This window comes from Azospirillum picis, assembly GCF_017876115.1.
GTDB lineage: Bacteria > Pseudomonadota > Alphaproteobacteria > Azospirillales > Azospirillaceae > Azospirillum > Azospirillum picis.
This window is the reverse complement of record NZ_JAGINO010000007.1, coordinates 170,745-228,415: the sequence shown is the minus strand read 5'-3', so window position 1 is coordinate 228,415 and position 57,671 is coordinate 170,745. Positions and strand designations below refer to the sequence as shown.

Genomic DNA, 57,671 nt, shown 5'->3' with positions numbered 1-57,671 from the left:
GCGCCTCGATTTCGAGGGGTCGTGGGCGATGACGACCATGTGGGAGATCTACGCGCTCAGCATCATCAACGAGCTCAAGACCCGTGCCGCGCTGGCGAACATGACGGAGACGGAGCTCGACATCCTCTACGCCCGCGCCAAGGTCCGCCTCTGGGACAAGATCGAGCGGCTGCGCCCGGTCGCCGACCTCAGCCTGTCGGACTTCGGCACGCGCCGGCGCCACAGCTTCCTCTGGCAGGAATACGTGGTAGAGACGATGGCCGCCGAACTCGGCCCGCGCTTCATCGGCACCTCCAACACCCACCTCGCCATGAAGCACGACCTGGAGGCCATCGGCACCAACGCGCACGAGCTGCCGACGACGGTCGCGGCGCTGGCGCGGACCGAGGACGAGCTGCTGGGGGCGCAGTACGAGGTCCTGCGGCTGTGGCAGGAGACCTACGGCGGCGCGATGCTGGTGTTCCTGCCCGACACCTTCGGATCGACCCAGTTCCTGAAGAACGCGCCCGACTGGGTCGGGGAATGGACCGGCATGCGGGTGGACAGCAAGGAGCCGGTGACGGCGGGCGAGGAGTACATCGCCTGGCTCGAACGGCACGGCCGCGATCCGCGGGAAAAGCGCGTGCTGTTCAGCGACGGTCTCGATGTCGAGGACATCCTGCGGCTGCATCAGGCCTTCGGCGGCCGCATCCGCGACGGTTATGGCTGGGGAACCCTGCTGACCTCCGATTTCCGGAACTGCCACCCGCGCAGCAACCAGGGGCTCGACCCGCTGAGCCTGGTCTGCAAGGTGACCGCGGTCGAGGTCGACGGGGTCTGGAAAGGCGCGGTCAAGCTCAGCGACAATTATGAGAAGGCCACGGGTCCGGCAGCCGAGGTCGCCCGCTATCGCGCCATCTTCGGCACCGAGGGCGTCGCGAACGTCCCGGTGCTGGTCTGAACCGGAGGAGAAGCACGATGACGAACGCCCTGATCGAAAGCCCGGCCGCCGCGCTGGATGCCATCGCCGCCGTCATGCCGGTTCGCCGGACCAGCTACGCGCTGGCGGGCGCGAAGATCGGCAAGCTCGACGTCGACCCGGTGAAGGGCTTCGCCGCCATCGGGGGCGGCAACCTGGCGCCGCCGGTGGCGAACGCCCAGGTCACCCGCATGATCGCCGAGATCGGCCGCACCAACCGGCTGTTCATCGAGGCACGGCGGCCCGTCGCCGTTTTCCTCGACACCCACGAGCCGGGCAAGCCCGAGTTTCCCTACCCGCCCCACTGCGAGGCCGGCACCGGCGAGGAGAACCTCGTCGATGAGCTCGCCTGGCTGGACGGCGCCCCCGGCGTCACACTGATGCGCAAGGACTGCATCAACGGCGTGGTCGGCACGACCGATGCGGCGACCGGACGCAACCGGCTGTTCGACTGGATCGCCGACAACGGTGTCGAGGTGCTGGTGGTGGACGGCATCTGCACGGACATCTGCGTGCTGCAGGCCGTCCAGGCCCTGCTGTCGGCGCGCAACCATGGCATGACGGGCCCACTGCGCGAGATCGTCGTCCATGAGCCGGGCTGCGCCACCTACGACCTGCCGCTCGACGTGGCCCGCGGCCTCGGCCTGCCGGACACCGCCGCCCACCCGCAGATGGTCGCCCACCATGTCGGGCTGTACCTGATGCAGGCGAGCGGCGCGGTCATCGCCGACGAACTCCGCTTCTGAACCGGCGGCCGCCCACCCCCCTGTCGCCGAGCCCCCGCTGGCCGAGCCTGGCGTCAGGCCCTGCCGCGCCGGATCAGTCGCGCCGAGGCGAAACCGAGGCCGGCGGTCAGGACACCGACGCCGAGGAACAGCAGCGGAAAGCCGGTATGGACGGAGATGGCGCCGTACAGCACCGGCCCGATGCCCTGCCCGATGAAGAAGCTGGAGGCGAAGAGCGCCAGCGCCGACCCGCGCGCCGTCGGGGCGAGCTCCGTCGCCTGGGTCTGCATTGTGTTGTGCAGCATGTAGAAGCCGAAGCCGGCGACCAGGAAGGCCAGGCTCACCACCGGCCAGGGCACCGGGAAGGCGATCACCAGGTAGGAGAGGCCGGCGGCAAGGCCGCCCACCTTCATCATGCCCCATTGGCCGAGCGAAGCGATCATCCGTCGCACCACGGCGCTGTAGGCGACGCCGCCGATGGCGAAGGCGGCGATGGTCAGCCCCGCCTGGAAGGCGCCCGCCGCGCCATGCTCGATCAGCACCGGCGCCACGAAGGGGAAGACGCCGAAGATCAGCAGGCCTTCCGCCGCCACCGTGGCGAAGACGATCAGCGAGGCCGGGTTGGTCAGCACCGTGGCGTAGCGCTGGCGGGCGTCGGCGACCGACAGCGGCGAGCGCGTCTCCCTCTCGCCGGCCAGCCCGACCAGGGCCGCCACGCAGATGACCGCGGTCAGCCCGGCCGCCAGCCCGAAGACGACGCGCCAGCCGAACGCCTCCGCCAGCGCCCCCGACACGGCGGAGCCCGACATCTGCCCGAGGATCACCGCCAGCAGGAAACGGCTGATGGCGATCTGCCGCTCCTCGTAGGGCACCCGGTCGCCGATCAGCGCCATGGACGCCGGGATGATGCCGCCGGCAAAGGCGCCGGCCAGGATGCGCCCGGCCATCACCGACCCATAGTCCGGCGCCATGGTCGACAGCACCAGCCCGACCGTCAGGACGCACAGCGCCAGCCGCACCAGCCGCGACTTCCCGATGGCGTCGCCAACCGGCCCCAGCACGATCTGCATCAGCGCGTAGGGCAAGGTGTAGGCGGAGGCCAGCAGGGCCGCCTGCCTTACGGTGACGCCGAGATCGGCGGCGATCAGCGTCAGCATCGGATCGGTGGTGCGCAGGGAGAAGGCGCTGGCGAAACCGGCGAGGCCGAGCAGGAAGATGAGGCGCATGGATGACCCGAACGGCGACGGTGACGGTTCGGGACCTTAACCGTTCCGGGTGCTGACGTGGCGGGCGATGTGGGGGATGGCTGTCATGCGCGCGTGATGCCTCCGTGCCCGCCTTTGGACGTGCAAAGGCGGGCACGGAGGGCAAATCCCGCCGCGACGGGCGGTTCAGGCCCGGTAGTGGCCGCCGAAGCGGTTGGCGAGGAAGGCCTCCAGCGGGACCTGCTCCTGCCGGACGAAGCCGGACTGCGGGATCGAGCCTTCGCGCAGCAGGTCCAGCACGGCGCAGATCCCGGCGGCGGTGGTCACCTGGATGGCACTCCAGGTCCGGCCGGCGATGGCCTTGCTGTAGATCTTGGTGGCGAAGGTTTCCTGCCGCAGCTCGCCGTCCTGCACGCCGGTGGCGGTGGCGACCACCAGCACGACGTCCTGCAAGGTCAGCGGAACCGCCGCCTCCAGCACGTCCTTCAGCAGGTGGCGGCGCTCACCGAGCCGAAGGTCGCGGATCAGCAGGCGGACGATGTCGCGGTGGCCGGGATAGCGGACGGTCTTGTAGTCGAGGTTCCGCACCTTGCCGGCCAGCGTCTCGCACAGCGACCCCAGCCCACCCGAGGTGTTGAAGGCCTCATAGTCGACCCCGTCGAGCGCGAACCGCTCGTCGCCCTCCAGCGGCATGACCTCGCGCGGGCGGCCGTCGACGATCGCCTCGCACGGATTGCAGTATTCGTTGATCAGCCCATCGGTACTCCAGGTCAGATTGTACTTCAGGGCATTGGTCGGGTACTGCGGCAGGGCGCCGACCCTGAGATGCAGGTTGTGCAATTCGTCGAAGCGGCGGGCGAGGTCATGGCCGACGACCGAGATGAAGCCCGGCGCCAGACCGCATTGCGGGATCAGCGCGCTGTTCGCGGTTTCGGCCAGCTCCTTGACCTTGCGGGTGGCGGCGACGTCCTCGGTCAGGTCGAGGTAATGGGCGCCGGCCGCCACCGCGGCGGCGGCGATGGTCGGTGTCAGGGTGAAGGGACAGGCGCTGAGCACCGCGTGCTGGCCCGACAGCGCTGCGTGCAGCGACTGCGGATCCTCCACATCGACGCGCATCACCCGCAGGCCGGCGCGCTCCGCCCGTGACAGCAGCGCCTCGTCGCGGTCGCCAACGGTGACGGTGAAATCGTCTGTCCCGCCCAGCATGGTGGCGATCATCGAGCCGATCTTGCCGGCGCCCAGAACCAGAACCTTCATGCGTGCCATACCCTTCCCCGCTCCAGATGTTGGCCGATGCGTGTCGGCAATTCAGCTTGCATACGAAGGGTGAGCGGCAGCGCCGCCGGGCTGAACCGGGCAAAGCGCCGGCCGGGCCGTTGAAGTCCGGCGGAATGACGGTCTGCCCGGCGGAATGACGGACTAGGGCGGAGGCAGGGGCGGAGGCAGGGGCGGGGGCGGGGGCGGGGGCGGGTCGCACCGGCCCGCCGCCGTCGGCAGGCGGGTGGCAATGCTCAGGACGCGCCGTCGGTACGCAGCGCTACCGTCAGCAGCGCTGTTTCCTCCGAATGTTCATCCATCCATGACTCGCCGGCTTCGACATGATCGCCCATGGACGAAAGGCTGTAGAGAAGGGCCTGCGATTCCTCCACGACCGGCGGCGCTCCAAGCCGGTCGATGACAGCGGCGATGAATCTGGGGAACTCGGCGTCCGGATCCATGCCGGGAGACAGCGTCTGCCCCTTGAAGATCGCGACAATGGCAGCACCCACCAATTCTTCACGCTCGGGCCAGGTCAGGGAGCGGCACTTTTCCAGGACGCGATCCAGCAGGGGGCGAAGGAAGGGATGCAGTTCGGCGTGGGTTGTCATGAGGTCCATCGCGGTGAAGAATCACCCAGGCAACACCGGAGGCGACGTTTTGACGGCCTGAGTCTTAAGGCCATGATCAGCAGCCGATCAGTAGGGGGCTGCTCGCCACTCCTGCGCTGAGACCCGCGATGGCACCGCTTCTCGCGTCTCGGGGAATTTCCTGCGCCCCGGCTTACCTGCCGCAGGACTCGGGGGGGCAGCCTGCGGAAAAGAAAATGGGCGCCGACTGGCGCCCCGAGTTGAGGGAGGTTGTCCGACGTGCCGTCAGACGCCCCAGCATCCGGTGACCGCCTTTCGTGTTTATGACCGGCGCCATGGGGGCATCCCTATGACGCCGGTGCCCGGTGACGCCCACGCCGACGGCTGCGGTAGGGCGGTCAGAGGCCGGGGGCGCCGAATCCACCACCCGGCGGAGTCCACCCAAGCTCCCGCGAGACGGCATGGGCGGCATCACGGATGACGGGTCCGAGTTCGGCCATGCGCTCCTCCGACATGAATTGGCTGGCGCTGGCGACGCTGATCGCGGCAACCACGCGGTTGCTGATGTCGCGCACCGGGGCGCCGACACAGCGGACGCCGATCTCGTTCTCCTCGAAATCATAGACCCAGTCCTGGCGCGCGTAGGACGCCATCTGCTTCTCATATGTCGGCCAGGGTGCGGGACCCGGCCGGTCGGGTGTCGTTGCCGTGGTCGCCACCGCGGCCTTGTAGAGATCCCGCCACTGGCCGGCAGGCATCCCAAGCATGAGGGCACGACCGACACCAGTGGAGGCCACCGGCATCCGCTGCCCGATGCGCGAGCGCATTTCGAGCCCGCGCGTGCCGGAAATCTTGTCGAGGTAGAAGACTTCGGTCCCGTCCATGACGCCGAGATGGACGGTGTCGCCGGTCAGCCGCGCCAGCGCCTCGATATGCGGCCGGGCCACCGCCACCAGCGGGCGCTGCTCCAGCGCCTTCATCCCGAGATGGATCAGCTTCGGCCCCAGCAGATAGCCCTTGTAGGGGATGTGGTGCAGATACCCTTCCACCACCAGGCTGTTCAGCATGCGGTGCACCGTGCTGCGCGGCGAGTCGAGATGCGCCGCGATGCCCTTCACGTCATTGGTGCCGGCTGCCACGCACTCGATCAGTGTCAGCCCGCGCAGCAGGGTCTGCGTCCCGGCAGGCTGCCGCCGCTCGGCCCCCGGATCGGAATCCGCCTGCCCGGTGGTGGCCCCCGTGGCTGTCTGACCGATGTCGGACGCGGGCAAAGTCATCGGCATTTCCTCGCTGCGGCTCAGGGAACGAAAGATGTCTCATTATTTGGACATCATTATTATTTGTTGACACGCTTTGCGCAAGTCCTATCATATTGAGATCAATGTCCAATATGTGAGACATTCTGGACGCCGGATAGCACTACCATACGAGTGCCACAAACGGGCCTTCCGCCCGGAGACTTGGAAAAGAACGGCCTGCAACGGACGGCGCGGCGCAGCACGCCCTCAAGACGTGCGCGAAGGGAGACATGCAATGTTGTTTGCAACCATAGATACCGGCACCACGAACACCCGCGTCATCGTCTGGAAGGACGAGGCCGTCCTGGCGGAGGCGGGGCGCCCGGTCGGCGTCCGCGATACTGCGATCACCGGCAGCACGGAAACGCTGAAAGGCGGCGTGCGTGACGCCATCGCCGAGGCGCTGGCCGCCGCCGGCGTGACCGACACCGGGCAGGTCCTGTTCCTTGCCTCCGGCATGATCACGGCGAACGTGGGCCTGTGCGAGATTCCCCACCTGCCGGCCCCCGCCGGCAAGGCAGAACTGGCCGCTGCGATGCGCTCCGCCCGGCTTCCCGACGTGGTCGACCAGCCGATCTGGTTCATTCCCGGCATCAAGAGCCATGACGGCCCGATCACGCTCGAAAGCTGTGCCGCGATGGACATCATGCGCGGCGAGGAAACCGAGGCTGTCGGCATCCTCCACGCGCTCGACCTCCGCGGGCCGGCCATCCTCGTCCTTCCCGGGTCGCACACGAAATTCGTGCGCATCGACGAGCAGGGCCGGATCGCCGGATCGGTAACGACCATCTCCGGCGAGCTGCTGGACGTGCTGACCAAGAACACGCTGATCGCCAGCTCGCTCAACCACAGCTTCGCCGACCATGTCGTGCCCGAGGCGCTGCTGCGCGGCGCCGAGTACGGACGGACGCTGAGCCTCGGGCGGAGCGCCTTCCTGATCCGCCTGCTCGACCTGTTCGGCGACGCCGACCTCGCGGCTCGGACGAACTTCCTGCTCGGTGCGGTGCTGTCCTCCGACATCATGGCGCTGAAGAACAGCCCCTCGCTGGCTCTCCAGCCGGACATGAGGATCATCATCGGCGGCAAGCAGATCCTGCGCGACGCCTTCGACCTCCTGCTCCACGCCGACAGCGGCTTCACCGGCGGCATCGAGGCCGTTCCGGATGGGCTGAAATCCGCAGCGGCACTCGGCGCCAGGGAAATTGCCCGAACACGCGGGCTCTTCCAGCAATAAACGAACAAAAATCCGAAAGGACTGGGGTTATGGTTACGCAAGACGTGAGCGCGGCCGCACCGCGCACCAGCGGAAAGCGATGGATCATCGTCTTCCTTCTTCTCCTCGGCGGCATGGTGAACTTCATCGACCGTACCGCCCTGTCGGTCGCGGCGCCGGAGATGATGCGCGAGCTGAACCTGACCAACGCCGACATCGGCCTGCTCGGCACCGTGTTCTCGCTGATCTATGCGATCTTCCAGCTCCCCTCCGGCTGGCTGATCGACAAGCTCGGGGCCAAGAAGGTCTACTCGTTCGCCCTGATCCTGTGGAGCGGCGCCACCATGCTGACCGGCGCCTGCTCGTCGCTGATGGGCCTGATCTTCGCCCGCGGCACGCTCGGCGTCACCGAGGCCCCCTGCTGGCCGAGTGCCGCCAAGATCACCGCAGCCTGGTTCCCCAAGAAGGAGCGTGCCCTCGCCACCGGCATCTGGGACGCCGCCTCCAAGTGGGGTCCGGCGATCGCCCCGCCCCTGCTGGTCGCGCTGATGGTCGCCTTCGGCTGGCGGGCGCTGTTCTACATCGCCGGCGGCTTCGGCATCCTGTTCGGCCTGTTCCTGATCGCCTTCTACCGCGAGCCGGAAAAGACCAAATGGCTGCCGGCCGACGAACTCGCCTACATCCGCCAGGGCGGCGGCGGCACCGCCGAGGAACTGGGCTCCACGCCCGACGGCATCCGCTGGCGCGACCTGTTCGGCTACCGCAGCGTCTGGGGCATGATCCTCGGCTGGTTCTGCTACATCTGGATGTTCAACATCCTGACCTACTTCGTGCCGCTCTATCTGCTGAAGACGCAGAACGTCAACATCCAGACCGCGGGCCTGCTGGCCAGCGTTCCCTTCTTCGGTGGCATCGTCGGCGCCTTCGTCGGCGGCTACGTCTCCAAGTGGCTGGTCGACCGCAACATCGCCGAGCCGCTGGTCGCCAAGCGCGCCACCATCTCGGTCTGCGCCCTGCTGGGCGGCTTCGCCCTGATGGCGGCCCCCTTCTTCACCACCCTGGTTCCGACGCTGGTGCTGCTGACGGTGGGCATGGCCATGCTGTCGGCCCTGTCTGCCAACGGCTGGGCGCTGCCGGGCGACGTCGCCCCCCGCTCCATGGTCGGTTCGGTCGGCGGCATCCAGAATTTCGGTGGCTACTTCGCCGGATCGCTGTCGCCGCTGGTCACCGGCATGATCGCCGACGCCACCGGCTCCTACGCAATGGCCTTCATCAGCGGCGGCGTGATCGCGGCGTGTGCCGCGCTCTGCTACTGGTTCATCGTCAACAAGCCGATCGAGGCCAAGGCCTGATCCGCGCCCGGCGGGGGACGGGCCGAGCCAGCGCCCTCCCCCGCCCCTTCCTTGAGCCCATTTTCCTTGAGGACATGACACATGCTGAAGAAGCAGCAAGTCATCCAGGCCATCGCGGACACCGGCGTGATCGCCATCGCGCGCGGCCTCGCACCCGAGGATGTGCTGCCCGTGGCGCGCGCGCTGTACGACGGCGGCATCCGGGTGTTCGAGATCACCTGCAACAGCCCGTCGGTCTATGACGGCATCCGCGCGCTGAAGGCGGAACTGGGCGACCGCATGCAGATCGGCGCCGGCACGGTGATCAACCCGGTCTCCGCCTTCCTGGCGCTCGACGCCGGGGCCGACTTCGCCCTGGCGCCGAACTTCGATCCCGAAGTGATCGCCGCGGTGCACGAGCACCAGCGCCTGATGATCCCGTCGGTGACCACCCCGTCGGAGGTCGTGAAGGCGCACCGGCTGGGCGTCGACCTGCTGAAGCTGTTCCCGGCCAGCGGGCTCGGGCCGGCCTACCTCAAGGACCTGCGGGGGCCGTTCAACGAGGCGGCGCTGATCCCCGTCGGTGGCGTCGCGCTGGACAACATCGGCACCTTCGCCAAGGCCGGCGCCTTCGCCGCCGGGGTCGGCAGCAGCCTGATCCGCAAGGATCTCGTCGCCGGCCAGCGCTGGGACGAGCTCGCCGACGAAGGCCGCAAGTACATCGCCGCCTTCAAGGCCGGCCGCTGAACCACCGCGTCTGACGAAATCCGGCCGCCGGGCGGCCGCGACTGGCAATTCCGGCCGCCGGGCGGCCGATCCTGGACACCAATCCGATGAAGATCACCAAGCTTACGACCTACCGCCTGCCGCCGCGCTGGATGTTCCTGAAGATCGAGACCGACGAGGGCGTCACCGGCTGGGGCGAGCCGGTCATCGAAGGGCGCGCGCGCAGCGTCGAGGCGGCCGTCCACGAGCTGTCCGAATACGTCGTCGGCAAGGACCCGGCGCGCATCAACGACATCTGGCAGGTGCTGTATCGCGGCGGCTTCTACCGCGGCGGCCCGATCCTGATGAGCGCCATCGCCGGCATCGACCAGGCGCTGTGGGACATCAAGGGCAAGGTGCTCGGCGCCCCGGTCTACCAGTTGCTCGGCGGCCTGGTGCGCGACCGCATCAAGGCCTATTCCTGGGTCGGCGGCGACCGCCCGGCCGAGGTGATCGCCGGCATCCGCAAGCTGATGGAGATCGGCTTCGATACCTTCAAGCTGAACGGCTGCGAGGAGATGGGCACCATCGACACCTCGCGGAAGGTTGACGCCGCGGTCGCCACCGTCGCCGAAATCCGGTCCGCCTTCGGCGATTCCATCGAGTTCGGCCTCGACTTCCACGGCCGCGTCGCCGCCCCGATGGCCAAGGTGCTGATCCACGAGCTGGAACCCTTCCGCCCCCTCTTCATCGAGGAGCCGGTGCTGGCCGAACAATCGGAGGTTTATGCCCGGCTGGCGGCGCAGACCCACATCCCGCTGGCCGCCGGCGAGCGCATGTTCTCGCGCTTCGACTTCAAGCGCGTGTTCGCCGACGGCGGCATCTCCATCGTCCAGCCCGACCTCAGCCACGCTGGCGGCATCACCGAATGCGTCAAGATCGCCGGCATGGCCGAGGCCTACGACGTCGCGCTGGCTCCCCACTGCCCGCTCGGGCCGCTGGCGCTGGCTTCCTGCCTGGCGGTCGACTTCGTGTCGCGCAACGCCGTCTTCCAGGAACAGAGCATGGGCATCCATTACAACCAGGGTGCCGAGCTGTTCGACTACGTCCGCAACAAGGACGATTTCCGCATCGACGGCGGCTACTTCCGTCCCTCGGACAAGCCGGGCCTCGGCGTGGTGATCGACGAGGAACTGGTGATCGAACGCAGCAGGACGGCGCCCGACTGGCGCAACCCGATCTGGCGCCTGCATGACGGCGCCGTCGCCGAATGGTGAGCCCGGCGAAGGACAGGAGCTGTGACATGATATTCGACAAGGCCAAGTGCACGGTGATGAAGGCGGCCTATCTGCCGCCGGCCCTGGTGGCCCGCCTCGACGAGACCTTCACCCTGCACGACTGGGATGTCCTGTCCCCGGCCGAGCGGGAGCGGCTCGCGCCGGAGGTGCGGGTGCTGGCGGTCAACGGCGAGTCGGTCGTCACCGACGACTTCATCGCCGCCTTCCCCAACCTCGAGCTGATCGCCGATTTCGGCGTCGGCTATGACGGCATCGACGTCGCCGCCGCCGGACGGCGCGGCGTCGCCGTCACCAACACCCCCGGAGTGCTGACTGACGACGTCGCCGACCTCGCCTTCGGGCTGCTGCTGGCCACCGCGCGCCAGATCGTCGACGCCCAGCGCTTCGTCGAGCGCGGCGACTGGGCCAAGGCCGGCTACATGTGGACCAAGAAGGTGTCGGGCGGCAGGCTCGGCATCGCCGGCATGGGGCGGATCGGCCAGGCGGTCGCCCGGCGTGCCGCCGGCTTCGACATGGAGATCGCCTACACCGACCAGCAGCCGGTCGACGGCTGCCCCTACTGCTACCTGCCCGACCTGGCGAGCCTCGCCGCGGCGAGCGACTTCCTGATCGTCTGCGTCAACGGCGGCGACAAGACGCGCGGCATGGTGAACGCCACGGTGCTGGAGGCGCTCGGCAGCGACGGCGTCCTGGTCAACATCGCGCGCGGCACCGTGGTCGACGAGGCGGCGCTGGTGGCGGCGATCGAGGCCGGGACCATCGCCGGCGCCGGCCTCGACGTCTTCGAGCACGAGCCGGCAGTGCCGGCCGCCCTGCAGGGCCGCCCCAACGTCGTGGTCACCCCGCACATGGCGAGCGCCACCCACGCCACGCGCAAGGCGATGGGCGACCTGGTGTTCGACAACATCGCCGCCCATTTCGCCGGCGAACCGCTGAAGACCCCGGTCAAGCCCTACTGAGGGCTGCGGCATTGACTTTACCCCCTCCTAACCTCCCCCGCTTCGCGGGAGAGGGACTGCCGCCGAACGCCGACAAGCATCCTGTCCCCTCTCCCGCGAAGCGGGGGAGGGATAGGGAGGGGGTTGAAGTCAGCACCTCAGCACCGTCGCGGAAATGACGGCCGGGAAAATCCTTATCGCTCGCACCGCCGCGATCCGGCGGCTATGGTCGCAGCCGGTTTCCATCAGCCGCGACCGCCGCCATGACCACCACCATGACCGACCGCCAGATCACCGCGCCGCACGCCGTCCTGCTGGAGGAGCCGCGCCCCGGCGTCCCCCAGACCAGCGAGATGATCCGCGGCGAACGCTTTCGCATCCTGGAGGAGCGGGACGGCTGGCTGCGCGCCGAGAACGCCTTCGACGGCCATGTCGGCTGGTTGCCGCCCGGCACCGCCCATGCCGAGCCGGTCGCCCCCACCCACCGGGTGCGCGCCCTGCGCGCCGACCTCCATCCGGCACCGACCCACAAGGCGCCGCCGGTGGGGACGCTCAGCTTCGGCTCGCTGGTGAGGCTGGACGGGCGGACGGAAAACGGCTGGGCCGCGACCGACGACGGGCTGTGGTTGTTCGCCGGATGGCTGGAGCCGGTGGAGGCCCCCGCCGCCCCCGACCATGTCGCCACCGCCCTGCGTTTCCTGGAAACGCCCTATGTCTGGGGCGGGCGCAGCAGCTTCGGCATCGACTGCTCGGGGCTGGTGCTGACTGCCATGGCGGCGGCCGGCACCGTCTCCCACCACAGCAGCGGCCTGCAACGCAAGGACGAGCGGCTGGGGGTGTGGCTGTCCGACCATGGTCGCGACGTCGCCTACCAGCGCGGCGATATCGTCTTCTTCCCCGGCCATGTCGGGATCATGCTGGACGCGACGCGGCTGCTGCACGCCACCGTCTTCACCATGTCAGTGGTGGTCGAGCCGCTCGCCGAGGTCGCCAAGCGCGCGGAGATCAACGGCGTCCGCCGCCCCGCACCCGGCAGCACGGCGGGGGCGTAGGGCCTCGCCGACCAGCAGCAGGGTCGGCCCCTTGCCGGCGGCCACCCCCTGCTCCGCCATCTCCCCCAGCGTCGTCCAATGGCGGCGCTCGTCGGGACGGCAGCCGTTCTCCACCACCAGCACCGGCGTTCCCACCGGCAACCCGGCCGCGCTCAACCCCCGTCCGACGGCGCGGGCCTGTTCACGGCCCATATAGATCGCCAGCGTGCCCTGCGGGTCGGCCAGCCGCGCCCAGTCCGGTTCGAAGCGTTCGCCGTCGCGGCCATGGGCGGTGACGAAGGTGACGGCCCGCGACACCCCGCGCCTGGTCAGCGACAGGCCGGCCGAGGCGGCGCAGCCCAGCGCCGCGGTGATGCCGGGGATCACCCGCACCGGGATGCCGAGCTCGTCGAGATGCTCGATCTCCTCGCCGGCGCGGCCGAACACCATCGGGTCGCCGCCCTTCAGCCGGACCACCCGCTTCCCGCGCCGGGCATGGAAGGCGATCAGCGCGTTGATCTCGCCCTGCGGCAGCGAATGGCGGCCGGAACGCTTGCCGACGCAGATGCGTTCGGCCTGCGGGTGGGCCAAGTCGAGGATGCCGTCGCCGACCAGCGCGTCGTAGAGCACGACCTCCGCCGCCGCCAGCGCCTTGACCGCGGCGACGGTCAGCAGGTCGGGATCGCCGGGACCGGCGCCGACCAGGGTGACCTGCCCCCACCCTGACCCTCCCCCGCCCAGCTCTCGCACAAAGCTCTGCTTTGTGCTGACGCGGCAGGCGGACCGTAGGTCCGCTGAGAGCGGGGGAGGATAGGTGGGGGCACCGCCGCCACCGCCCGCGAGGCGCGGGAAGGCCACGCGCCACAGCGAAAAGAAACCCTCACGCCACTTCGCGCTGATGAGCATGGCGAAGAACCTCCTTCAGTTCGGGCACGCAGGAGCCGCAGTTGGTGCCGGCCTTCAGCGCCGCACCGATCTCCTCGACGCTGGTCAGGCGACGGTCGCGGATCGCCGAGGCCAGCCGTTTGATGCCGACGCCGAAGCAAGAGCAGACGATGCGTCCCTCGTCAACCACCGCCCCCGGCGCGCGGCCGGCGAGCAGGCTCGCGCGGGCGCCGTCGTCGACACGGTCGGCCGCCAGCAGGCCGGCCAGCCAGTCGCGCGGCGGCAGCCGGCCGGCGGCGCCGACGAAGAGGCAGGCCTCCAGCCGTTCGCCATCCGGGCCGCCCTCCATCCAGGCGATGCGCAGGCTGCCGCGGGCCTCGTCGCGGAACTCCACCGGCGTTCCGCCGGGATCGAGGCCCGGCAGCCAGGCCGCCGGATCGGGGATGGCGCCGCGGCCGGCCATCTCGACAAGGTGGCCGCCGGTCACCGCCCGGCGCGCCCAATAGCCGCCATGGGCGGGCTCGACCGGATGGCGGGCCAGCAGGAAGGCGGTCCAGTCCGGGCTATAGGGCTGCACCGTCGCCGGCATCCGCTTCAGGTCGGGCTGGCCGGAGTGGGGATCCACCGCCTCGTCGTCGACCAGCCGGCCGACGACGCAGGCGCCGGTGAAGCGGTCGGTCCAGTGCATCGGCAGGAAGACCGTGCCCTCCCCTTGCGCCGCGGTGACGCGGACGCGGGCGAGCGCCTCGCCGGCAGTGGTGGTGATGCGGGCGAGCCCGCCGTCGCCCAGGCCGCGCGCCGCGGCGTCGGCGGGATGGACGTCCAGGCAGGGCTCCGGCGCATGGGCCGACAGGCGCGGCGACAGGCCGGTGCGGGTCATGGTGTGCCATTGGTCGCGCAACCGGCCGCTGTTCAGCAGCAGGGCGCCGTCGGGCAGGCTGCGCGGCGGCTCCGTCGCGGTGACCGGCAGCAGCTGGGCGCGGCCATGGCCGGTGTGGAAGCGGCCGTCGCCGTACAGGCGCTGCTGCGCCTGCCCGCCGGCCCGCCAGGGCCAGGGAAAGGGCGCCAGCCCGTCATAGGCGGCGGCATCGACGGCGGCCAGCGCGCCGATGTCGAAGGCGCGGGCACCGCCATTCTCGAAGGCCGACAGGGCGGCGTGCTCGCGGAAGATCTCCGCGGCGCTCTCGTAGGGAAAGGCTTCGGCGAAGCCCATGCGGCGGGCGACCTGGGTGACGATCCACCAGTCGGCCCGCGCCTCGCCCTCGCCAGCCCGGAAGGCGCGCTGGCGCGAGACGGTGCGGTCGGAGTTGGTGACGGTGCCGTCCTTCTCGCTCCAGCCCCTGGCCGGCAGGCGGATGTGGGCGAAGCGGCCGCTGTCGGTGTCGCGGATGCAATCGGACACCACCACGGTCTCGCACCCGGCCAGCGCCCGGCGGACGCGGCTGGCGTCGGGCATGCTGACCGCCGGGTTGGTCGCCATGATCCAGACAGCCTTGACCGTGCCGCGCTCGATGGCGCGGAACAGGTCGACCGCCTTCAGCCCCGGCTTGGCCGCCATGCGCGGCGCCTTCCAGAAGCGGCCGACGCGGTCGACCTCCGCCGCCGTGAAGCCCATATGGGCGGCGAGCTGGTTGGCCAGCCCGCCGACCTCGCGCCCGCCCATGGCGTTCGGCTGGCCGGTGACGGAGAAGGGGCCGCAGCCCGGCCGGCCGATGCGGCCGGTCAGGAAGTGGACGTTCAGGATGGCGTTGACGGTGTCGCTGCCCTGGGAGGACTGGTTGACCCCCTGGGAATAGACGGTGACCACCCGCCCGGTCGCCGCGAACTCGCCATAGAAGGCGGCGACCTCGGCCTCCGCCAAGCCGCAGCGGCGGGCCACCACGGCGATGTCCGGCGCATCGGCACGGGCGGCGGCCAGCGCCGCCTCCGCCCCGTCGGCATGGGCGGCGAGGAAGCCTGCATCGGCATGGCCGCCGGCCGCCAGATGGGCCAGCAGGCCGTTGAACAGCAGCGCGTCGCTGCCGGCCTTCAGCGCCAGATGACGGTCCGCGTTCCCGACGCAGTCGGTGCGGCGCGGGTCGATGACGACGATGCGGGTGCCGCGCGCCGCCCGCGCCGCCAACAGCCGCTGGTTCAGCACCGGATGGCACCAGGCGAGGTTGGAGCCGACCAGCACCACCAGGTCGGCCTGCTCGAAGTCCTCGTAGCTGCCCGGCACCGCGTCGGCGCCGAACCCCCGCTTGTGCCCGACCACCGAGGAGGCCATGCACAGGCGGGAGTTGGTGTCGATGTTCGCCGCCCCGATGAAGCCCTTCATCAGCTTGTTGGCGACGTAATAGTCCTCGGTCAGCAGCTGGCCGGAGACGTAGAAGGCCACCGAGTCCGGCCCATGCCTGGCGATGGCGTCGGAGAAGCGCCGCGCCACCGCGTCCAGCGCCTCATCCCAGGAGATGCGGCGCCCGTCGATCTCGGGATGGAGCAGGCGGCCGTCCGGCACCAGCGTGTCGGCGAGCGCCGATCCCTTGGAGCAGAGCCTCCCCCGGTTTGCCGGATGGTCGCCATCGCCGCGCAGGCTGACGGCGCCATCGGCCGCCACCCGCGCGATCACCCCGCACCCGACCCCGCAGTAGGGGCAGGTGGTCCTTACCTCCCGTTCAGGCCCGGAGGCCGGCTCAGTTCCATCAAACATGGGCGCAGGCCTTGCGGCAGCCGCCGCGCGACAGCCTCGCCATGCCGAGCGCGATCGAGACGCTGCGCCCCTCGACCCGCACCGGGACATGGCCGGTGCGGCCCTCGTCGGGGGCTACCGCCTCGCCGGTCGCCAGTTCGATCACCCAGTTGTGCAGCGGGCAGGTGACGCGGCGGCCATGGACGATGCCCTGGGACAGCGGCCCCTGCTTGTGCGGGCAGGCATCCTCCAGCGCGAAGACCTCGTCGGCGGCGGTGCGGAACAGGGCGATGTCGCCGTCGGGGGTGCGGACGACGCGCGACCCCAGCACCGGGATGTCGTCGATGGTGCCGACCAGGGTCCAGCGGGCGTCGGTCATGATGCTGTCCATCTTCGGTCACTCCACGTCGGCGAGCAGCTTGAATTCATGGCGGTCGACGCCCTTGGCGGCGCGCTCCGCCCACGGGTCGTCCTGCGAGAAGGTCTGCGAGAACAGGAAGCGGGCGTTCAGCGCGCGGCGGCGCTCCGGATCTTCGACCAGCGCCGCCTTGATGTGGTCGAGGCCGACGCGCTCCACCCAGGGGGCGGTGCGCTCCAGGTAGCGCGCCTCCTCGCGGTAGAGCTGCATGAAGGCGCCGGTGTATTCCAGCACCTCCTCCTCGCTGGCGACGCGGACCAGCAGGTCGCAGGCGCGGACATGCAGGCCGCCGTTGCCGCCGACATGCAGCTCGTAGCCGCTGTCGATGCAGACGACGCCGAGATCCTTGATGGTGGCCTCGGCGCAGTTGCGCGGGCAGCCGGAGACCGCCAGCTTGACCTTGTGCGGCGTCCAGGTGCCCCAGGTCATCCGCTCCAGCTTCACGCCGAGGCCGGTGCTGTCCTGCGTGCCGAAGCGGCACCATTCGGAGCCGACGCAGGTCTTCACCGTGCGCAGCCCCTTGGCATAGGCGTGGCCGGAGACCATCCCGGCGGCGTTCAGGTCGGCCCAGACGGCCGGCAGATCCGCCTTCTTCACGCCGAACAGGTCGATGCGCTGGCCGCCGGTGACCTTGACGGTCGGGATGTTGAACTTGTCGACGACGTCGGCGATGGCGCGCAGTTCCGAAGCACTGGTCAGGCCGCCCCACATGCGCGGGACCACCGAATAGGTGCCGTCCTTCTGGATGTTGGCGTGGGCGCGCTCGTTGATGTAGCGCGACTGGTAGTCGTCCTTGTACTCGCCCGGCCAGGCGCAGAGCAGGTAGTAGTTCAGCGCCGGCCGGCAGGAGGCGCAGCCGTCGGGCGTCGTCCATTCCATCGCCTGGAAGACGTCGGGCATGGTCCTCAGCCCCTGCGCCACGATGGCGGCGCGCACCGCGTCATGGGTATGGCTGGTGCATTTGCACATTGGCTTGAGCTTCGGCGCCGCCTTGAAGCCGTCGCCGAGCGTCGCCGCCAGCAGCGCTTCCACCGTGCCGGAACAGCCGCCGCAGGAGGCGGACGCCTTGGTGTGGGCCTTCACCTCGTCCAGGCTGGTCAGGCCCTTCCCGGTGATCGCCTTGACGATGGTGCCCTTGCACACGCCGTTGCAGCCGCAGATCTCGGCGCTGTCGGGGAGGGCGGCGACCGCGGCATTGGGGTTTCCGGCATCGGCGCTCCCGAAGCCCTGCCCGAAGATCATGGTGTCGCGCTCGGCGGAGACGTCGGCACCGTCCTTCAGCAGCGAAAAGTACCAGGCGCCGTCCTTGGTGTCGCCGTAGAGCACGGCGCCCAGCAGCTTGCCGTCCTTCAGCACCAGGCGCTTGTAGACGCCGCGGGCGGCGTCGCGGAAGACGATGTCCTCGGTGCCCTCCCCGCCCGAGAAGTCGCCGGCGGAGAAGACGTCGACGCCGGTGACCTTCAGCTTGGTCGAGGTGACGGAACCAGCATAGGCGCCGCCCTCCTGCCCGGCGAGGTCGCCGGCCAGCACCTTGGCCATCTCGAACAGCGGGGCGACGAGGCCGTAGGTCAGGCCGCGGTGCTCGACGCACTCGCCGACCGCGTAAATCGACGGATCGCTGGTGCGCATCCGGTCGTCGACGCGGATGCCGCGGCCGCAGTCCAGCCCGGCCGCCTTGCCCAGCGCCATGTTCGGGCGGATGCCGACCGCCATGACGACGATGTCGGCCGGCAGGTCGCGGCCGTCCTTCAGGCGAACGCCGGTGACATGCTCGGTGCCGATGATCTCGGCGGTGTCGGCGCCGGTCAGCACGTCGATGCCGCGGCGCTCCAGCTCGCGCTGCAACAGGATGCCGGCCGAGGGGTCGAGCTGGCGTTCCATCAGCGTCGGCATCAGGTGGATGACGGTGACCTCCATCCCCTTGACCCGCAGCCCGTTGGCCGCCTCAAGCCCCAGCAGGCCGCCGCCGATCACCACGGCGCGGCCGCCCTTGGCGGCGGCGGCCAGCATGGCGTCGACGTCCGCCAGGTCGCGGAAGCCGATGACGCCCGGCAGGGTCGATCCCGGCACCGGGATGATGAAGGGCATCGAACCGGTGGCGATCAGCAGCCGGTCATAGGGCACCACCCGGCCGGCGCGCGAGATGACGGTCTTGGCCGTCCGGTCGATGCCCTCCACCGGCTCGCCGGTCAGCAGCGTGATGCCGTTGGCGTCGTACCAGTCGCGGCCCTGCAGCACGATCTGCTCGAAGGTCTTTTCGCCGGCCAGCACCGGCGACAGCATGATGCGGTTGTAGTTGGGGTGCGGCTCGGCGCCGAAGACGGTGATCTCGTAGCGGCCGGGTGCCTTCGCCAGCAGCTCCTCCACCGTCTTCATGCCGGCCATGCCGTTGCCGACCACGACCAGCCGCTCCTTCCGCGGCGCGCCGGTGGTCAGCGTGGCCTCGTTCAGCTCAACGACGGGTCCGTTGTTCGATGAGAGATGCATGTCCATGGCGTCTGCCTCGTCTCCGTGTCCGGCCTGCCGCGACGTCAGGCACGGGGCCAAAAAGAAAGGCGTCCGAACGGGTTGCCAGACCCGCCCGGTGAAGGGCGGGAAGCACCTGTTCGGACGCCGTTGTCCGGGTGGTTCGTCGTCGAACCTCGGGCCGACCCTGGGGCCGGCCGCTGGCCGTTCCCGCGCTGCGTCGCACGGTGCCGGCCGATCATGCGGGCGTCGGCGACATTGCCGCCGCCCGCGTTGTCTCGCCGCTTCCTTCGCAATCCGCATGCCAGAGGCCGGCTCGCCCGCTGCCCGTCGGCAAACTCCAGGGATTCCGCGGGCGGTGGCGCAAGCGAGGTCTTGGCACCAAGGTGCCTGTTTTGAGACCAGCCCCGCGCTTTGCACGATCTTTGGTCAGAGCGGATTTGGTGCGCCGCAAAAAACAGCAGAAAGCCGATGCCTGCCGACGGGGCATGGCCAGCTCCTCATACCTTTCGCCGGGTTCGGCCGAACAAAACCAACCGTTCGAGCCGAATTGCCGGCAAAATCGGTCCTTTGGCATGAGGATTGCGACAGTCGGACCAAGACGCGCCAACGACGGTGCGTGCATCCCGAGCGTCCAATGATGGGCCAGCCTTCCGGCAAAGCTGCCGACCCCGGTATCGACTGGCCTTTTCCAAGGCCGACCGGCCGGCCCCCCTGGACGCCGCCACAGGATCGGGTGCCCCGCGCCCCCTGCTCAAAAATCGGTCAGTCCGGAGCCTGCACGGAAAACGATCACCGGTGTCGCGCCCACCGCCGGCCGCTGGTCCGGATTTTCAGAGATGGAGCAACCGACGTGGCCAAGACCGCTTTCCCCCTCCGCCGCCTCCTGGCATCCGCCGCCGCCGCGGTCGCGCTGACCGCCGGCGTCTCCGCCTTCGCCGCCCCGCTCGACGTCGAGAAGGAGCAGCTGAAACTCGGCTTCATCAAGCTGACCGACATGGCCCCGCTGGCGGTCGCCGTCGAGAAGGGCTTCTTCGAGGACGAGGGCCTGTCGGTGACGCTGGAGCCGCAGGCGAACTGGAAGGTCCTGCTCGACCGCGTCATCTCCGGCGAGCTGGACGGCGCCCACATGCTGGCCGGCCAGCCGCTGGGCGCCACCATCGGCTTCGGCACCAAGGCGCACATCGTCACCGCCTTCTCGATGGACCTGAACGGCAACGGCATCACGCTGTCGAACGAGGTCTGGCAGAAGATGAGGGCCGGGCTGCCCAAGGGACCGGACGGCAAGATCGCCCACCCGATCAAGGCCGATGCCCTGAAGCCGGTGATCGCCCAGTACAAGGCGGAGGGCAAGCCCTTCACCATGGGCATGGTCTTCCCGGTCTCCACCCACAATTACGAACTACGCTATTGGCTGGCGGCGGGCGGCATCAATCCCGGCCTCTACAGCCCGACCGACGTGTCGGGCCAGATCGGCGCCGACGCCCTGCTGTCGGTCACCCCGCCGCCGCAGATGCCGGCGACGCTGGAGGCCGGGACCATCTACGGCTACAGCGTCGGCGAGCCGTGGAACCAGCAGGCGGTGGTGAAGGGCATCGGCGTGCCGGTGATCACCGACACCGAGATCTGGAAGAACAATCCCGAGAAGGTCTTCGGCGTCACCGACGACTGGGCGAAGAAGTACCCCAACACCCACCTGGCCGTGCTGAAGGCGCTGATCCGCGCCGCCATGTGGCTGGACGAGAACAACAACGCCAACCGCGCCGAAGCGGTGAAGATGCTGGCCAAGTCGGACTATGTCGGCGCCGACGCCAAGGTCATCGCCAACTCGATGACCGGCACCTTCGAGTACGAGAAGGGCGACAAGCGCGACGTCCCCGACTTCAACGTCTTCTTCCGCTACAACGCCAATTATCCCTTCTATTCGGACGCCATCTGGTACCTGACCCAGATGCGCCGCTGGGGCCAGATCGCCGAGGCCAAGCCCGACAGCTGGTACGCCAAGGTCGCCGCCGACGTCTACAAGCCGGAGCTTTTCCTGAAGGCGGCCCGGCTGCTGGTCGAGGAGGGCAAGGCCAAGGAAAGCGACTTCCTGTGGACCGGCGACGGCTACAAGCCGGTCGACAGCGGCTTCATCGACGGCATCCCCTATGACGGCCACAAGCCGAACGACTACCTCGGCACGCTGCCGATCGGCCTGAAGGGCGACCAGAAGGTCGAGGGCGGGCAGGTGGTGGGGGGCTGAGCACTCCCGCCTTCTCTCGCGCAATTCCCCCCTCTCCCCCCGGGGAGAGGGTCGGGGTGAGGGGGACCCACCCGCTGAACTGATTTCGGCTGCGCCGAACCCCCTCATCCTAACCTTCTCCCCAGGGGGGAGAAGGGATCTTTCCAAGGGGAAGACTCAAATCATGACCAGCCTGACCGACACATCCGCCGAGCTCGCCCGCGCCCAGCGCAAGGCCCGGCGTGCCCATGCCCTCAACCGCATCGCTTCCGCCCTGACCGCGGTCGGCCTCGGCTGGCTGGCGCCGCTGCTGCGGCTCGCCGCCGGCGAGAACCCGCGCCAGCAGGGCATCGAGCTGTGGCGCCAGATGGGCGTCCCGCTGACCGCCATCCTGCTGTTCCTCGCCGCCTGGGCCTGGGCCGCCCCGCAGGTCCACACCAGCCTGGGCGCCATCCCCGGTCCGGCGCAGGTGTGGGAGCAGGCGACCAACCTCTACGCCGACCACAAGGCCGAGCGCGCCAAGGAGGCCGCCTTCTATGACCGCCAGGCCAAGCGCAACGCCGAGAAGCTGGCGAAGAACCCGGCGGCGGAGGTGAAGACCCTGCCCTATGCCGGCAAGCCGACCTACCTGGACCAGATCCTCACCAGCCTCAAGACCGTCTTCACCGGCTTCCTGCTGGGCGCCCTGGTGGCGGTGCCGCTGGGGGTGGCCTGCGGCCTGTCCGCCACCGTCAACGCCGCGATCAACCCGCTGATCCAGATCTTCAAGCCGGTGTCGCCGCTGGCCTGGCTGCCGCTGGTCACCATGGTGGTCAGCGCCACCGTGTCGAGCGACGACCCGCTGTTCGACAAGTCCTTCCTCACCTCCGCCATCACCGTCACGCTCTGCTCGCTGTGGCCGACGCTGATCAACACCGCCGTCGGTGTGTCGTCGATCGACAGGGACCTGATGAATGTCGGCAAGGTGCTGCAGCTCTCCGGCGTCACCATGGTGCGCCGCCTCGTGCTGCCGTCGGCCCTGCCCTACATCTTCACCGGCCTCCGGCTGTCGCTGGGCGTGGGTTGGATGGTGCTGATCGCCGCCGAGATGCTGGCGCAGAACCCCGGCCTCGGCAAGTTCGTGTGGGACGAGTTCCAGAACGGCTCGTCCAGCTCGCTGGCCAGGATCATGGTCGCCGTCTTCACCATCGGCCTGATCGGCTTCCTGCTCGACCGCGTGATGCTGGCCTTCCAGTCCGCCGTCAGCCACGGCGCCGGCCGCTGACCCCGCCCGCTCATTCCGCCATCAAGAGGAGACGACGACCATGGCGATCCTGGAACTGAAGGGCATGTCGAAATCCTACGGCGGCACCGAGGTCCTGCGCGGCATCGACCTGTCGATCGAGGAGGGGGAGTTCGTCGCCATCGTCGGCTTCTCCGGCTCCGGCAAGTCGACGCTGATCAACCTGATCGCCGGTCTGGCGATGCCGGACACCGGCGAGGTGCAGTACCGCGGCCGGCCGGTGAAGGGTCCCGGCCCGGAACGCGGGCTGGTGTTCCAGAGCTACTCGCTGATGCCCTGGCTCAGCGTGAAGGAGAATGTGGCGCTGGCGGTGGACGCCGTCCACAAAGGCAAGGACGCCGGCGAGCGCGGCGTGCTGACCCGCCGGGCGGTGGAGACGGTCGGCCTCGGCCATGCCGCCGACCGCCGGCCGAAGGAGCTGTCGGGCGGCATGCGCCAGCGCGTCGGCTTCGCCCGCGCGCTGGCGATGAGCCCGGAGATGCTGCTGCTCGACGAGCCGCTGTCGGCCCTCGACGCCCTGACCCGCGCCAAGCTGCAGGACGAGATCGAGGCGATCTGGCGCAAGGACCGCAAGACCGTCATCCTCATCACCAACGACGTGGACGAGGCGATCCTGCTGGCCGACCGCATCATCCCGCTGACGCCCGGCCCGAGCGCCACCCTCGGCCCCGCCTTCACCGTCGACCTGCCCCGTCCGCGCGACCGCGCCGCCGTCAACCATGACGAGGACTTCAAGCGCCTGCGCGCCGAGGTCACCGCCTATCTGATGCAGGTCGGCGTCGCCCGCGGGACGGGCGGCGGCGACGGCCTCGTCCTGCCCGACCTGCAGCCGGTCACCGCCTCGCCGCCGCCCAAGGCCTACATCGAGGCGATGGGCGGGCGCGGCATGGAGGACCGCTACCTGGAATTCACCCGCCTGACCAAGACCTTCGCCACGCCGAAGGGGCCGCTGACCGTGGTCGACGGCTTCGACCTGAAGATGCGCAAGGGTGAATTCGTCTCGCTGATCGGCCATTCCGGCTGCGGCAAGTCCACCGTGCTGTCGATGGTGGCCGGGCTGGCCGAGGTGACCAGCGGCGGCATCGTCCTCGACGGCAAGGAGGTCAACGGCGCCGGCCCCGACCGTGCCGTGGTGTTCCAGGCCCCCAGCCTGTTCCCCTGGCTGACCGCCTACGAGAACGTCATGCTGGGGGTGGAGCGCGTCTTCCCCCACGCCTCCAAGGCCGAGCGCGCCGACATCGTGCGCTATTACCTGGCGCGCGTCGGCCTGGGCGACAGCATGGACAAAAGGGCGTCGGACCTGTCCAACGGCATGAAGCAGCGCGTCGGCATCGCCCGCGCCTTCGCCCTGTCGCCCAAGCTGCTGCTGCTGGACGAGCCCTTCGGCATGCTGGACAGCCTGACCCGCTGGGAGCTGCAGGAGGTGCTGATGGAGGTGTGGGCCCGCACCAAGGTCACCACCGTCTGCGTCACCCACGACGTCGACGAGGCGCTGCTACTGGCTGACCGCGTGGTGATGATGACCAACGGTCCCAATGCCAGGATCGGCCATGTCCTGACGGTCGACATCCCCCACCCGCGCACCCGCCAGGCCCTGCTGGAGCACCCGCGCTATTACGATTACCGGGAAGAGCTGCTGAACGTCCTGGAGGGTGGGCATGCCGGGGCGCCGAAGAAGGCGGCGTGACAGGCGATGAAAGCCGCTGGGATGCACGCGCCGGCTGTGCTAGCACGGAGGACATGAAACTCGACATCACGCTGCGCAGCCTGACCGGTCCCGACACGCCAGCGCTGATCCGGATGCTGGCCGGGGCCGGCGTGGCCGGCAGCCTGCCGACCGAGTTTCCCGATGCCCGGGACCGCCGGGTGGACACGCTGGTGCGCCTGGAGGATGGGCGCATCCTGCATCTGGAGTGGCAGGCCCGGGCCGACGAGGCGATGCCACGGCGCATGCTGTGGTACTGGCTGCTGATCACCGAAGCGCACCCGGACGTTCCGGTGGAGCAGCTGGTCGTCCAGGTCGGCGGGACGGCAGCGGTCGCCGGCCGGCTGGAGGCGCCGGGCCTGTCCTTCGCCTACCGGGTGGTGGACAGCCGCAGCCTCGATCCGGCGCCGCTGCTGGCCAGTCCGGCGGTGGAGGACAACCTGCTTGCCATTTTGTGCGGCCGGGATCACCTTACGCCCACGGTGCGGGCGATCCTGGCGCGGCTGGCGCCGCTGGACGAGCGGCCCCGGCGCGATGCGCTGACCCGGCTGCTGATCCTGGCCGGGCTGCGTGGCGTCACCCGGCTGCTGATCCTGGCCGGGCTGCGTGGCGTCACCCGGCTGGTTGTCGAGGAGGTGCGGACCATGCCCATGCAGGTCGATGTCGAACGCGACCCCTATCTGGCCGACCTGATCCGCCAGGGCCGGACGGAAGGGCGGATCGAAGGGAAGCTGGAGGGAGAGGCGGCGGCGCTGCTGCGCTTGGTCGAACGTCGTTTCGGCCCGCTGCCCGCGCATGCCCGCGACCGCATCGCCTCAGCCGACCCCCGCATGGTCGAGGAATGGCTCGACCGCGTGCTGGAAGCCGCCAGCCTGGACGAGCTGCTCGCCGATCGTCCGGCGAACTGACGTGCAGGCAGGCGGGGCCGCTGCCATTGCCCGGAAAATCTGCCGAAGAAGCATCGACAAGCCGCCCCCACCGCGCCAGCTTGTTGTTTTTCGGGACGACGAACGGGGGATGGAGACATGAAGCGCGTGACCCTGCCCGACGGCACCAGCGTCCCGGCGCTCGGCCAGGGCACTTGGATGATGGCGGAAGGCCGCGGCGATCGCGCTGCCGAGATCGCCGCGTTGCGCGCCGGCATCGACAAGGGCCTGACCCTGATCGACACCGCCGAGATGTATGGCGACGGCGCGTCGGAGGAACTGGTGGGCGAGGCCATCGCCGGCCGCCGTGACGGGCTGTTCATCGTCACTAAGGTGCTGCCCAGCAACGCCTCGCGCATCGGCACCACGATGGCCTGCGAGCACAGCCTGCGGCGGCTGAAGATCGACCGCATCGACCTCTATCTGCTGCACTGGCGCGGCGGCGTGCCGCTGACCGAGACGGTCGAGGCCTTCGAGGCGCTGGTGGAGGCCGGCAAGATCGCCCGCTGGGGCGTGTCGAACTTCGACGTCGACGATCTGGAGGAACTGGGCGAGATCACCGACGTCGGCGAATGCGCCGCCAACCAGGTGCTCTACAACCCCGAGCACCGCGGGATCGAATACGACCTGCTGCCCTACCAGCACACCGCGCGCATGCCGGTGATGGCCTATTCGCCGATCGGCCAGGGCGGCCGCCTGCTGCGCTCCCCCGCCCTGGTTTCGATCGCCAGGCGCCACAACGCCACCCCGGCGCAGGTGGCGCTGGCCTGGGCGCTTCGCCAGGAGGGGGTGATCGCCATCCCCAAGGCCGGCACCGTCGGCCACGCGGAAGAGAACGCCGGCGCCGCCGCGCTGACGCTGACCGGGGAGGACATCGCCGAGATCGACGCCGCCTATCCGGCACCCAAGCGCAAGCAGCCGCTGGCGATGATCTGAGCCCAGCCCCTCTCCACGCCGGGAGAGGGGACATACCGGCAGGCGCGGCAGCGCGTCACCCCACCCGCGCCATCACCTCCGCGCCGATCTCGAAGGAGCGCAGCCGGGCGGCGTGGTCATAGATCTGCCCGGCCAGGATCAGCTCGTCGGCCTGGGTCGCCCTGACGATCTCGGACAGCTTCGCCGCCACCTGGTCGGGCGTGCCGACCGCGGCCATGACGCCGAGCGCGCGTTCCACCATCATCTTCTCGCCCGGATCGCGCCAGAACGCCTCGATGTCGTCGACCGGCGGCGGCAGCTTGCCGGGGGTGCCGCGGCGCAGGCTGGCGAACTGCTGCTGGGCGGAGGAATAGATGCGCCGCGCCTCCGCCTCGGTATCGGCGGCGAACAGGTTGGCCGCCACCATGGCGTGGGGCTTCGACAGCGTCGCCGACGGCTCGAAGCGGGCGCGGTAGATCGCCAGCGCCTCCATCAGCATGTCGGGCGCGAAATGCGAGGCGAAGGCGAAGGGCAGGCCCAGCATGGCGGCAAGCTGCGCGCTGAACAGGCTGGAGCCGAGGAGCCAGATCGGCACCCTCAGTCCCGCACCGGGAACGGCGCGGATGCGCTGGTTCGGCTCCGCCTCCTCGAAATACATCTGGAGTTCGACGACGTCCTGGGGAAAGCGGTCGCTGCTGTCGGCCATGTCGCGGCGCAGGGCGCGGGCGGTCATCATGTCGGTGCCCGGCGCCCGGCCGAGGCCGAGGTCGATCCGGCCGGGATGGAGCGATTCCAGCGTGCCGAACTGCTCGGCCACCACCAGCGGCGCATGGTTGGGCAGCATCACCCCGCCCGAGCCGACGCGGATCGTCGAGGTACCGGCGGCGACGTGGGCGATCACCACGGCAGTGGCGGCGCTGGCGATGCCGGGCATGTTGTGGTGCTCGGCCAGCCAGTAGCGCTTGTAACCCCAACGCTCGGCATGCTGCGCGAGGTCCAGCGTGTTGCGGAAGGAGTCGGCGGCGCTCGCCCCCTGGACGATCGGGCTGAGGTCGAGGACGGAGAAGGGAATCATGGCGCGGTCCGTGTGGGGATGCCGGCAGGCGGCCTTCGGTTCGAATCAAGGTATGAACGGCGCCCGGCGATATCCACGCCCACACCCGCGCGGCTGCCCTGCAACGGCGGGACGGCCAGCCGTCAACCATGGCCCCCCCGCCTTTCCCCGTACAGCCGGCGGCCGATCGGCTCCAGCGTCAGTCCCTGCACCAGGATGGTGAAGGCGACCACGACGTAACAGACTGCCAGGATGGTATCGCGGTATGGATTGGCCGGCAGCGACAGCACCAGGGCCAATGCGACGCCTCCCCTCAGGCCGGCCCAGGTCAGGATGATCAGGGCTCCCCGCCTGTTCGCGCGGTCGTGATGCAGCAGCGGCGGCGAGCAGCAACCGCTAGGTCTAGGAAATCACCATCGTCGCCTCCAGCCCGACCAGCAGGAGCAGCAATGCGTTCAGCACGGCGTCGAACATCGTCCAGACAATGTGCAGATCGTGGCGGCTCCCGTCGCTCCTGATGTGGTGCCCGGTGGTGTGGCTCGCTCGAAACCGGCACGGCCCGGCCAACGGCCGCATCGGAGGTCCGACTGCCGCTCAGCCAGATCCAGATCGCCGATGCAACCGGGCTGACCCCGGCCCATGTCTGACGGACGCTGAAGCAGATGCGGACGATGCAGCTCCCCGATTTCCGGAAGGGACGGCGCGTGCTGCTCGACGCCGGACGCTTGGCGGAAACCGCCCGGATGATCGAGGATGATATCGCCACCGCGGTGGCGCGAGGCCAAGCCGAGCGCCGTGGTGCCAAAGCCCGTCCTGTCCCAATTCCTCAAGCGGCACCGCTCACCGGAACCATCCGGACCTGAGGACGGCGCCGGCTGGCGGAACCGTGAACCATATGGAAAAGCGGAAACCTGAGCCGGTCGGATGCCTGTTGACGCATCCGGCGGGCTTCAGGGGAACTCCCGAACCGTATGCAGATGGTTCAGCGGCCCATGCCCATGCCCCAGTCCCGGAGCGGTCAGGATCGCCGTTTCCACATAGGACCGCGCCCGGGCCACCGCGTCACGGACCGCCATGCCCTGGGCCAGACCGGCGGCAATCGCCGACGACAGGGTGCAGCCGGTGCCGTGGGTATGGGGCGTGTGCACCCGCCGGCCCTCGAAGACCGTTTCCCCCTCTTCGGTCAGCAGCAGGTCGTAGAGGGTGTCGTCTTCAAGGTGGCCGCCCTTCAGCAGGACCGCCTTGGGACCGAAGGTCAGCAGCAGTTCCGCGGCGCGGCGCATGCCGTCGAGGTCGCGGATCGGCGTGTCGGTGAGCGCCTCGGCTTCCGGCAGGTTCGGCGTGACCAGTTCGGCCAACGGCAGCAGGCGCTTGCGCAGGGTCAGCACGGCGTCGGGGGCGAGCAGGTGATGCCCGCTCTTGGCGATCATCACCGGATCGACCACCAGCGGGATGTTCACCGCCCGCGCCTCGTACTCCGCCGCCACCGCCTCGATCACCGCGGAGGTGGCGAGCATGCCGATCTTCACGGCATCGGCGCCGATGTCCTCCAGCACCACCTTCATCTGCAGGGCGACGAAGGCCGGATCGACCGGCACCACGCCGAAGACCCCGGTGGTGTTCTGCGCCGTCAGGGCGGCGATCGCCGTCATCGCGTAGGCCCCGAGCGCGCTGACCGCCTTGATGTCGGCCTGGATGCCGGCGCCGCCGCCGGAATCGGATCCGGCGACGATCAGGACGCGGCCTTTCATTGCGCCGCCTCCAGGCTGCGGTCGGCGGCAACCTTGATCGCCTCGGCGATGTCGGCCACCACTTGGTGCACCAGGGCCTCGTCGTCGCCTTCCGCCATGACGCGGATGACCGGCTCGGTGCCGGACTTGCGGATCAGGATGCGTCCGCCCGACGACAGCCGGGCCTCGCCCTCCTTGATCGCCTGCTGGACCACCGCGCTCTCCAGCGGCTTGCTGCCGGCAGCGAAGCGGACGTTGGTCAGCTTCTGCGGCACCGGGGCGAAGACCCGGCAGACCTCGCTGGCCGACCGGCCGTCGGCCTGGATCAGCACCGCCAGCACCTGGAGCGCCGCGATCAGGCCGTCACCGGTGGTGGAATAGTCGGACAGCACCACATGGCCCGACTGTTCGCCGCCGACATTGTAGCCGTGCTCGCGCATCATCTCGACGACGTAGCGGTCGCCCACCGGGGTGCGCGCCAAGTGCAGGCCGAGGCCGGCGAGGTGGCGCTCCATGCCAAGGTTGGACATGACGGTCGCGACCACGCCACCGCCGCGCAGGGCCTGCGACCGCGCCCAGGAGGTGGCGATCAGCGACATCAACTGGTCGCCGTCGATCGGCCGGCCGGCCTCGTCGACCATGATCAACCGGTCGGCGTCACCGTCCAGCGCGATGCCGAGGTGGGCACCGTGGGTGACCACCTGTTCCTGCAGGGTCTGGGTGGCGGTGGCGCCGCAATCCCGGTTGATGTTGGTGCCGTCGGGACTGACGCCGACGGGAACCACGTCGGCCCCCAGCTCGTACAGCACCTTCGGCGCGACCTTGTAGGCGGCGCCGTTGGCGCAGTCGACGACGATCTTCAGCCCGTCCAGCCGCAGGCCGCGCGGAAAGGTGTTCTTCACATATTCGATATAGCGGCCGGTGGCGTCGTCGAGCCGGCTGGCACGCCCCAGGTCCGCCGGCCGGGCGAGGTCGGGGCCGAAGGGGCGGGCCATCCGCGCCTCGATCGCCGCCTCGACCTCGTCGGACAGCTTGTAGCCGTCCGGTCCGAACAGCTTGATGCCGTTGTCCTGGTAGGGGTTGTGCGAGGCCGAGATCACCACGCCCATGTCGGCGCGCAACGACCTCGTCAGCATGGCGACCGCCGGCGTCGGCAGCGGCCCGACCAGCACCACGTCCATGCCCATGGAGACGAAGCCGGCGGTCAGCGCCGGTTCCAGCAGGTAGCCCGACAGGCGGGTGTCCTTGCCGATCACCACCCGGTGCCGGTGGTCGCCGCGGCGGAACTGCAGCGCGGTCGCCATCGCCACGCGGAGCGCCGTCTCGGCGGTCATCGGATCGATGTTGGCGGTGCCACGGATGCCGTCGGTGCCGAACAGGTGTCGCGTCATGAGAACCTCGGGTGCTGGAACCTGCCTCCGGGTGTCGAGCCGGTTGCACGGGTGGGTTTGTTTCTTCGCCCGGCCGGCCGGCCGGGTCAAGCATCCTTAGGCGGCTGCGCGAAAGGGTTACAGTCAGGACGGAACCGGATGCAGGCCTTCCCACAGGGCGCGCGCCTGCACGGTTTCCGCGACGTCATGGACCCGCAGGATCTGGGCTCCCTGGTTCAGCGTCTCCAGGCCGGCGGCGAGCGACCCGGCCAGCCTCTCCTTCGGCGGCTCCCCGCGCGACAGGCGGCTGATGAAGCCCTTGCGCGACAGCCCGATCAGGACGGCGCAGCCCAATGCGTGGTACAGCGCGGTATGCCGCAGGATGTCCAGATTGTGCGCCGTCGACTTGCCGAAGCCGATACCGGGGTCGACGGCGATGCGCTCCGGCGGCACGCCGGCCGCGGCACAGCGGGCGACCCGCTCCTCCAGCCAGTCGAAGACGTCCAGCGCCGCGTCGCGATAGGTCGGGTTGGCCTGCATCGTGCCCGGGTCGCCCTGCATGTGCATCACCACCACCGGTATCGCGCCGCGCGCCACCACCGGCAGGGCGTCGGGATCGGCAAGCCCGGCGATGTCGTTGACGATGCGCGCGCCGGCCGCGGCGGCTGACGCCATGACACGGGCATGGCGGGTGTCCACCGACACCACGGCACCGCGCACGGCGAAGTGCTGCACCACCGGCAGGACGCGCCTCTCCTCCTCCTCCGGCGACACCGGGGAGGAGCCGGGGCGGGTGGACTCGCCACCGATGTCCAGCAGGTCCGCACCGGCGGCCAGCAGCGCTTCGCCATGAGCGATGGCGGCGGCGGGATCGAGGAACTGGCCGCCGTCGGAGAAGCTGTCCGGCGTCACGTTGACGATGCCCATGATGCGCGGCCGGTCCATCGCCAGCCCGCCGAACGGCGCACGCGCCCGCGTCAGCGCGCCGAGCTGGCGGTCCAGCGCCTCGGCGACCGCGCGCGACCGCTCCCAGCCCCAGGCCATGATCTCCGACAGCGGCGCGAAGGCACGGTCGAGGCGTCCTTCACCGCCATCATCGCCGCCGTCATCGCCAGCGCCGCCCGGCCGGTCGCGGACGATCAGCTCGGCCGTGGAGAAGGCGAACCGCCCGCCGGCCAGCGGCACCGCCGCGCCCTTCGACCAGGCGGCGACCGGCATCAGCCCGACCGGCCGCAGATAGACCCGCACCCCCTCCCCGGCCGCCCACGGGCAGAATCCCGCCAGCGACCCGGCGGCGGACTTCCGCGGAACGGGCTTGGCTACCGGAGGCGCGGCGGGCTTGGCGGAGGACGGCGGCATGGCAAACCCCTGTGGCGGCGGGAACGGGCGGTATTGTTCCTGGCAGGTGTTCCTGGCACGGGGGACGCCGGCTGACAAGGGTCATGGCCGCGGGAACGGCGCCCGGCCCTACAGCTTCGCCGCCTCGTCCCCGATGCGCTGCCGCAGCCAGCCGTGCGAGGGCGATCCGGAATTGCGGCGATGCCAGACCATCGATATCTCATAGTCGCCGGATTCGAAGGGGAGCGGGCTGACGGCCAGCCCGAGAGCCCCGGCACAGACCTGCGCCAGCCTGGCCGGCAGGGTGGTCAGCATCGGCGCCTGGGTCAGGATCATCGGGATCGCCAGGAATTGCGTGGTGGAGGCTGCGACCCGCCGCCGGGTGCCCAGCGCCGCCAGTTCGTCGTCGACGAAGCTCGACAGGCCGCCGCGCAGCGACGGCATCAGGTGGGGATAGCGGGTGTAGTCCTCCAGCCCGATGGGCGGCACAACCGGAACCAGGGCCGGATTGAACAGGCAGACATGGGTCTCACGGTAGAGGAACTGGCGGTCGTGCCAGCGCCGCAGTTCGGGAATGTAGCCGATCGCGAGGTCGACGGTTCCGTCGTCCAGGGCGTTCAGCATCGCGTCCGGGTCGAGGCTGCGCAGGGCCACCGAGACCCGGAGGTCTCCTTCCGCCGCATCGCGCAGGATGCCGGTCAGCAGCACCGCCTGCAATGAATCGGAGGTGGAGATGGTGAAGCTGCGCTCCTCCCGCAGCGGATCGAACCCTTCCTCCGCCGACAAGGCGCGGGCGGCACCGATCAGCAGGTCGCGCAACGGTTCCGCGAGACGCTGGGCGCGGGGCGTCGGTTCCATCCGGTTGCCGGTGCGCACGAAGAGCGGATCGCCGACCAGCAGGCGCAGCCGCCCCAGCGAATGGCTGACCGCCGACTGGCTGACCCCGAGCGTTTCTGCAGCGCGCGAGACGCTGCGCGTCTCCAGCAGCGCGTCCAGCACCTTGATCAGGTTCAGGTCCAGGGCAGGACTATGAATGGCTTTCATGGCGATATGAGTGTGGGACTTCTTGTTCATTTTGCACTGAACGGTGTATTCTGTCCAGACGTCGCGCTGGCGGGCGCCGGTCCCCGCGCCGTTGCAAATCGCGCGCCTGCCTGCCCGCCGATCCGGGGACTCACATGACAAACATCCAACCTTCAGCGGCCGCGGCGCCCACGGCGGCCGGCATCGCTGTTCCGACCCCGCATGAAGGCACGGCGCTGGTCCTCCTGTCGTTGGCCTACTTCACCGTCGGCGTCACCTCTCTTGAGGTCGTCGGCGTGCTGGGTCCGATGGGCCACGATCTGGAGGTGACACCGGGCGCCGCGGCGGGGCTGGTCACCGCCTTCGCCCTCGCCTTCGCGGTGGCGGCGCCGCTGGCGCAGGCACTGGCGACGCGCTGGACGCTGCCGACGCTGCTGGTCGGCGGGCTGGTCCTGCTGGCCGCCGGTTGCGTCGGCACCGCGCTGGCCGGCGACTATCCCACCGCGCTGGGCCTGCGCATCGCCTGCGGCGCCGCGGCGGCACTGGTCGGCCCGTCTGCCTCGGCCGTCGGCGCGGCGCTGGTGCCGGCGCATCGGCGCGGACGGGCGCTCGGCACGGTCTTCGCCGGGGCGACGCTGGCCACCGTGGTCGGGGTGCCGCTGGCGACCTGGCTGGGCTCCCACCTGTCCTGGCGGACGGTGTTCCTGCTGGTGGCGGCGCTGGCGCTGGCCATCGCCCTGGCGGTGCGGCTGCGGGTTCCCGGCCATGTCGGCGCCGGCCGCGCCCGGCTCGGCCTGGCCGAGGTCGCCACCCTGATGGGGCGCCGCGCCGTCGGCTCCAGCATCCTGGCCAGCCTGCTCCAGATGGTGGCGCAGTTCGTCACCTACGCCCTGCTCGGCGCGCTGATGGCCGAACGGTTCGGCAGCGACGCCGACCAGGTCTCGCTGGCGCTGTTCGTCTTCGGCGTCGCCGGCATGGCCGGCAATGCCCTTGCCGCCCGCATGGCCGACGGCATCGGCGTCAACGCCGCGACGCGGCTGTCCTTCGGCGGAATGGCGCTGTCCTTCGTGGCGCTGATTGCGGCTCCGGGCTATGCTTGGTCGCTGGCGGCGCTGGCCGGCTGGGCCGCCTTCTCGCTAATGCTGATGACTCCGCAGCAGAAGCGGCTGGTCATGCTGGCCGGCGACCGGACGGCGGTGGCGCTGGGCCTCAACTCCTCGGCCATCTATGTCGGAATCGCGCTGGGTTCCTCCTTGGGCGGCGGCGCCTACGGCCTGTTCGGCGGGCCGGCGCTTCCGCTGCTGTCGCTGGCGGTCACCGCCGCGGCGGCCCTTGCGGCCGAATGGGCGATGCGGGCTCCCGATGCCCGCCGCCTGTGAACGGCCGACCACTGACCAACCGGCCGACGACAATTCCCGAGCTTGACCGTTGCCGGGATCGACGTCGCACCCATTTCATCCGCCAACGCCCGGAACCGGGCAGCGGGCGGCTCCCGGACATCGCCGGGGGCTCGTTCCGTTCAGGGAGAAAGAGGCAGACACCATGATTCGCATCAACGTAAACGGCGAGGAACGGCAGGTCGACGTGTCCGAAGACATGCCGCTGCTGTGGGTCCTCCGGGACGAGCTGAACATGACCGGCACCAAGTTCGGCTGCGGCATCGCTCAATGCGGCGCCTGCACCGTCCATGTTGACGGCACCCCGACACGCGCCTGCCAGACCCCGGTCGGCATGCTGGGGCCGGACAGCAAGGTCACCACCATCGAGGGCGTGCGCGGCAAGGCGGCGGAAGCCGTCCAGGCCGCCTGGCAGAAGCTGGACGTCGTCCAGTGCGGCTACTGCCAGTCCGGTCAGATCATGAGCGCCGTGGCGCTGCTGACCGACAACCAGAACCCGACCGACCAGGACATCGACGCGGCGATGGACGGCAACGTCTGCCGTTGCGCCACCTATGTCCGCATCCGCGCGGCGATCAAGGATGCCGCCCAGACGATGAGGGCCTGATCCATGCTGCATCATCTGATCCGCCAGGCCGCCCGGAATGGTTTTGCCGAACACGGGTTCGGCGACAGGCTGTCGCTCACGCCGCTGCCCGCATCCTCGCGCCGCGGCTTCCTGAAGGCCATCGGCGCCGGGGCCGGCGCGCTGGTCGTCGGCGCGCATCTGCCGCTGCCGGCGCTGGCCGCCGAAGCGGCCCCGAAGATCGTCGGGCCGGCCGACCCGCGTCCGCATGCCTTCGTCATCGTGGCGCCGGACAACACGGTCACGGTGCTGGCCAAGCATCTCGACAAAGGCCAGGGCATCGTCACCGGCCTCGCCACCATCGTGGCCGAGGAACTGGACGCCGACTGGTCCCAGGTCCGCGGCGCCTTCGCCCCGGCCGACCAGAAGCTGTACGCCAACCACTTCTTCGGCGTGCAGGGCACCGGCGGCTCCACCGCCGTCGCCAACAGTTGGGACGAGCTGCGCATGGCCGGCGCCGCCGCACGCGCCATGCTGGTCGCCGCCGCCGCCGCGCGCTGGAACGTGCCGGCCGGCGAGGTGACGGTGTCGAAGGGCGTGGTCCGCCATGCCGCCGGCAACCGCAGCCTGACCTTCGGCGAACTGGCGGAGGAGGCGGCGAAGCTGCCGGTGCCGCAGCAGGTCAAGCTGAAGGAGCAGAAGGACTATGTGCTGATCGGCAAGCCGGACCTGCACCGGCTGGACCACGTCAGCAAGACCAACGGCACCGCCATCTTCTCGATGGACATCCGCCGCCCCGGCCAGGTGACGGCGGTGCTGGCCCGCAGCCCGCGCTTCGGCGGCACGGTGAAGAGCGTCGACGATGCCGCCGCCCGCAAGGTGCCGGGCGTCATCGAGGTGGTGAGCCTGCCGGTCGGCGTCGCGGTCATCGCCAAGAACACCTGGGCCGCCATCAAGGGCCGCGAAGCGCTGGCGGTGACCTGGGATGACGGCAAGGCGGAGACCCGCGGCACCGACGCCATGCTGGCCGACTACCGCAAGGCGGCGGAAACGCCGGGCGCGGGCGCGGCGAACAAGGGTGACGCCGACAAGGCGATCGCCGACGCCAAGGCGAAGGGCGGCCATGCGGTGGAGGGCGAGTTCGTCTTCCCCTATCTCGCCCACGCGCCGATGGAGCCGCTGAACGCCGTGGTGGCGCTGAACCCGGAGGGTGGCTGCACCATCTGGGCCGGCTCGCAGTTCCAGACGGTCGAGCAGATGGTCGCCGCCCACATCCTGGGCTGCAAGCCGGAGCAGGTGAAGATCGACACGCAATGGGCCGGCGGCAGCTTCGGACGGCGCGCCACCACCAACGCCGACTACATCGCCGAGGCGGTGATGATCGCCAAGGCCTACCCGAAGGCCCCGGTGCATCTGGTCTGGACGCGTGAGGACGACATCAAGGGCGGCCGCTACCGTCCACTGTTCCTGCACAGGATCACCGCGGCGGTCGACGCCAAGGGCGACCTGGTCGGCTGGAAGCAGCGCATCGTCGGCCAGAGCTTCATGGCCGGCACGCCGTTCGAGGCGGTGATGGTCAAGGACGGCGTCGACGCGACGATGGTCGAAGGCGCGTCGGACATGGCCTATCCGGTGGCGAACCTCGCCGTCGACGCCCACACCCTCGCCTCGCCGGTCACGACCCTGTGGTGGCGCTCGGTCGGGCACACCCACACCGCCTACGCCAAGGAGGTGATGATCGACCGTCTCGCCAAGGCGGCCGGCAAGGACCCGGTGGCCTTCCGCATGGAGATGCTGAAGGACCATCCGCGCCTGGCCGGCGTGCTGAAGCTGGCGGCGGAGAAGGCCGGCTGGGGCCAGCCCCTGCCGCAGGGCAAGGGCCGCGGCGTCGCCGTGCATGAGAGCTTCAACACCTATGTCGCCCATGTCGCCGACGTGACGGTCGATGCCAAGGGCCAGATCAAGGTGGACCGGATCGTCGTCGCCGTCGATTGCGGCGAGGTCGTCAACCCCGACATCGTCAAGGCGCAGATGGAGGGCGGGGCCGGCTGGGGCATCGGCCATGCGCTGCGCGGCGAGATCACCATGACCGACGGCGTGGTCGATCAGGCCAACTTCGACAGCTATCTGCCGCTGCGGATGTCGGACATGCCGGCGGTGGAGGTCCACATCGTACCGTCGCACGAGCGGCCGACCGGCGCCGGAGAGCCGGGCGTCCCGACCGTGGCGCCGGCGGTGGCGAACGCCGTCTTCTCGGTGACCGGCCAGCCGTTGCAGACGCTGCCCTTCAGCCGGGGCGGCATCGTCTGACCGGCAGCCCTGGCCGGGAAGCTCCGGCCAGGAAGCTTTGGCCGGGAAGCCCCGGTAGCGGCTTCCCGGCCGGCGGTCAGGGCATCGCCCTCTGAGGCGTCGCGGCGACCTCCCCGGCGATCCCGACCGCCTGAACAACGGCCGGGATCGCCACATGGGACGCTGCCGGCCGCAAGGCGGGCCAGCCCTTGTCGACCAGCCGCCGGATCGCCGGATCCGGTGCGGCCGGCTCCGGCGATCCGGCGGCCGACGTGATGGCGGGCGCGGAGGGCAGCTTGGCCGGCGGAGTGGCCGGCGGCTTCTCCAGGGATTTGGCCGGCGGAGTGGCGGCAGCAGCCGCGGCCGGCATGGCGGCCGGCGATGCGGGGTCATGCCATTGCGCAAGCTGGCGCGCGTCCCTGGCGAGCCCGCGCAGCAGGGCTGCTGCCTGTCGGGTTTCCGCCTGCAACGGGTGCGGCCCCCAGGGATCGAAGGCTGAACGATAGGCAGGGCCATGCGCCGGATCCGGCACCCGTTCCGCCGTCCGGCCCGGCGGGATGGTCCCGCCATCCGCGCCGGTCAGCACCGTGAGGTAGCAGGCCGACCACATCACCCCCGCCAGCAGCACCACGGCCGCCGCCGACAGCGCAAGCCGCTGGCGGCGCAGCCGTTCGGCGATGGGGTCATCCTGCGGTTGCGGCTCGGAACCGGAAGACGGGTCCGGCCATCCGGCCGTTCCGTGGCTCTCGATATGTCCGTCACTGGGATGGAAGACGGTCATGCTCCGGTCCAATGCGGCCCGATCCTTTTTCGGCCGGGGGGATGATCCGGCGGCTCCCGCGGGTCGGGGGCGCCGCCGCCCGCGGTGTTGCTCGATAACGCGAAGCATGGCTCAAGGTTGCCCGGGAAAGGGCGCCTTTCCCGGCGATGGCGCAGATCAGGCGGGGTGCCACCGGCGATGACGCTCCTTCATCACCTGCCACCTTCGATTTCGCGTCCTCCGCCGCGCGCTGGCCGAGCCGTGGGCTCGCCGGTCAACGCCGCCGCAGGATCTCCGCCCGCACTTCGCGGAACCAGCGCAGCTTCTCCTCGAAACTCAGGCGGGCGAGGCCGCTCGGCGACGGAACCACCACGTCGGCGACGCCGTCGAACAGCGGCCGTTCCTGCACGCCCCATGGCGCATCGGGCAGGCCGGTCGCCGCCAGATAGACCCCTTTGCCGGTGTAGGCCAGCACGCGGGGACGGACATGGGCGACGATCCGCGCCAGCCGCGGCACGCCGCCGCGCAATTCGGCACGCGACAGCTCCGCCGCGCTGGCGGTGGCGCGCGCAACCAGGTTGGTCGATCCCAGGCCGATGGCCGGAAGGGTCGCATCCTCCTCGGGCCGGTAGAGGCGCGGCGTCAACCTCGCGGCGGCCAGCAGCCGCCAGAACTGGTTGCCGCGCCCCGCATAATGGTGCCCGAGCGCGCCCGACCGGAGACCGGGATTGAACCCGACGAACAGGCATTCCAGACCCGGCGCCACGATATCGGGAAGCGGCCCTTCCGCGGGGGGAAGGGACGGCGCTGATGCGGGCTGGCCGGCGAAGAGGTCCATCGCCATCACATGGGCCGGGACCCGGTGCGCGGCAATCCCTTCCCTCGCGCCCTTCGTCCGCAAGCCCCCCGGACCGCCGCAATCCCAGAATCCGCCGCGCCGTCAGCGGGAGGCGGCGATGGCCGGTGCCGGCGGGCTGTTGCGGCCATCCTCCAGCAGGGCGACCAGCCGCTCGGTCAGCCGCAGCGCCAGCGCCACGATGGTCATGGTCGGGTGGTCCGCCCCCATGGTCGGGAAGACCGAGCTGCCGGCGACATAGAGGTTTCCCACGCCATGAACCTGGCCGTCGGGGTCGACCACGCCGTGACGCGGCGATACGCTCATGCGGGTGGTGCCCATATGATGCCAGCACCAGCCGACGTCGGCCATCTCCGGGGCCATCTCCGGGGCCATCTCCGCTCCCGCCGCCATGCCCGTGGCCGCGTCCGGCGGCGCCCCGGCCGGGCCGTCGGTCCGGATCAGCCCGCGGCGCAGCAGCTCTGCGCGCAGCAGCCGCTGGGTTTCGGCCGCACCCCGCCGGTCCTGGTCGGTCAGCCGCCAGTCCACCCGCGGCAGGTTGCGGCCGAACGGGTCGGTGGCATGGTCCAGCGTGACCCGGCTGTCCGGGTTGGGGATCGGCTCCAGCACCGTCTCCAGCACGAAGCGGCGGGGCAGCCATCCGGGATCGATGGTGCTGTCGAACAGGGCATGCGCCAATTGCGGCATGTTCCGCAGGATGCGCGGACCGGCGTTGCGCAGCAGGTTGGCCGCCTCCTCTTCCGGGACCCCGTGACGGCGGCAGCGGTGGCGCGACGGCAGCAGCTTCAGGTCCCGCATCGCCTTGAAGGCGTCGAGCGCCCCCGAATGGTAGGAGGCGACCAGATAGGTGCGGGAGTTGGGCAGCGCATGGCGCTCCTGCAAGTCCGCGGTGGGCGACAGCGCCAGGGCGACCGACGGGTGCGGCCGCCGCAGCCGCCGGCGCGCCAGGCACAGGCTGACGTCGTAGAGCGTGCGGTGGCGAGCCTGGTCGGTCAGCCGCACCGGCGCCGTCTTGAAACGCGGATGGTCGGCGAAACAGCGGCCGACCTGGTCGCTCCCGTTGCCGAGCCCGTTCGCCTGCACCCGGTTCGACAGCAGCAGGATGCGGGCGTTCTCGATCCCGCCGCAGCACAGCACGAACATCCGCGCGCCGACGGTGAAGCCGGGTCCGTCGAGCGTGCGCACCTGGACCCGCTCCACCGCAGTGGCGGTCGGGTTGGTGTCCAGTCCGGTGACGTTCGCGTTCAAAAAGGCGGTGATATTGGCGGCCTGCCCGATCTCCGCCCGGTAGGCCTCGCCCATCCGGATCGGCGGGCTGAGCTGAGCGACGCGGTTCTCGAAGCCGCCACCCACAGCATCCGGCCCCCCGCCGCCGTCCACCGGGAACAGCCCGGCCCGCGGCCCGCCGACCTGGTCCAGCCAGAAATCGGTGCCGTAGTCGAAGGGGCCGAGCCCCAGCACCTCCTGCGCCCTCTCGTAGTAGGGCATCATCGCCTCGCGCGGGATCGGCCAGCCGCTGCCCGGGATCCAGGGCCGCGCCGCGAAGTCGCTCGGTTCCAGGGGACGGGAGAAGCCGCCCCAGCAATTGGTGCTGCCGCCGAGATAGCGGCTGCGCGCCGTGGTCAGCCGCTCGTAGGGCAATCCGACATTGCGCCCGGCGTAGAGCGCCTGGGAAATCCCGTCGACCTCCAGTCCGCCGCCCTCGAGCAGGACGAGGCTGCATGCGCTTCCCGCCAGTTCGCGCGCGATGGTCAGGCCGGCAGCCCCGCCGCCGATGACGCAGAGGTCGCAGTCGATGTGCGTCCCATTGAGGACGTGGCGGGCGTCACGAAGCAAGCGGGCCTCCGTTGGGGTCATAGGCCCTTTCTTCATGCCCCGGACGCATGGCGGAGGCGGAGCGCGCATTCGGCTATACCCCCGGCGCGTTGCGCCGGGGCAAACCGGCGCGGTAGCGGCACCCCGGTCGATCGGGTCGCCGAACCGGGGGACCCCATTCCGGAGGCGCTCGGTGCCCCGGAACGCCGGACGCCCTTTCCGGTTGAAGGAGGGAAGAGCGGCGCCGCAGCCCGGCTGCCGGCGCCCGACAACCAGGAACCAAGCAGGAGCCGCCGCCATGAAACGTCATCATCTTCTTGCCACCGCCGCGCTGATGCTGTTCACGGCGCCGGCCATCGCCACGGCCCAGACCCCGACGCCGACGAAAACGGTCACGGCGCAGGGCCCGGTGGCGCAGCAGGACATGACCTTCGCCGAGAAGGCGGCCGTCAGCGACATGTTCGAGGTCCAGGCCGGCAAGCTGGCCCAGGACAACGCCAAGGAACAGCGCGTGAAACAATTCGGCGGCCAGATGGTCTCCGACCATACCAAGACCTCCGACGCGATGAAGGCGATGGCGCAGCAGAAGTCGATGACCCTGCCGACCAAGCTCGATTCCGAACACCAGCAGAAGCTCGACCATCTCCGCAGCCTCAAGGGTGATCAGTTCGACTCCGCCTATCTGCAAGGCCAGATCGATGCCCACCGCACGGCGGTCGCCCTGTTCCGCGAGCAGTCGCAGAACGGCAAGGACGCCGACCTGAAGCGCTTCGCCAGCGAGACGCTGCCGACTCTCGAGCAGCACCTGCGCCACGTGCAGGAACTGCGCCCCGGCGTCGCCTCGGCCAGCAGCGCCACCCAGCCGCAGACCAGCTTCGAGAAGATGATGGGCAAGGACGTGTACGGCCAGGACGGCAAGAAGCTCGGCGACGTCGCCGACATCATCCTGGACCCGCAGTCGGGCAACGCCACCGTGGTGGTGCTGAACCGCGGCGGCGTGCTGGGCATCGGCGCCAAGCAGGTCGCCATCGGCTACAACATGCTGAACAGCCAGGGCGATCGCATCGTCGCCAGCAACGTGACCGAAGACCAGGTCAAGCAGATGAGCGAATTCAAGTACGACGACACCACCGTGTCGCTCGGCCGCAACGGCAACCGCAACGCCGCCGGCGGCAGCGGGACCGATCATGGCACGATGAACGGCGGCGCGTCGCACGGCGACATGCCGAGCGGACAGACCCGCAACCCGCAGTAAACCAAATCCCCCTCCCGGTGCCGGGGTTCCGCCCCGGCACCGGTCCCGCAGAACCAACCGGAAGGAGAACGCCATGGCGAACGCCAGCAAGAAGCACATGGGCAGCGCCGCGCAGGGCAAGGGCAGCGGTACCGGCGCCACCACCGACCTGCCGGAAGGCTCCGTCGGCGACAACATGATCCTGTCCAACCGCGACAAGGCGCAGCACTCCGACGCCCGCGGGCTGGACAGCAAGGCGATACAGACCGAGCAGATGCAGGATCACGCCGCCAACCGCAATCCCGACGAATAGGCTCAGCCCCGCCAGAATTGCGGCATGAACAGCACCAGCACGGTGAACAGCTCCAGCCGGCCCATCAGCATCGCCAGCGACAGCAGCCATTTCGCTGAATCGGGCACGGCGGCGTAGGTTCCCGCCGGTCCGATGGTGTCGCCGAGCCCCGGGCCGACATTCGCCAGCGCCGCGACCGCGGCGCTGGCGCTTGTGATGAAGTCCAGCCCCAGCGCCATCAGCGCGATGGTGAGCAGGCTGTAGGCGGTGAAGAACAGGGCGAAGAAGACGATCACCGATCCGAGCACGTCGTCGTCGATCCGGCGGGCGCCGTAGCGGCGGGGGAAGACCCCGCGCGGATAGATCAGGTGCCGGAAGTGGGTGCGCAGCACGATCACCAGCACCTCGAACCGGAAGATCTTGATGCCCCCGGTGGTCGATCCGGTGCAGCCGCCGATGAAGGTCAAGCCGAAGAAGACCCCGACCGCCAGATTCCCCCATTGGCTGTAGTCGGTGTAGGCGTAGCCGGTGGTGGTGACGACCGACACCACGTTGAACGCCGCCATCCGCAGCGCGTCCAGATAGTCGAAATGATTGCTGGCCGCCAGCCAGACGCTGAGCGGCAGGATCACCGCGGCCAGGAAGCCCAGGTAGCTGCGCACCTGGTTGTCCCGCCAGAGCGCGTCGCGCTGGCCGGTCAGCGTCCGCACATACAGGACGAAAGGCAGGCTGCCCAGCAGCATGAACAGCGTCACCAGCCAGTGCAGCGCCGGGTTGTCGAAGGACCCTATCGAGTGATCGGACGTGGAGAATCCTCCCGTCGACAGACTGGTCAGCGCATGGACGATCGCCTCGAAGGGCGTCATTCCCGCTGCCCAGTAGCTCAGCCCGCAGACCGCGGTCAGCCCGATATAGACCGCGACGATCGCCTTGGCGATCTGCTGGGCGCGCGGCAGCACCTTCTCCGAACGGTCCGAGGATTCGGTCCGGAAGAGCTGCATGCCACCGACCCTCAGTGCCGGAAGCACCGCGATGGCGACGCCGATGATGCCGATGCCCCCAAGCCACTGCAGCAGCGCCCGCCACAGCAGGATGCCCTCCGTCGTCAGGTCGAGCCCGACCAGGACGGTCGATCCGGTGGTGGTCAGGCCGGACATCGTTTCGAAATAGGCGTTGGCGTAATTCAGCGACAGTTCGGGAAAATGTCCGAACTGGAAGGGCAGCGCCGCGAAGGCGGCGGTGGTGGTCCAGGTCAGCGGCGTCAGCAGGAAAGCCTGCCGCAGCGTCAGTCCGCCGGTCAGGTGGCAGCGGGTGGCAAGCGCCAGCGTGGCGCCACAGACGCCGGTGAAGGCCGCGGACGACAGGAAGATCCCGGAGTCCGGATTGCCGTAGGCATAATCGACCCCGGCCGGGATCAGCATGGTGGCCGCCAGCGCGAGCAGCACGATGGCGACGATGAACAGGATCGGCCTGAGGTTCGGCATGGTGCCCCTTGTCGGACGGGTTGCGCTGGAAGGGGCGTGGAGCCTCAGAAGAATTCGAGGCCGACGGCGAACAGCCGCTCGACCTTGCGCACCAGATCGGCGGTCGCCATCACGATGACGCGATCCCGCGGCTGGATGAGGGTCTGGCCGGTGGGGATGATGACCTCGTCCCCGCGCACCAGCGCACCGATCATCATGCCGTCCGGCAGGCCGATCGAGCCGATCGGCCCGCTGACGGCGCGCGACGTTTCCAGCGCCTCGGCCTCCACCACCTCGCCGAAGCCGTCGCCGATCGTCTGCACGGCGGCGACCCGGCCGCGGCGCACATGGCGCAGGATGGAGGAGACGGTGACCGCCGCCGGGTTGACGACGACGTTCATCCCGAGGCCGGCTATGATCGGCGCGTAGGCGGTCTTGTTCAGCAGCGTGATCGCCCGCCCGCAGCCGGCCCGCTTGGCCAGCAGCGAGGTGAAGACGTTGGTCTCGTCGTCGTTGGTGACGGCGACGACCGTCTCGGCACGGCCGACCTGCGCCTCCTCCAGGATCTCGTGGTCCAGAGCGTCACCGTTCAGCACCACCGTGCTCGAACGCAGATGCTGGGAGATCGTTTCGGCCTGTTCGGCATTTGCCTCGATGATCTTCATGGAGATGCCGCGCATCTGCCGTTCGACGATCTGCGCCAGGTTGAAGCCGACATTGCCGCCGCCGGCGATCACCAGCCGCCGGGCCGGCGTCTCGGCATTGCCGAACAGCCCGACCACCCGGACGATGTCGGCGGTGCGGCAGACCAGATGGACGTCGTCGCCCAACCGCAGCGCATCGTCGCCGTCGGGCACGAAGCCGTTGCCGTCGCGGAACACCGCCAGCACCGCGGCGCGCACGTCCGGAAACATCTCGGTCAGCCGGCGGAGCGGCGTGTTCAGCAGCGGTGAGCTGTTGGTGCAGTGGACGCCGACCAGATGCACCTTGCCGTCGGCCAAGGGCACCATCTCAAAGGCGCCGGGAGAGCGCAGGCGGCGCGCGATGCTGCGGGCGATCTCGATCTCGGGCGAGATGATGACGCTGATCGGCATGTGCGCGTCGGCGAACAGCTTCGACCATTCGGGCCGCAGATAGGCGTGCTTGCGGATACGCGCGACCCGGACAGGGATGTCGAACACCGAATGGGCGACCTGGCAGGCCACCATGTTGACCTCGTCGGAATGGGTGACCGCGATCAGCATGTCGGCGTCGCGGCCGCCCGCCCGCGCCAGCACGTCGGGGTGGGAGGCATAACCGACCATGCCGCGCACGTCGTGGCTCTCGTCCATGCGCTGGGCGAGTTCCGGCGAGGTGTCGATCACCGTGACGTCGTTGTCCTCCTGGGCCAGATGGCGGGCGATGCTCGCCCCCACCTGCCCCGCCCCGCAGATGATCACCTTCATGCCGTCCCGGCTCCTCCATCCCGCTGTCCCGGCCTCCCCGGCGTGGCCGGCGCAGCGAGGATCGGCGCATGTGAGGAAATGACGGCGGCGGCCCGCCGTTGCAAGGAGAACGTCGGGCATGCCCGCCACCCCGACGCGTCAGGATGGTGTGCGGACGGGGAATGCCGTCATGCCATCCGTCAGGCCGGCGGCCGGGCCGCGGCGGGCACCGCCCGCGCTCGGCGCATCATGCGCGATGCATGTCCCACAGCGTCATCAGCGACCCGATCGACGCGGTGAGCGCGCCGGGATCCACGCGATCCTTCGCCTCGAACGCGATCCCCATCAGGAACGTGTGGAACACCGCCGCCAGCGCATCGGCATCGGTCGAGACCGACAGCTCCCCCGAAGCGATCGCACGGCCGATGCAGTCCCTGATGCCATTGCGGTTCCTGATCCGGTCGGCCGCCAGGATGTCGTCGATATGCCGGTTCTCCGGCGCGCAGTTGCTGGCACCCAGGATCATGAGGCAGCCGGGCGGATGCCGGCGGTCGGTCTGCATCTCGGCGGAAAGCCGCAAGGCATGCTCGATCGCCTCGCGCGGCGGCAGGCTGTCGTCCTTCAGGCTCGCCGTCACCAGCCCGTAGGTGGACCGGTATCGTTCGACGACCTCCCGGAACAGCCTCTCCTTCGACCCGAACGCCGCATAGAAGCTGGCCGAGGAGATGTTCCCCATGCAGTCCTTGAGCTGCGCGAGCGAAGTCGGCTCGTAACCCTGCGCCCAGAACAGGGCCAGGGCCGCATCCAGCGCCTCATCCCTGTCGAACTCCCTCGGGCGTCCGGTTCGCGCCATGGCGTCTCCCTCCAGCTATTTCTATAATAGTCGATCCATAAATCGTTGCCAAGAGCGGCGGCGCCGAATATATGGACTGATCGTTCCATATATCTGGTGAGGATCCGATGGCATCGACGGCCACCACATCCGCGAGCGACGAGGCCGACCGGCTGCCCATGGCAGCCCTGCTGGCCCTCGCAATGACGGGCTTCATCTGCATCGTGACCGAAACCCTGCCGGCCGGGCTGCTGCCACAGATCGGCCACGACCTGGGCGTATCCTCGTCGCTGGCCGGTCAGGCGGTGACCGCCTATGCGCTGGGTTCGCTGATTGCTGCCATTCCGCTGACGATCGCCACCAGCGGCTGGCGCCGGCGCAACGTCCTCCTGCTGACGATCGCCGGCTTTTTGGTCTTCAACTCTGCCACCGCGCTGTCCACGAGCTACTGGCTGACCATGACCGCCCGCTTCTTCGCCGGCGTCGCCGCGGGACTGGCCTGGAGCCTGCTGGCGGGTTATGCACGCCGGATGGTCGCGCCGCACCAGCAGGGCCGCGCCATGGCGATCGCGATGGCGGGAACGCCGGTCGCGCTGTCCCTGGGCGTTCCGCTCGGAACATGGCTCGGGACCCAGGTCGGCTGGCGGCCGGCCTTCGGCATCATGTCGCTTCTGACCCTGCTTCTCATCGCCTGGGTCCTGGCGAAGGTGCCCGACTATCCCGGGCAGGCGAAAGGCGAGCGGATCCCCCTGCCGCATGTCTTCAGGACACCCGGCGTCCGGCCGGTCCTCGGCGTCGTCATCGCCTGGATGCTCGCGCACAACATCCTTTACACCTACATCGCACCCTTCGCCGCCGTGGCCGGCCTCTCGGCCCACGTCGATCTGGTGCTGCTGGATTTCGGCGTCGCGGCACTGGCCGGGATCTGGATCGCCGGGAAATTCGTCGATCGCTTCCTGCGCCGGACCGTCCTCCTCAGCCTGCTGGCCTTCGACCTCGCGTCGCTCGCCTTCGCATTCTGGACGGCATCGCCATCGGTCATCGTCGCCGGTGTCGCGATCTGGGGCATGACCTTCGGCGGGGCCGCCACTCTTCTTCAGACCGCCCTGGCGGACGCCGCGCAGGATGGTGCGGACGTCGCATTGTCGATGAACGTCGTTGCCTGGAACGGTGCGATCGCCGGAGGCGGTCTTCTCGGCGGCCTGCTGCTCGACTGGCGGGGAGCGGAGGCATTCCCATGGGCACTCGTGGTCCTGGCCACCGCCGGGGTCCTCATCGCCCGGTCCGCGAGGACCCGCGGCTTTCCGGCCGGCCACCGCCATTCGACCGCAAGGCTCGGCGGCCACTGACGCGTCGGCAGGGCCTGCACGCAAAGCGCGGAGTACGGCCGGGACCGTCGCTGACGATCCTGATGGTGGGGGAAACCGGGCTTCGACATCGTACTGCCGGACTTAGAGCGTGATCGGTTCAAGCGGAATCGCTTGAAGCGTGTCTCACATGGGAAACCAAAAGTTTAGAGTCGGTCTGGCGCCTCAACTAAGCATCAGATAGACTCTGACCCACCATGTTCCAGCTCCGGACGGGAAGCCCGGAGGCGAGCCTCCGATCACCACGCCCCCACCTATCCATTTTTGCCATTGCACTTCCAAAATAGCTTCGCCATCGTGTGAGTGAACATTCATTCACAAACGAGGCGCGCCATGTCCGCCGATGTTCGTCAAAAGGTCCGGGACGCCGCCATCGCTCTGTTCGCCCTGAAGGGCGTGAAGGCGACGACGGTCCGCGACATCGCCCGCTCCGCCGGCGTGTCGGAAGGCGCGCTCTACCGCCACTGGCCCAGCAAGGAGGAGCTGGCGGCCGATCTGTTCACCTCGGAATACACGGCTATGTCGCGGTCACTGCGGGACGCGGCCGGCCAGGGTCCGGCACCGGACCGCCTGCGGCGGGTCATCGGCCACGCCTTCCACCTGGCGGAGGCCGCACCCGACCGCACCCGCTTCCTGCTGCTGTCGCAGCACGAATCGCTGCCCCTGGTGCCCAGGGACCAGGAAACGCCGGTGGACGTGATCTCCGGCATCGTCGCCGACGGCATCGCCGAGGGCAGCATCGTCGCGGCCGACCGCGACGCGCTGTCCCACATCGTCATCGGCGCCATCGTCCTCAACGTGCAGTCGCACGTCTACGGCCGGCAGACCGCCCCGCTTTCCACCCTCGCCCGCCCCATCGCGGACGCGATCCTCACCGGGATCGCGCGCACCGCAGACACCTCCAGGACCGGAGCCGGACAATGACCGCCCCCGCCCTTCTCGCCTCGCGGCGCTTCCTGCCGCTGTTCCTGACACAGTTCCTCGGCGCCTTCGGCGACAACGTCCTGCGCGGCGCCATCGCGGTGCTGGCGGTCTATGGTCTGTCCGAAGGCGCGTCCGGGGCAGGCACCCTGAACGGCGCGATGATCTCGACGCTGGCGGCCGGCGCCTTCACCGTGCCCTTCCTGCTGTTCTCGGCCACTGCCGGCCAACTGGCCGACCGTTACGACCGCACGCTGGTCGCCCGCGCCGTCAAGCTGGCCGAGATCGGCCTGATGGCTGTGGCCTCCTGGGGCATCGTCGCCGCCGACCTGCCAGTCCTGATCGTCGCCCTGGTCGGCATGGGCGCGCATTCCACGATGTTCGGGCCGGTCAAGTACGGCCTGCTGCCCGACCTGCTCGACCCGTCGGAACTGAGCGCCGGCAACGGGCTGGTCGAGGCCGGGACCTTCGTCGCCATCCTGCTGGGGACCATCGCCGGCGGCTCGCTGGCCCTGCTGCATCCCTGGGCGGTGCCGGGGCTGCTCGGCGCCTCGGCGGTGGCCGGGCTGGCGGCGTCGCTGCTCATCCCGCGCGCCGGCAACGCCGATCCGGCGGTGCGCGTCGGGCTGAACCCGGTGTCGGTGACGGCGCGGGTGCTGCGCTCGGTCGCCGGCGACAAGCCGTCGATGCGGGCGATCCATGGCATCTCGGTGTTCTGGGGCGTCGGCGGCGTGGTGATGGCGCAGTTCCCCTCCATCGCCCGCGAGACGCTGGGCACCGACAGCGGCGGCGCCACCCTGCTCCTGGCGGTGTTCGCCGTCGGCGTCGCCGCCGGCTCGGTGCTGGCCGGCCTCAGCCACCGCACCCCGTCCACCGCCGACGCCGGGCGGGCCGCCCTGGCCGGGCTGGTCGCCGCCCTGGCCGGCGCCGCCCTGCCCCTGCTGACCCCCGCGGTCCCGTCGGCGGAGCCGCTGTCGCCGATGGCGCTGCTGGCCCAGCCCTGGGCGCTGCCGCTGCTGGCCGACCTGTTCGTCGTCGCGGCGGCCGGCGGCGCCTTCGCCGTGCCGCTCTATGCGCTGATCCAGCACCGGGCGGCGCCGGGAACCCGCGCCCGCGTCATCGCCGCCGCCAACGTGGTCAACGCGCTCTACATGGTGGCCGGCTCGGCCGCGGCGGCGGCGATGCTGGCGTTCGGCCTGTCGCCGCTGGCCGTCGCCGCCTGGGGCGGGGCGAGCATGCTGGTGGCGGTCGCGATGGCGCTCGCCGTCGACGGCCAGTCCCTGCTGCGCGCCGTCTTCCGCGCCGTCTTCCGCTTGGCCTTCCGGGTGGAGGTCCGCGGGGTGGAGCATCTGGCCGGCATCGACGGCGCCGCCGTGGTGACGCCGAACCACCAGTCCTTCCTGGACGGGGCACTGCTCGCCGCCTTCCTGCCGGGCATGCGCTTCGCGGTCGACACCCACATCGCCAAGCTCGCCGTGGTCAGGCCGTTCCTGGCTGTCGCGGACCATGTCACCATCGACCCGACCAACCCGCTCGGCACCCGCATCCTGGCCCGCACGCTCGCCGAGGGCCACACGGTCTGCATCTTCCCGGAGGGGCGCATCACCGTCACCGGGTCGCTGATGAAGATCAACGGCGGCCCCGGCATGCTGGCCGACAAGGCGCGCTGCCCGGTGGTGCCGGTCTGCATCGAGGGCGCCCAGCGCTCGGTCCTGTCGCGCATGCAGGGCCGGCTGCGGCTCGGCCTGTTCCCGCGCATCACCATCACCGTGCTGCCGCCGGTGACGACCCCGGACGTCAGCGGGCTGGTCGGCAAGAAGCGGCGCGCCGCCCTGAAGTCCTGGCTGTCGCGGGTGATGACGGAGAGCGTCTTCGCCGCCCGTCCGCGGCCGGAGACGCTGATGCTGGCCCTGCTCGACGCCCGGGCCAAGACCGGCGCGCGGGAGGATGCGGTGCAGGACGGCGACTTCTCCACCCTGTCCTACCGGGCGCTGGCGGCGCGCGCGCTGGTGCTCGGCCGCATCCTGGCGCGCGGCACGGAGCCGGGCGAGCCGGTGGGCGTGCTGCTGCCGACCGCTTCGCCGACGGCGGCTGTGTTCTTCGGCCTCGCCGCCCACGGTCGGCCGGCCGCCATGCTGAACTTCACCGCCGGCCCGGACGCGGTGAAGGCCGCCTGTCGCGCCGCCGGGGTGCGCCGCATCGTCACCTCCGCCCAGTTCGTCGAGAAGGCACGCCTCGGCGCGCTGGTCGAGGCGCTGGCCGCCGACCACGCCATCATCCATCTCGAAGACGTCAAGCGCGGGCTGGGCCTGGGCGACAAGCTGCGGGCTCTGGCGGCGCTGGTGGCGCCGGAACGCCTGCTGCCGCCGCAGGGCAGCGGCGACGAGGCCGCCGCCATCCTCTTCACCTCCGGGTCGGAGGGGCCGCCGAAGGGCGTGGTGCTGAGCCACGCCAACCTGCTCGCCAACATGGCGCAGGTGGCGTCGGTGGTCGATTTCACCCGACAGGACGTGGTGTTCAACTGCCTGCCCGCCTTCCACTCCTTCGGCCTGACCGGCGGCATGCTGCTGCCGATCCTGAACGGGGTGAAGACGGTGCTATACCCCAACCCGCGCCATGTCCGCCTGATCCCGGAACTGGTCTACCAGACCAACGCCACCGTCCTGTTCGGCACCGACTTCTTCCTGAACGCCTGGGCGCGGACGGCCGATCCCTACGACTACCGCTCGCTGCGCCTGGTCTTCGCCGGGGCGGAGCGGCTGCAGGACGAGACCCGGCGGGTCTACACCGAGCGGCTGCGCGTCCATCTGCTTGAGGGCTACGGCACCACCGAGACGGCGCCGGTGATCGCCGTCAACACCCCCGCCCGCTTCCGCGCCGGCACCGTCGGGCAGGCCCTGCCGGGCATCGAGACCGAGCTGGTGCCGGTGCCCGGCGTGGACGTCGGCGGCCGGCTGCGGGTGCGCGGGCCGAACGTGATGAAGGGCTACCTGCACGCCGACCAGCCCGGCCGGCTCCAGCCGCCGGCCGGCGGCTGGCACGACACCGGCGACATCGTCGAGATCGACGCCGACGGCTTCATCCGCATCGTCGGCCGGGTCAAGCGCTTTGCCAAGGTGGCGGGCGAGATGATCCCGCTCGGCCTGGTGGAGGAGCTGGCGGCCCTGGCCGATCCCGACGCCGGCCACGCCGCCGTCGCCCTGCCCGACCCCAAGCGGGGCGAGCGGATCGTGCTGGTGACCACCAGCGCGGCGCTGCCCCGCGACGCGTTGGTCGCCGCCGCGCGGACCAGGGGGGCGCCCGAGATCGCCATTCCGCGCGACGTCCTGCGCATCGACGCCGTCCCGCTGCTGGGCACCGGCAAGACTGATTATCCGGCCGTGACGCGCTTCGCCGCCGAGGCCGCTGCCAAGGAAGCCGCATGATGGAGACCACCACGACCACCAACACGACGACCACCAACACCAATACCGCCGGCGCCGCGGACCGGCGCCCTATCGCCACCCGGTCGGCCCGCTGGGCGCAACGGCTGGCGGCATGGCTGACCACGACGCCGGTGACGCCCAACCAGATCTCGCTGCTGTCGGCGGTGTGCGCGGCGTTCGGCGGCGCCCTGCTGCTCCAGGGCGGCGCCCCGGCCTGGATCGGCGCCGCGCTCTGCGTCCAGCTCCGCCTGCTGTGCAACCTGCTCGACGGCATGGTGGCGGTGGAGGGCGGCAAGGGGTCGCCGGTCGGCGCCCTCTACAACGAGTTCCCCGACCGCGTCGCCGACACCGCCTTCCTGGTGCCGCTGGGCTATGCCGCCGGGGTGCCCTGGCTCGGCTGGGCGGCGGCGCTGGCGGCGATGATGACCGCCTACGTCCGCACCTTCGGCGGCGCCCTGGGGCTGGTCCAGGATTTCGGCGGGGTGATGGCCAAGCAGCGCCGCATGGCCGCGCTCACCGTCGCCCTGATCGCCCAGGCGGTGGAGCATGCGCTGTGGGGAACGAGGTTCAGCCTGCTGACGGCGGCCTGGATCATCATGGTCGGCAGCCTGCTCACCGTCGCAACCCGCACGCTCGGCATCGCCCGCAGCCTGAAGGCCCGCAACCCGGGCGCCATCCAGCCGGAGGTCCGGTCATGACCCGCCTTTTCCAACCGGTCCTGCGCCACGGCCTGCTCGGGCTCACCCGCCTCCTGGTCGGCGCCCGCGCGAGCTGGGAGGGCAGCGCCCCCGCCGACGTGCCGCGCATCTATTTCGCCAACCACACCAGCCATCTCGACACGCTGGCGGTGATGGCCGCCCTGCCGTCCGAACTGCGGGCGCGGACCCACCCGGTGGCGGCGCTCGATTACTGGGGCGGCTCGGCCCTGCGGCGCGCGGTGGCGGCCGGCTGCCTGAACGCCCTGCTGGTCGACCGCACGGGCAAGGCGACGGCGGAGGTGATGGACGCCATGGCGGCGGTGCTCGAAAGCGGGCAGTCGCTGATCCTGTTCCCCGAGGGCACGCGCGGCGACGGCACGGTGGCGCCGTTCAAGAGCGGCCTCTACCACCTCGCCCGCCGGGTGCCGTCGGCCGAGCTGGTGCCCGTCTTCATCGAGAACCTGCACCGGGTGATGCCGAAGGGCATGCCGCTGCTGGTGCCGCTGATCTGCACCATGCGCTTCGGCGCCCCGCTGCCGCCGGTCGAGGGCGAGGACAAGGCCGCCTTCCTGGAGCGGGCGCGCGGCGCTCTGGTCTCGCTGTCCCGCTCCAAATCCCACTCCGACTCCCAGCCCACCGGCCAACGGACCGCCCAATGAACAGCTCAATGAACAGCCTGATCACCACCGTGACCGACAGCGTGACGACCGCCCTGGCGACCACCAAGCCGCTGTTCCTCTGGCTGTCGGGCGCCACCCTGGGCCTGCTGGTCGTCGCCACCCTGATCGGCGCCGTCCTCGCCCACCGGGTGCGCACCCCGGCCGGGCACGACACCGTGCGCAACCTGAACGCCCGCATCCGCTCCTGGTGGGTGATGGTGGCGCTGTTCGCCGCGGCGATGCTGCTGGGCAGCGTGGTGACGCTGGTGCTGTTCGCCCTGCTCTCCTATCTGGCGCTGCGCGAGTTCATCACCCTGACGCCGACGAGGCGCGGCGACCATGCCGGACTGTTCCTGTCCTTCTTCGTCGTCGTGCCGCTGCAATACTGGCTGGTCGGGATCGGCTGGTACGGGCTGTTCTCGATCTTCATCCCGGTCTACGTCTTCATGGCGCTGCCGTCGCTGTCGGTGCTGGGCGCCGACACCACCGATTTCCTCACCCGTACCGCCAAGGCGCAATGGGGGGTGATGCTGGCGGTCTACTGCACCAGCCACGCGCCGGCCCTGCTGTGGCTCGACATCCCCGGCTACGAGCTGCCGGGCGCCCTGCTGCTGCTCTATCTGATGACGGTGGCGCAGCTCAGCGACGTGTTCCAGTACGTCTTCGGCAAGCTGTGGGGCCGGACCCGTCTGTCGCCCGGCATCAGCCCGTCGAAGACGGTCGAGGGGCTGGTCGGCGGCGGGCTGACCGCCGTCGCCATCGGCACCGGGCTGCACGTCATCACGCCCTTCACCCCGCTCCAGGCGGCGGGCATGTCGCTGGTCATCGTCACGGCCGGCTTCTTCGGCGGCTTCGTCCTGTCGGCGATGAAGCGCGACCTCGGGGTCAAGGACTGGGGCACCATGATCGAGGGGCATGGTGGCGTCCTCGACCGCCTCGACTCCGTGGTCTTCTCCGCACCGCTGTTCTTCCACCTGACGCGCTACTGGTTCACCTGAGCGGAGGGCGCGGCTCCGCCGGAGCCGCGCCCTCCGCCCGGCATTGCTCAGCTCATCGCCACCAGGCTGGCATTGCCGCCGGCCGCCGTGGTGTTGGTGCTGACCGACCGCTCGTTCAGCAGCCAGGCGACCTCCACCCCGCGGGCCGCCAGCGCCTGGGTCGGCACGATCGGGCCGGGCAGCTCGGCGATGCGGCGGCCGGCGGCGAGCAGGCGCCCGGCGTCGCCTTCCACCAGCGCGCCGGCCAGCGGACCCGTCGACTGCCAGTTCGTCGTCACCCGCACCCGGGCGGCGAGGTCGGCCGGCAGGCGGCCCAGCCCGGCGGTGACGTCGGCCTGCCCGTCGACCACGGCGTCGTTGCCGGTGGCGAAAACCGCGCCCAGCATGCGGTACAGCCCCTCTTCCGTCTGCGGCAGCAGCAGGATGCGGCCGCGGCGGACCAGGCTGTAGACGTTGCTCTCCCCGACCGGCCCGGACAGCTCGACGCTGGCGCCCAGCGGCGCGCGTCCGGCCAGCGATCGGGCATGGTCCGCCTCGTCGGTCCGCCCCTGCCCGTCGAGCCAGGCGGCGAAGGCCAGCGCCGGCGCGCGGTCGGCGTCGCTGCCGCGCATGCCGAGCTCCAGCGGCGGACGGGCCGCCAGCAGCCGCGACAGGTAGAGCGGGCCGCCGGCCTTGGGGCCGGTGCCGGACAGGCCGTGGCCGCCGAAGGGCTGCACGCCGACCACCGCGCCGATGGTGTTGCGGTTGACGTACAGGTTGCCGGCCTCGATGCCGCCGATCACCCGCTCGACGGTGGCGTCGATGCGGGTGTGCAGGCCAAAGGTCAGGCCGTAGCCGGTGCCGTTGATGGCCCCGATCAGCCGGTCCAGGTCGTCGCGGCGGAAACGCAGGACGTGCAGCACCGGGCCGAACACCTCGCGCTCCAAGTCGGCGATGCCGTTGATCTCGATGATCGTCGGCGCGACGAAGGTCCCGTCGGCGGTGTCGGCCGGCAGCGGCAGCGCCTCGACCCGCCGGCCCTTGGCACGCATCGCCTCGATGTGGCGGACGATGCCGTCACGGGCCTCCGCGGTGATGACCGGGCCGACGTCGACCGCCAGCCGGTCGGGATTGCCGATCCGCAGTTCGTGCATCGCCCCCTTCAGCATGGTCAGCGTGCGGTCGGCCACCTCCTCCTGCAGGCAGAGGATGCGCAGGGCCGAGCAACGCTGGCCGGCGCTGTCGAAGGCCGAGGCGATGACGTCGCCCACCACCTGCTCGGCGAGCGCCGAGCTGTCGACGATCATGGCGTTCTGCCCGCCGGTCTCGGCGATCAGCGGGATCGGCGCGCCCTCCGGTGACAGCCGTTCGGCGAGCTGGCGCTGGATCAGCCGCGCCACCTCGGTGGAGCCGGTGAACATCACCGCCCGCGTGCCGGCATGGCCGACCAGGGCCGCCCCGACCTCTCCGGCGCCCGGCAGCAGTTGCACCGCCCCCGCCGGCACGCCGGCCTCGCGCAGGATGCGCACGGCCTCGGCCGCGACCAGCGGGGTTTCCTCCGCCGGCTTGGCCAGCACCGGGTTGCCCGCGGCCAGCGCCGCCGAGACCTGCCCGGAGAAGATGGCGAGCGGGAAGTTCCACGGGCTGATGCAGACCACCGGCCCCAGCGGGCGATGGCTGTCGTTGGCGAAGCCGTCGCGCACCTGGGCGCCGTAATAGCGCAGGAAGTCGATGGCCTCCCGCACCTCGGCGATGGCGTTGGCGGTGGACTTGCCGGCCTCGCGGATGATCAGGCCGAGCAGGGTCGGCATCCGCGCCTGCATGAGGTCGGCGGCGCGCAGCAGGCAGGCGGCGCGTTCGGCCGGCGGCGTCGCCGCCCACACAGGGGCGGCGGCGGCGGCGAACAGGAAGGCGTCGGCGATGTCGGCCGGGCCGGCATCGGTGACCTGGCCGACGACATCGCGATGGTCGGCCGGGTTCAGCACCGGCTGCGCCGTGCCCCGGCGCTCGCCGTCAGCCAGCAGCGGCGCCGCCGTCCAGGCCACGCCGGCGCTGGCGCGCAAGGCCTCCGACAGCGACTCGAGCGTGTTCTCGTTCGACAGGTCGAGGCCGGCGGAGTTCGCCCGGCCGGCACCGTAGAGTGTCCGGGGCAGCGCGATCAGCGGGTTCTTCGCGCCGACGGGCAGGGTGTCGCGGGCCAGCGCCACCGGGTCGGCGACCAGGTCGTCGATCGACACGCTCTTGTCGGCGATGCGGTTCACGAAGGAGCTGTTGGCGCCGTTCTCAAGCAGGCGGCGGACCAGGTAGGCCAGCAGCGTCTCGTGGGTGCCGACCGGCGCATAGACGCGGCAGGGCCGCTTCAGCGGGCCGACCACCTCCTGGTACAGCGGCTCGCCCATCCCGTGCAGGCACTGGAACTCGTACTGGCCGACCTGGAACTCGCCGCCGTTCATCTGCGCCGCCATCTGGTAGATGGTCGCCAGCGTCTGGGCGTTGTGGGTGGCGAACTGCGGGAACACCGCCTCCGGAGCCGACAGCAGCCGGCGCGCGCAGGCGACGTAGGACACGTCGGTGTGCAGCTTGCGCGTATAGACCGGGAAATCCTCCAGCCCGTCGACCTGGGCGCGCTTGATCTCGCTGTCCCAATAGGCACCCTTGACAAGCCGCACCATCAGGCGATGGCCGCTGCGCCGCGCCAGATCGACGACGAAGTCGATGACGTAGGGGCAGCGCTTGCCGTAGGCCTGGACGACGAAGCCGATGCCGTCCCAGCCCTTCAGCTCGGGATCGAAGCACAGCGCCTCCAGCAGGTCGAGCGACAGCTCAAGCCGGTCGGCCTCCTCGGCGTCGATGTTCAGGCCGATGTCGTAGCCGCGCGCCAGCCGCGCGAGCTTGGCGACGCGCGGCAGCAGTTCCGCCATCACGCGGTCGACCTGGGCACGGGAATAGCGCGGGTGCAGGGCCGACAGCTTGATCGAGATGCCGGGGCCGTTGTAGATGCCGCGCCCGGCCGACGCCTTGCCGATGGCGTGGATCGCCTGCTCGTAGTCGGCGTAGTAGCGCTCGGCGTCCGCCGCTGTGGTCGCCGCCTCGCCCAACATGTCGTAGGAATAGCGGAAGCCCTCCGCCTCCATCTTGCGGCTGTTGCCCAGCGCCTCCCCGATGGTCTGGCCGGTGACGAACTGCTCGCCCATCATGCGCATGGCGAAGTCGACGCCGCGCCGGATCAGCGGCTCGCCGCCGCGCAGGATCAGCTTGGTCAGCGCCGCCGACAGCGCCTGCTCGCCGCCGAAATTGGTCCCCAGCACGCCGGTGACCTTGCCGGTGACCAGCAGGCCCCAGGTCGCGGCGTTGACGAACAGCGACGGGCTGTTGCCGAGATGCGAGCGCCAGTCGCCGCCGGCGATCTTGTCGCGGATCAGCGCGTCGCGGGTGGCGCGGTCGGGGATGCGAAGCAGCGCCTCCGCCAAGCACATCAGCGCGACGCCCTCCTGGCTGGACAGGCTGTATTCATGGATCAGCCCCTCGACGCCCCGCCCCTGCGGCTTGGCGCGCAGGGCCGCGATCAGCGAGCGCGCCGTCTTCGCCGCCGCTGCCGTCACCTCGCCCGGCAGGGCCGCCTGCTCGACCAGCCACGCCACGCAATCCGGCTCCGGCCGGCGGTAGGCGTCGGTGATCGCCTGCCTCAGCGCCGTCGGCTGGCGCAGGGCGGGCGCGAAGGCGGCGAAGGGGCCGGCGCCGCTGGTCAGCGGCTGCTCGGTGGCGGGGGCGACGCTCGGATCGATCATCTGGTTCATGGCGGCGGCTCGGGCTGTGGGGCAGGGGACGGCGGACGGTGTCGGCGGACGGAGGCGAAGCGGTCCGGTCAGGCGACCGGCAAAACGGCGGGAGCGGCGGGAGCGGGGGTCACCCCGCCCAGTTCGCGGGCGCGAGCCGCGGCGGCGCGCACGGTGCTCGACAGCAGGCCCTGCAGGATGCCGTCGGCCATCAGCACCGACAGCCCGGCCTGGGTGGTGCCGCCGGGGGAGGTGACGCCGGCACGCAGGTCCGCGGCGGACTGGCCAGTCGCCCCCATCAGCGCCCCGGCTCCTTCCACCGTGGCGCGGGCCAGCCGCTCCGCCACCTCCGGCGGCAGTCCGGCCTC

General features: G+C 70.2%; 48 protein-coding genes (2 of these 48 cut by a window edge). 25 read left to right on the top strand and 23 right to left on the bottom strand.

Going from position 1 to position 57,671, the window contains the following annotated elements; all coding sequences use genetic code 11:
- Both J2850_RS12720 and J2850_RS12715 read left to right on the top strand, forming a co-directional pair.
- Positions 1-940 carry the 3' portion of a nicotinate phosphoribosyltransferase gene (locus tag J2850_RS12720; protein ID WP_209982125.1) on the top strand. It extends 377 nt beyond the left edge of the window, so the window shows 940 of its 1,317 coding nt (coding positions 378-1,317); its start codon lies beyond the left edge, outside the window; the stop codon is at positions 938-940.
- A gap of 17 nt (positions 941-957) precedes the next feature.
- Positions 958-1,704 (top strand): isochorismatase family protein, encoded by a 747-nt coding sequence (locus J2850_RS12715; protein ID WP_209982123.1) that lies wholly within the window; start codon positions 958-960, stop codon positions 1,702-1,704.
- 53 nt (positions 1,705-1,757) lie between these two features.
- Here the strand turns inward: J2850_RS12715 and J2850_RS12710 are convergent, their stop codons facing one another.
- From J2850_RS12710 to J2850_RS12695, 4 genes are all read right to left on the bottom strand, one after another.
- A complete protein-coding gene (locus tag J2850_RS12710; protein ID WP_209982121.1) occupies positions 1,758-2,909 on the bottom strand; it encodes an MFS transporter in 1,152 nt (383 codons plus the stop codon).
- 165 nt (positions 2,910-3,074) lie between these two features.
- The gene (locus tag J2850_RS12705) at positions 3,075-4,145 is read right to left on the bottom strand and encodes a saccharopine dehydrogenase family protein (RefSeq protein ID WP_417281580.1); all 1,071 of its coding nucleotides are present in this window, start codon (positions 4,143-4,145) and stop codon (positions 3,075-3,077) included.
- A 254-nt stretch (positions 4,146-4,399) separates the two neighbouring features.
- Complete coding sequence (locus tag J2850_RS12700) at positions 4,400-4,756, bottom strand: hypothetical protein (protein WP_209982117.1); 357 nt, start codon at positions 4,754-4,756, stop codon at positions 4,400-4,402.
- Between the two features lie 377 nt (positions 4,757-5,133).
- Positions 5,134-6,012, bottom strand: coding sequence for an IclR family transcriptional regulator (locus J2850_RS12695; protein ID WP_209982116.1), 879 nt, complete (start codon positions 6,010-6,012; stop codon positions 5,134-5,136).
- A gap of 256 nt (positions 6,013-6,268) precedes the next feature.
- Here J2850_RS12695 and J2850_RS12690 point away from each other — a divergent pair, with 256 nt between their 5' ends.
- The 6 genes from J2850_RS12690 to J2850_RS12665 all read left to right on the top strand — a co-directional run bounded on the left by J2850_RS12690 (position 6,269) and on the right by J2850_RS12665 (position 12,570).
- Positions 6,269-7,267, top strand: coding sequence for a 2-dehydro-3-deoxygalactonokinase (locus J2850_RS12690; protein WP_209982113.1), 999 nt, complete (start codon positions 6,269-6,271; stop codon positions 7,265-7,267).
- Between the two features lie 29 nt (positions 7,268-7,296).
- Complete coding sequence (locus tag J2850_RS12685) at positions 7,297-8,598, top strand: MFS transporter (protein ID WP_209982111.1); 1,302 nt, start codon at positions 7,297-7,299, stop codon at positions 8,596-8,598.
- A gap of 81 nt (positions 8,599-8,679) precedes the next feature.
- Positions 8,680-9,324: a bifunctional 4-hydroxy-2-oxoglutarate aldolase/2-dehydro-3-deoxy-phosphogluconate aldolase gene (locus J2850_RS12680; protein ID WP_209982109.1), complete on the top strand. Its 645-nt coding sequence runs from the start codon at positions 8,680-8,682 to the stop codon at positions 9,322-9,324.
- An 86-nt stretch (positions 9,325-9,410) separates the two neighbouring features.
- Entirely contained in the window at positions 9,411-10,559 is a 1,149-nt protein-coding gene (dgoD, locus tag J2850_RS12675; protein ID WP_209982107.1) for a galactonate dehydratase, read from the top strand.
- A gap of 26 nt (positions 10,560-10,585) precedes the next feature.
- Complete coding sequence (locus J2850_RS12670; protein WP_246513021.1) at positions 10,586-11,539, top strand: 2-hydroxyacid dehydrogenase; 954 nt, start codon at positions 10,586-10,588, stop codon at positions 11,537-11,539.
- Between the two features lie 242 nt (positions 11,540-11,781).
- The gene (locus tag J2850_RS12665) at positions 11,782-12,570 is read left to right on the top strand and encodes a C40 family peptidase (RefSeq protein WP_246513020.1); all 789 of its coding nucleotides are present in this window, start codon (positions 11,782-11,784) and stop codon (positions 12,568-12,570) included.
- On the opposite strand, the gene cobA is transcribed toward J2850_RS12665, so the two are convergent.
- The 4 genes from cobA to nirB all read right to left on the bottom strand — a co-directional run bounded on the left by cobA (position 12,478) and on the right by nirB (position 19,013).
- Positions 12,478-13,299, bottom strand: a complete 822-nt coding sequence (gene cobA / locus J2850_RS12660) for a uroporphyrinogen-III C-methyltransferase (RefSeq protein WP_307354396.1) — start codon at positions 13,297-13,299, stop codon at positions 12,478-12,480. The genes J2850_RS12665 and cobA overlap by 93 nt on opposite strands.
- A gap of 130 nt (positions 13,300-13,429) precedes the next feature.
- Positions 13,430-16,123 carry a nitrate reductase gene (locus J2850_RS12655; protein WP_209982105.1) on the bottom strand — a complete coding sequence of 898 codons (2,694 nt, stop codon included), beginning with the start codon at positions 16,121-16,123 and terminating at the stop codon, positions 13,430-13,432.
- Positions 16,116-16,493, bottom strand: a complete 378-nt coding sequence (gene nirD / locus J2850_RS12650; protein WP_209982103.1) for a nitrite reductase small subunit NirD — start codon at positions 16,491-16,493, stop codon at positions 16,116-16,118. Before nirD ends, J2850_RS12655 begins: the two co-directional genes overlap by 8 nt.
- Positions 16,494-16,499: 6 nt before the next feature.
- The gene (gene nirB / locus J2850_RS12645) at positions 16,500-19,013 is read right to left on the bottom strand and encodes a nitrite reductase large subunit NirB (protein WP_370878924.1); all 2,514 of its coding nucleotides are present in this window, start codon (positions 19,011-19,013) and stop codon (positions 16,500-16,502) included.
- Between the two features lie 826 nt (positions 19,014-19,839).
- On the opposite strand from nirB, the gene J2850_RS12640 reads away from it, so the two are divergent.
- The 5 genes from J2850_RS12640 to J2850_RS12620 all read left to right on the top strand — a co-directional run bounded on the left by J2850_RS12640 (position 19,840) and on the right by J2850_RS12620 (position 26,059).
- The gene (locus J2850_RS12640; RefSeq protein WP_209982101.1) at positions 19,840-21,231 is read left to right on the top strand and encodes a CmpA/NrtA family ABC transporter substrate-binding protein; all 1,392 of its coding nucleotides are present in this window, start codon (positions 19,840-19,842) and stop codon (positions 21,229-21,231) included.
- Between the two features lie 163 nt (positions 21,232-21,394).
- Positions 21,395-22,474, top strand: a complete 1,080-nt coding sequence (locus J2850_RS12635; RefSeq protein WP_209982100.1) for an ABC transporter permease — start codon at positions 21,395-21,397, stop codon at positions 22,472-22,474.
- 40 nt (positions 22,475-22,514) lie between these two features.
- Positions 22,515-24,179, top strand: a complete 1,665-nt coding sequence (locus J2850_RS12630) for an ABC transporter ATP-binding protein (protein WP_209982098.1) — start codon at positions 22,515-22,517, stop codon at positions 24,177-24,179.
- Between the two features lie 53 nt (positions 24,180-24,232).
- Positions 24,233-25,105, top strand: a complete 873-nt coding sequence (locus J2850_RS12625) for an RpnC/YadD family protein (RefSeq protein WP_209982096.1) — start codon at positions 24,233-24,235, stop codon at positions 25,103-25,105.
- 117 nt (positions 25,106-25,222) lie between these two features.
- Positions 25,223-26,059 (top strand): aldo/keto reductase, encoded by an 837-nt coding sequence (locus J2850_RS12620; RefSeq protein WP_209982093.1) that lies wholly within the window; start codon positions 25,223-25,225, stop codon positions 26,057-26,059.
- 55 nt (positions 26,060-26,114) lie between these two features.
- Here the strand turns inward: J2850_RS12620 and J2850_RS12615 are convergent, their stop codons facing one another.
- From J2850_RS12615 to J2850_RS12605, 3 genes are all read right to left on the bottom strand, one after another.
- Positions 26,115-27,113 (bottom strand): LLM class flavin-dependent oxidoreductase, encoded by a 999-nt coding sequence (locus tag J2850_RS12615; RefSeq protein ID WP_209982091.1) that lies wholly within the window; start codon positions 27,111-27,113, stop codon positions 26,115-26,117.
- Positions 27,114-27,235: 122 nt separating this feature from the next.
- Positions 27,236-27,466 (bottom strand): cation:proton antiporter domain-containing protein, encoded by a 231-nt coding sequence (locus J2850_RS12610; RefSeq protein ID WP_370878926.1) that lies wholly within the window; start codon positions 27,464-27,466, stop codon positions 27,236-27,238.
- A 28-nt stretch (positions 27,467-27,494) separates the two neighbouring features.
- Positions 27,495-27,668 (bottom strand): hypothetical protein, encoded by a 174-nt coding sequence (locus J2850_RS12605; protein ID WP_209982089.1) that lies wholly within the window; start codon positions 27,666-27,668, stop codon positions 27,495-27,497.
- A 128-nt stretch (positions 27,669-27,796) separates the two neighbouring features.
- Between J2850_RS12605 and J2850_RS12600 the strand changes: the two genes are divergently transcribed.
- The gene (locus J2850_RS12600) at positions 27,797-27,955 is read left to right on the top strand and encodes a hypothetical protein (RefSeq protein WP_209982088.1); all 159 of its coding nucleotides are present in this window, start codon (positions 27,797-27,799) and stop codon (positions 27,953-27,955) included.
- Between the two features lie 87 nt (positions 27,956-28,042).
- Here the strand turns inward: J2850_RS12600 and thiD are convergent, their stop codons facing one another.
- The 4 genes from thiD to J2850_RS12580 form a co-directional block, all read right to left on the bottom strand.
- The gene (thiD, locus tag J2850_RS12595) at positions 28,043-28,843 is read right to left on the bottom strand and encodes a bifunctional hydroxymethylpyrimidine kinase/phosphomethylpyrimidine kinase (protein ID WP_209982086.1); all 801 of its coding nucleotides are present in this window, start codon (positions 28,841-28,843) and stop codon (positions 28,043-28,045) included.
- Positions 28,840-30,213 (bottom strand): phosphoglucosamine mutase, encoded by a 1,374-nt coding sequence (glmM, locus tag J2850_RS12590; RefSeq protein WP_209982085.1) that lies wholly within the window; start codon positions 30,211-30,213, stop codon positions 28,840-28,842. Before glmM ends, thiD begins: the two co-directional genes overlap by 4 nt.
- A 123-nt stretch (positions 30,214-30,336) precedes the next feature.
- Complete coding sequence (folP, locus tag J2850_RS12585) at positions 30,337-31,551, bottom strand: dihydropteroate synthase (RefSeq protein WP_209982083.1); 1,215 nt, start codon at positions 31,549-31,551, stop codon at positions 30,337-30,339.
- Positions 31,552-31,659: 108 nt separating this feature from the next.
- Entirely contained in the window at positions 31,660-32,574 is a 915-nt protein-coding gene (locus tag J2850_RS12580) for a LysR family transcriptional regulator (protein WP_209982081.1), read from the bottom strand.
- A gap of 134 nt (positions 32,575-32,708) precedes the next feature.
- Between J2850_RS12580 and J2850_RS12575 the strand changes: the two genes are divergently transcribed.
- The 3 genes from J2850_RS12575 (at position 32,709) to J2850_RS12565 (ending at position 36,825) form a co-directional block, all read left to right on the top strand.
- Positions 32,709-33,932 (top strand): MFS transporter, encoded by a 1,224-nt coding sequence (locus tag J2850_RS12575; RefSeq protein WP_209982079.1) that lies wholly within the window; start codon positions 32,709-32,711, stop codon positions 33,930-33,932.
- Positions 33,933-34,095: 163 nt separating this feature from the next.
- On the top strand, positions 34,096-34,557 hold the full coding sequence (locus J2850_RS12570; protein ID WP_209982077.1) for a (2Fe-2S)-binding protein: 462 nt from the start codon (positions 34,096-34,098) through the stop codon (positions 34,555-34,557).
- Between the two features lie 3 nt (positions 34,558-34,560).
- Entirely contained in the window at positions 34,561-36,825 is a 2,265-nt protein-coding gene (locus tag J2850_RS12565) for a xanthine dehydrogenase family protein molybdopterin-binding subunit (protein WP_209982074.1), read from the top strand.
- Positions 36,826-36,901: 76 nt separating this feature from the next.
- Here J2850_RS12565 and J2850_RS12560 read toward each other — a convergent pair whose 3' ends face one another.
- The 3 genes from J2850_RS12560 to J2850_RS12550 form a co-directional block, all read right to left on the bottom strand.
- On the bottom strand, positions 36,902-37,585 hold the full coding sequence (locus J2850_RS12560; protein ID WP_209982073.1) for a hypothetical protein: 684 nt from the start codon (positions 37,583-37,585) through the stop codon (positions 36,902-36,904).
- Positions 37,586-37,838: 253 nt separating this feature from the next.
- Entirely contained in the window at positions 37,839-38,408 is a 570-nt protein-coding gene (locus J2850_RS12555; RefSeq protein ID WP_246513018.1) for a mismatch-specific DNA-glycosylase, read from the bottom strand.
- A 96-nt stretch (positions 38,409-38,504) separates the two neighbouring features.
- On the bottom strand, positions 38,505-40,256 hold the full coding sequence (locus tag J2850_RS12550) for an FAD-dependent oxidoreductase (RefSeq protein ID WP_209982071.1): 1,752 nt from the start codon (positions 40,254-40,256) through the stop codon (positions 38,505-38,507).
- A 277-nt stretch (positions 40,257-40,533) separates the two neighbouring features.
- Here J2850_RS12550 and J2850_RS12545 point away from each other — a divergent pair, with 277 nt between their 5' ends.
- Positions 40,534-41,490: a DUF4142 domain-containing protein gene (locus tag J2850_RS12545; protein WP_209982069.1), complete on the top strand. Its 957-nt coding sequence runs from the start codon at positions 40,534-40,536 to the stop codon at positions 41,488-41,490.
- A gap of 73 nt (positions 41,491-41,563) precedes the next feature.
- Positions 41,564-41,782, top strand: coding sequence for a hypothetical protein (locus J2850_RS12540; protein ID WP_209982067.1), 219 nt, complete (start codon positions 41,564-41,566; stop codon positions 41,780-41,782).
- A gap of 2 nt (positions 41,783-41,784) precedes the next feature.
- On the opposite strand, the gene J2850_RS12535 is transcribed toward J2850_RS12540, so the two are convergent.
- The 3 genes from J2850_RS12535 to J2850_RS12525 form a co-directional block, all read right to left on the bottom strand.
- The gene (locus tag J2850_RS12535; protein ID WP_209982065.1) at positions 41,785-43,245 is read right to left on the bottom strand and encodes a TrkH family potassium uptake protein; all 1,461 of its coding nucleotides are present in this window, start codon (positions 43,243-43,245) and stop codon (positions 41,785-41,787) included.
- Between the two features lie 44 nt (positions 43,246-43,289).
- Positions 43,290-44,669, bottom strand: coding sequence for a Trk system potassium transporter TrkA (trkA, locus tag J2850_RS12530; RefSeq protein ID WP_209982063.1), 1,380 nt, complete (start codon positions 44,667-44,669; stop codon positions 43,290-43,292).
- 226 nt (positions 44,670-44,895) lie between these two features.
- Positions 44,896-45,501: a TetR/AcrR family transcriptional regulator gene (locus J2850_RS12525; RefSeq protein ID WP_209982061.1), complete on the bottom strand. Its 606-nt coding sequence runs from the start codon at positions 45,499-45,501 to the stop codon at positions 44,896-44,898.
- Between the two features lie 107 nt (positions 45,502-45,608).
- Between J2850_RS12525 and J2850_RS12520 the strand changes: the two genes are divergently transcribed.
- From J2850_RS12520 to J2850_RS12495, 6 genes are all read left to right on the top strand, one after another.
- Positions 45,609-46,829, top strand: a complete 1,221-nt coding sequence (locus J2850_RS12520; RefSeq protein ID WP_246513017.1) for an MFS transporter — start codon at positions 45,609-45,611, stop codon at positions 46,827-46,829.
- Between the two features lie 351 nt (positions 46,830-47,180).
- The gene (locus tag J2850_RS12515) at positions 47,181-47,771 is read left to right on the top strand and encodes a TetR/AcrR family transcriptional regulator (protein WP_211113883.1); all 591 of its coding nucleotides are present in this window, start codon (positions 47,181-47,183) and stop codon (positions 47,769-47,771) included.
- The gene (locus tag J2850_RS12510) at positions 47,768-51,193 is read left to right on the top strand and encodes an acyl-[ACP]--phospholipid O-acyltransferase (protein ID WP_209982056.1); all 3,426 of its coding nucleotides are present in this window, start codon (positions 47,768-47,770) and stop codon (positions 51,191-51,193) included. Before J2850_RS12515 ends, J2850_RS12510 begins: the two co-directional genes overlap by 4 nt.
- Positions 51,190-51,891, top strand: coding sequence for a CDP-alcohol phosphatidyltransferase family protein (locus J2850_RS12505; RefSeq protein ID WP_209982054.1), 702 nt, complete (start codon positions 51,190-51,192; stop codon positions 51,889-51,891). Before J2850_RS12510 ends, J2850_RS12505 begins: the two co-directional genes overlap by 4 nt.
- On the top strand, positions 51,888-52,550 hold the full coding sequence (locus tag J2850_RS12500) for a lysophospholipid acyltransferase family protein (RefSeq protein WP_209982052.1): 663 nt from the start codon (positions 51,888-51,890) through the stop codon (positions 52,548-52,550). Before J2850_RS12505 ends, J2850_RS12500 begins: the two co-directional genes overlap by 4 nt.
- Entirely contained in the window at positions 52,547-53,548 is a 1,002-nt protein-coding gene (locus J2850_RS12495; RefSeq protein WP_246513016.1) for a phosphatidate cytidylyltransferase, read from the top strand. The genes J2850_RS12500 and J2850_RS12495 overlap by 4 nt, the downstream gene beginning before the upstream one ends.
- A gap of 47 nt (positions 53,549-53,595) precedes the next feature.
- Here the strand turns inward: J2850_RS12495 and putA are convergent, their stop codons facing one another.
- Complete coding sequence (gene putA / locus J2850_RS12490; RefSeq protein WP_209982050.1) at positions 53,596-57,324, bottom strand: trifunctional transcriptional regulator/proline dehydrogenase/L-glutamate gamma-semialdehyde dehydrogenase; 3,729 nt, start codon at positions 57,322-57,324, stop codon at positions 53,596-53,598.
- 68 nt (positions 57,325-57,392) lie between these two features.
- Positions 57,393-57,671 carry the 3' portion of a pyrroline-5-carboxylate reductase gene (proC, locus tag J2850_RS12485; RefSeq protein ID WP_209982049.1) on the bottom strand. It continues 612 nt past the right edge of the window, so the window shows 279 of its 891 coding nt (coding positions 613-891); its start codon lies beyond the right edge, outside the window; it ends in the stop codon at positions 57,393-57,395.

Coding starts and splice junctions, on each gene's coding strand:
- nirD (WP_209982103.1), bottom strand. CDS start 16,493: ATGGACAGCATCATGACCGACGCCCGCTGGACCCTGGTCGGCACCATC.
- J2850_RS12670 (WP_246513021.1), top strand. CDS start 10,586: ATGATATTCGACAAGGCCAAGTGCACGGTGATGAAGGCGGCCTATCTG.
- J2850_RS12510 (WP_209982056.1), top strand. CDS start 47,768: ATGACCGCCCCCGCCCTTCTCGCCTCGCGGCGCTTCCTGCCGCTGTTC.
- J2850_RS12710 (WP_209982121.1), bottom strand. CDS start 2,909: ATGCGCCTCATCTTCCTGCTCGGCCTCGCCGGTTTCGCCAGCGCCTTC.
- J2850_RS12515 (WP_211113883.1), top strand. CDS start 47,181: ATGTCCGCCGATGTTCGTCAAAAGGTCCGGGACGCCGCCATCGCTCTG.
- J2850_RS12700 (WP_209982117.1), bottom strand. CDS start 4,756: ATGACAACCCACGCCGAACTGCATCCCTTCCTTCGCCCCCTGCTGGAT.
- J2850_RS12520 (WP_246513017.1), top strand. CDS start 45,609: ATGGCATCGACGGCCACCACATCCGCGAGCGACGAGGCCGACCGGCTG.
- J2850_RS12715 (WP_209982123.1), top strand. CDS start 958: ATGACGAACGCCCTGATCGAAAGCCCGGCCGCCGCGCTGGATGCCATC.
- J2850_RS12580 (WP_209982081.1), bottom strand. CDS start 32,574: ATGAAAGCCATTCATAGTCCTGCCCTGGACCTGAACCTGATCAAGGTG.
- J2850_RS12685 (WP_209982111.1), top strand. CDS start 7,297: ATGGTTACGCAAGACGTGAGCGCGGCCGCACCGCGCACCAGCGGAAAG.
- J2850_RS12625 (WP_209982096.1), top strand. CDS start 24,233: ATGAAACTCGACATCACGCTGCGCAGCCTGACCGGTCCCGACACGCCA.
- J2850_RS12695 (WP_209982116.1), bottom strand. CDS start 6,012: ATGACTTTGCCCGCGTCCGACATCGGTCAGACAGCCACGGGGGCCACC.
- J2850_RS12605 (WP_209982089.1), bottom strand. CDS start 27,668: ATGCGGCCGTTGGCCGGGCCGTGCCGGTTTCGAGCGAGCCACACCACC.
- glmM (WP_209982085.1), bottom strand. CDS start 30,213: ATGACGCGACACCTGTTCGGCACCGACGGCATCCGTGGCACCGCCAAC.
- J2850_RS12505 (WP_209982054.1), top strand. CDS start 51,190: ATGATGGAGACCACCACGACCACCAACACGACGACCACCAACACCAAT.
- folP (WP_209982083.1), bottom strand. CDS start 31,551: ATGCCGCCGTCCTCCGCCAAGCCCGCCGCGCCTCCGGTAGCCAAGCCC.
- J2850_RS12560 (WP_209982073.1), bottom strand. CDS start 37,585: ATGACCGTCTTCCATCCCAGTGACGGACATATCGAGAGCCACGGAACG.
- J2850_RS12615 (WP_209982091.1), bottom strand. CDS start 27,113: ATGATTCCCTTCTCCGTCCTCGACCTCAGCCCGATCGTCCAGGGGGCG.
- J2850_RS12540 (WP_209982067.1), top strand. CDS start 41,564: ATGGCGAACGCCAGCAAGAAGCACATGGGCAGCGCCGCGCAGGGCAAG.
- nirB (WP_370878924.1), bottom strand. CDS start 19,013: ATGGACATGCATCTCTCATCGAACAACGGACCCGTCGTTGAGCTGAAC.
- J2850_RS12500 (WP_209982052.1), top strand. CDS start 51,888: ATGACCCGCCTTTTCCAACCGGTCCTGCGCCACGGCCTGCTCGGGCTC.
- thiD (WP_209982086.1), bottom strand. CDS start 28,843: ATGAAAGGCCGCGTCCTGATCGTCGCCGGATCCGATTCCGGCGGCGGC.
- J2850_RS12705 (WP_417281580.1), bottom strand. CDS start 4,145: ATGAAGGTTCTGGTTCTGGGCGCCGGCAAGATCGGCTCGATGATCGCC.
- J2850_RS12535 (WP_209982065.1), bottom strand. CDS start 43,245: ATGCCGAACCTCAGGCCGATCCTGTTCATCGTCGCCATCGTGCTGCTC.
- dgoD (WP_209982107.1), top strand. CDS start 9,411: ATGAAGATCACCAAGCTTACGACCTACCGCCTGCCGCCGCGCTGGATG.
- J2850_RS12620 (WP_209982093.1), top strand. CDS start 25,223: ATGAAGCGCGTGACCCTGCCCGACGGCACCAGCGTCCCGGCGCTCGGC.
- J2850_RS12630 (WP_209982098.1), top strand. CDS start 22,515: ATGGCGATCCTGGAACTGAAGGGCATGTCGAAATCCTACGGCGGCACC.
- J2850_RS12655 (WP_209982105.1), bottom strand. CDS start 16,123: ATGTTTGATGGAACTGAGCCGGCCTCCGGGCCTGAACGGGAGGTAAGG.
- J2850_RS12680 (WP_209982109.1), top strand. CDS start 8,680: ATGCTGAAGAAGCAGCAAGTCATCCAGGCCATCGCGGACACCGGCGTG.
- J2850_RS12570 (WP_209982077.1), top strand. CDS start 34,096: ATGATTCGCATCAACGTAAACGGCGAGGAACGGCAGGTCGACGTGTCC.
- J2850_RS12525 (WP_209982061.1), bottom strand. CDS start 45,501: ATGGCGCGAACCGGACGCCCGAGGGAGTTCGACAGGGATGAGGCGCTG.
- J2850_RS12665 (WP_246513020.1), top strand. CDS start 11,782: ATGACCACCACCATGACCGACCGCCAGATCACCGCGCCGCACGCCGTC.
- J2850_RS12575 (WP_209982079.1), top strand. CDS start 32,709: ATGACAAACATCCAACCTTCAGCGGCCGCGGCGCCCACGGCGGCCGGC.
- J2850_RS12565 (WP_209982074.1), top strand. CDS start 34,561: ATGCTGCATCATCTGATCCGCCAGGCCGCCCGGAATGGTTTTGCCGAA.
- J2850_RS12545 (WP_209982069.1), top strand. CDS start 40,534: ATGAAACGTCATCATCTTCTTGCCACCGCCGCGCTGATGCTGTTCACG.
- J2850_RS12690 (WP_209982113.1), top strand. CDS start 6,269: ATGTTGTTTGCAACCATAGATACCGGCACCACGAACACCCGCGTCATC.
- J2850_RS12495 (WP_246513016.1), top strand. CDS start 52,547: ATGAACAGCTCAATGAACAGCCTGATCACCACCGTGACCGACAGCGTG.
- J2850_RS12555 (WP_246513018.1), bottom strand. CDS start 38,408: ATGGCGATGGACCTCTTCGCCGGCCAGCCCGCATCAGCGCCGTCCCTT.
- putA (WP_209982050.1), bottom strand. CDS start 57,324: ATGAACCAGATGATCGATCCGAGCGTCGCCCCCGCCACCGAGCAGCCG.
- J2850_RS12635 (WP_209982100.1), top strand. CDS start 21,395: ATGACCAGCCTGACCGACACATCCGCCGAGCTCGCCCGCGCCCAGCGC.
- trkA (WP_209982063.1), bottom strand. CDS start 44,669: ATGAAGGTGATCATCTGCGGGGCGGGGCAGGTGGGGGCGAGCATCGCC.